Source organism: uncultured Paracoccus sp. (assembly GCF_945915435.1).
Lineage (GTDB): Bacteria > Pseudomonadota > Alphaproteobacteria > Rhodobacterales > Rhodobacteraceae > Paracoccus.
This window is the reverse complement of sequence record NZ_CAMEFG010000023.1, coordinates 1-56,568: the sequence shown is the minus strand read 5'-3', so window position 1 is coordinate 56,568 and position 56,568 is coordinate 1. Positions and strand designations below refer to the sequence as shown.

The 56,568-nt window shown below is 65.5% G+C and carries 51 protein-coding genes and 1 pseudogene; 31 read left to right on the top strand and 21 right to left on the bottom strand.

The annotated features are described in order from the left end of the window. Window positions 1-178: 178 nt before the first annotated feature. From Q0O97_RS09595 to Q0O97_RS09580, 4 genes are all read right to left on the bottom strand, one after another. Window positions 179-1,222 (bottom strand): methionine synthase, encoded by a 1,044-nt coding sequence (locus Q0O97_RS09595; protein ID WP_294927993.1) that lies wholly within the window; start codon window positions 1,220-1,222, stop codon window positions 179-181. A 22-nt stretch (window positions 1,223-1,244) separates the two neighbouring features. Then, window positions 1,245-2,321 (bottom strand): DUF1852 domain-containing protein, encoded by a 1,077-nt coding sequence (locus tag Q0O97_RS09590; protein ID WP_294927990.1) that lies wholly within the window; start codon window positions 2,319-2,321, stop codon window positions 1,245-1,247. A 55-nt stretch (window positions 2,322-2,376) separates the two neighbouring features. Then, window positions 2,377-3,249 (bottom strand): LysR family transcriptional regulator, encoded by an 873-nt coding sequence (locus tag Q0O97_RS09585; protein WP_294927987.1) that lies wholly within the window; start codon window positions 3,247-3,249, stop codon window positions 2,377-2,379. 81 nt (window positions 3,250-3,330) lie between these two features. Then, window positions 3,331-4,728: a short-chain fatty acyl-CoA regulator family protein gene (locus tag Q0O97_RS09580; RefSeq protein ID WP_294927985.1), complete on the bottom strand. Its 1,398-nt coding sequence runs from the start codon at window positions 4,726-4,728 to the stop codon at window positions 3,331-3,333. A gap of 118 nt (window positions 4,729-4,846) precedes the next feature. On the opposite strand from Q0O97_RS09580, the gene Q0O97_RS09575 reads away from it, so the two are divergent. From Q0O97_RS09575 to Q0O97_RS09550, 6 genes are all read left to right on the top strand, one after another. Beyond that, complete coding sequence (locus tag Q0O97_RS09575; protein WP_294927982.1) at window positions 4,847-5,236, top strand: acyl-CoA thioesterase; 390 nt, start codon at window positions 4,847-4,849, stop codon at window positions 5,234-5,236. After that, window positions 5,233-6,744 (top strand): MmgE/PrpD family protein, encoded by a 1,512-nt coding sequence (locus Q0O97_RS09570; protein ID WP_294927980.1) that lies wholly within the window; start codon window positions 5,233-5,235, stop codon window positions 6,742-6,744. The genes Q0O97_RS09575 and Q0O97_RS09570 overlap by 4 nt, the downstream gene beginning before the upstream one ends. Continuing rightward, complete coding sequence (prpC, locus tag Q0O97_RS09565; RefSeq protein ID WP_294927977.1) at window positions 6,741-7,913, top strand: 2-methylcitrate synthase; 1,173 nt, start codon at window positions 6,741-6,743, stop codon at window positions 7,911-7,913. Before Q0O97_RS09570 ends, prpC begins: the two co-directional genes overlap by 4 nt. Window positions 7,914-8,550: 637 nt before the next feature. Beyond that, entirely contained in the window at window positions 8,551-9,465 is a 915-nt protein-coding gene (locus Q0O97_RS09560; RefSeq protein ID WP_294927974.1) for a LysR substrate-binding domain-containing protein, read from the top strand. Between the two features lie 69 nt (window positions 9,466-9,534). Further along, a complete protein-coding gene (locus Q0O97_RS09555) occupies window positions 9,535-11,085 on the top strand; it encodes an FAD-dependent oxidoreductase (protein ID WP_294927972.1) in 1,551 nt (516 codons plus the stop codon). 42 nt (window positions 11,086-11,127) lie between these two features. Continuing rightward, entirely contained in the window at window positions 11,128-12,546 is a 1,419-nt protein-coding gene (locus Q0O97_RS09550; RefSeq protein ID WP_294927969.1) for an FAD-binding oxidoreductase, read from the top strand. A gap of 3 nt (window positions 12,547-12,549) precedes the next feature. Here the strand turns inward: Q0O97_RS09550 and Q0O97_RS09545 are convergent, their stop codons facing one another. The 5 genes from Q0O97_RS09545 to Q0O97_RS09525 are packed head-to-tail and all read right to left on the bottom strand — an operon-like array spanning window position 12,550 to window position 18,523. Continuing rightward, window positions 12,550-13,467 carry an NAD(P)-dependent oxidoreductase gene (locus Q0O97_RS09545; RefSeq protein ID WP_294927966.1) on the bottom strand — a complete coding sequence of 306 codons (918 nt, stop codon included), beginning with the start codon at window positions 13,465-13,467 and terminating at the stop codon, window positions 12,550-12,552. 2 nt (window positions 13,468-13,469) lie between these two features. Next, the gene (locus Q0O97_RS09540; protein ID WP_294927963.1) at window positions 13,470-15,098 is read right to left on the bottom strand and encodes an ABC transporter ATP-binding protein; all 1,629 of its coding nucleotides are present in this window, start codon (window positions 15,096-15,098) and stop codon (window positions 13,470-13,472) included. Between the two features lie 4 nt (window positions 15,099-15,102). Continuing rightward, window positions 15,103-15,954, bottom strand: a complete 852-nt coding sequence (locus Q0O97_RS09535) for an ABC transporter permease (protein WP_294927960.1) — start codon at window positions 15,952-15,954, stop codon at window positions 15,103-15,105. Then, window positions 15,954-16,970, bottom strand: a complete 1,017-nt coding sequence (locus Q0O97_RS09530) for an ABC transporter permease (protein ID WP_294927957.1) — start codon at window positions 16,968-16,970, stop codon at window positions 15,954-15,956. Before Q0O97_RS09530 ends, Q0O97_RS09535 begins: the two co-directional genes overlap by 1 nt. Further along, a complete protein-coding gene (locus Q0O97_RS09525) occupies window positions 16,970-18,523 on the bottom strand; it encodes an ABC transporter substrate-binding protein (protein ID WP_294927955.1) in 1,554 nt (517 codons plus the stop codon). The genes Q0O97_RS09530 and Q0O97_RS09525 overlap by 1 nt, the downstream gene beginning before the upstream one ends. A gap of 369 nt (window positions 18,524-18,892) precedes the next feature. On the opposite strand from Q0O97_RS09525, the gene Q0O97_RS09520 reads away from it, so the two are divergent. Both Q0O97_RS09520 and Q0O97_RS09515 read left to right on the top strand, forming a co-directional pair. Next, window positions 18,893-19,597 (top strand): GntR family transcriptional regulator, encoded by a 705-nt coding sequence (locus Q0O97_RS09520; protein WP_294927952.1) that lies wholly within the window; start codon window positions 18,893-18,895, stop codon window positions 19,595-19,597. Further along, window positions 19,590-20,891 (top strand): FAD-binding oxidoreductase, encoded by a 1,302-nt coding sequence (locus Q0O97_RS09515; RefSeq protein ID WP_294927949.1) that lies wholly within the window; start codon window positions 19,590-19,592, stop codon window positions 20,889-20,891. The genes Q0O97_RS09520 and Q0O97_RS09515 overlap by 8 nt, the downstream gene beginning before the upstream one ends. Here the strand turns inward: Q0O97_RS09515 and Q0O97_RS09510 are convergent. Then, complete coding sequence (locus tag Q0O97_RS09510; RefSeq protein WP_294927947.1) at window positions 20,884-21,801, bottom strand: LysR family transcriptional regulator; 918 nt, start codon at window positions 21,799-21,801, stop codon at window positions 20,884-20,886. The genes Q0O97_RS09515 and Q0O97_RS09510 overlap by 8 nt on opposite strands. 118 nt (window positions 21,802-21,919) lie before the next feature. On the opposite strand from Q0O97_RS09510, the gene Q0O97_RS09505 reads away from it, so the two are divergent. From Q0O97_RS09505 to ligD, 8 genes are all read left to right on the top strand, one after another. Next, complete coding sequence (locus Q0O97_RS09505) at window positions 21,920-24,121, top strand: thiamine pyrophosphate-dependent enzyme (RefSeq protein ID WP_294927944.1); 2,202 nt, start codon at window positions 21,920-21,922, stop codon at window positions 24,119-24,121. Window positions 24,122-24,164: 43 nt separating this feature from the next. After that, a complete protein-coding gene (locus tag Q0O97_RS09500) occupies window positions 24,165-25,199 on the top strand; it encodes an ACP S-malonyltransferase (protein ID WP_294927941.1) in 1,035 nt (344 codons plus the stop codon). A gap of 346 nt (window positions 25,200-25,545) precedes the next feature. Then, the gene (locus Q0O97_RS09495) at window positions 25,546-26,580 is read left to right on the top strand and encodes a glycosyltransferase family 2 protein (protein WP_294927938.1); all 1,035 of its coding nucleotides are present in this window, start codon (window positions 25,546-25,548) and stop codon (window positions 26,578-26,580) included. Beyond that, window positions 26,577-27,608 (top strand): acyl-CoA dehydrogenase family protein, encoded by a 1,032-nt coding sequence (locus tag Q0O97_RS09490; RefSeq protein WP_294927935.1) that lies wholly within the window; start codon window positions 26,577-26,579, stop codon window positions 27,606-27,608. Before Q0O97_RS09495 ends, Q0O97_RS09490 begins: the two co-directional genes overlap by 4 nt. Beyond that, window positions 27,605-28,294, top strand: coding sequence for a PIG-L family deacetylase (locus Q0O97_RS09485; protein WP_294927933.1), 690 nt, complete (start codon window positions 27,605-27,607; stop codon window positions 28,292-28,294). The genes Q0O97_RS09490 and Q0O97_RS09485 overlap by 4 nt, the downstream gene beginning before the upstream one ends. Continuing rightward, complete coding sequence (locus Q0O97_RS09480) at window positions 28,284-28,877, top strand: SAM-dependent methyltransferase (RefSeq protein ID WP_294927930.1); 594 nt, start codon at window positions 28,284-28,286, stop codon at window positions 28,875-28,877. Before Q0O97_RS09485 ends, Q0O97_RS09480 begins: the two co-directional genes overlap by 11 nt. Before the next feature lie 20 nt (window positions 28,878-28,897). Then, window positions 28,898-29,734, top strand: a complete 837-nt coding sequence (locus tag Q0O97_RS09475; RefSeq protein ID WP_294927928.1) for a Ku protein — start codon at window positions 28,898-28,900, stop codon at window positions 29,732-29,734. 1 nt (window position 29,735) lies between these two features. Then, a complete protein-coding gene (ligD, locus tag Q0O97_RS09470; protein ID WP_294927925.1) occupies window positions 29,736-32,156 on the top strand; it encodes a DNA ligase D in 2,421 nt (806 codons plus the stop codon). Here the strand turns inward: ligD and Q0O97_RS09465 are convergent, their stop codons facing one another. The 3 genes from Q0O97_RS09465 to Q0O97_RS09455 all read right to left on the bottom strand — a co-directional run bounded on the left by Q0O97_RS09465 (window position 32,157) and on the right by Q0O97_RS09455 (window position 36,410). Further along, window positions 32,157-32,954, bottom strand: coding sequence for a Ku protein (locus tag Q0O97_RS09465; protein WP_294927922.1), 798 nt, complete (start codon window positions 32,952-32,954; stop codon window positions 32,157-32,159). An 89-nt stretch (window positions 32,955-33,043) separates the two neighbouring features. Further along, window positions 33,044-35,446 (bottom strand): membrane-bound PQQ-dependent dehydrogenase, glucose/quinate/shikimate family, encoded by a 2,403-nt coding sequence (locus Q0O97_RS09460; RefSeq protein WP_294927919.1) that lies wholly within the window; start codon window positions 35,444-35,446, stop codon window positions 33,044-33,046. A gap of 325 nt (window positions 35,447-35,771) precedes the next feature. After that, window positions 35,772-36,410 (bottom strand): DsbA family protein, encoded by a 639-nt coding sequence (locus Q0O97_RS09455; RefSeq protein WP_294927916.1) that lies wholly within the window; start codon window positions 36,408-36,410, stop codon window positions 35,772-35,774. 317 nt (window positions 36,411-36,727) lie between these two features. Here Q0O97_RS09455 and Q0O97_RS09450 point away from each other — a divergent pair, with 317 nt between their 5' ends. After that, a complete protein-coding gene (locus Q0O97_RS09450) occupies window positions 36,728-37,204 on the top strand; it encodes a L,D-transpeptidase (protein WP_294928005.1) in 477 nt (158 codons plus the stop codon). A 122-nt stretch (window positions 37,205-37,326) separates the two neighbouring features. Here Q0O97_RS09450 and Q0O97_RS09445 read toward each other — a convergent pair whose 3' ends face one another. Together Q0O97_RS09445 and Q0O97_RS09440 are read right to left on the bottom strand one after the other, a co-directional pair. Continuing rightward, window positions 37,327-38,697: a sensor histidine kinase gene (locus tag Q0O97_RS09445; RefSeq protein ID WP_294927913.1), complete on the bottom strand. Its 1,371-nt coding sequence runs from the start codon at window positions 38,695-38,697 to the stop codon at window positions 37,327-37,329. Next, on the bottom strand, window positions 38,694-39,359 hold the full coding sequence (locus Q0O97_RS09440; protein ID WP_294927910.1) for a response regulator transcription factor: 666 nt from the start codon (window positions 39,357-39,359) through the stop codon (window positions 38,694-38,696). The genes Q0O97_RS09445 and Q0O97_RS09440 overlap by 4 nt, the downstream gene beginning before the upstream one ends. Window positions 39,360-39,456: 97 nt before the next feature. Here Q0O97_RS09440 and dsbD point away from each other — a divergent pair, with 97 nt between their 5' ends. The 5 genes from dsbD (at window position 39,457) to Q0O97_RS09415 (ending at window position 44,105) form a co-directional block, all read left to right on the top strand. After that, a complete protein-coding gene (gene dsbD, locus Q0O97_RS09435) occupies window positions 39,457-41,238 on the top strand; it encodes a protein-disulfide reductase DsbD (protein WP_294927907.1) in 1,782 nt (593 codons plus the stop codon). Continuing rightward, complete coding sequence (locus Q0O97_RS09430) at window positions 41,235-42,032, top strand: TlpA disulfide reductase family protein (protein WP_294927904.1); 798 nt, start codon at window positions 41,235-41,237, stop codon at window positions 42,030-42,032. The genes dsbD and Q0O97_RS09430 overlap by 4 nt, the downstream gene beginning before the upstream one ends. Before the next feature lie 2 nt (window positions 42,033-42,034). After that, window positions 42,035-42,778, top strand: a complete 744-nt coding sequence (locus Q0O97_RS09425) for a L,D-transpeptidase (protein WP_294927901.1) — start codon at window positions 42,035-42,037, stop codon at window positions 42,776-42,778. Further along, entirely contained in the window at window positions 42,775-43,413 is a 639-nt protein-coding gene (locus Q0O97_RS09420) for a DsbA family protein (RefSeq protein ID WP_294927898.1), read from the top strand. The genes Q0O97_RS09425 and Q0O97_RS09420 overlap by 4 nt, the downstream gene beginning before the upstream one ends. A gap of 65 nt (window positions 43,414-43,478) precedes the next feature. Further along, window positions 43,479-44,105 (top strand): DsbA family protein, encoded by a 627-nt coding sequence (locus tag Q0O97_RS09415; RefSeq protein ID WP_294927895.1) that lies wholly within the window; start codon window positions 43,479-43,481, stop codon window positions 44,103-44,105. 165 nt (window positions 44,106-44,270) lie between these two features. On the opposite strand, the gene Q0O97_RS09410 is transcribed toward Q0O97_RS09415, so the two are convergent. From Q0O97_RS09410 to Q0O97_RS09395, 4 genes are all read right to left on the bottom strand, one after another. Beyond that, complete coding sequence (locus Q0O97_RS09410; RefSeq protein ID WP_294928002.1) at window positions 44,271-45,188, bottom strand: MBL fold metallo-hydrolase; 918 nt, start codon at window positions 45,186-45,188, stop codon at window positions 44,271-44,273. A 47-nt stretch (window positions 45,189-45,235) separates the two neighbouring features. Next, a complete protein-coding gene (locus tag Q0O97_RS09405; protein WP_294927892.1) occupies window positions 45,236-46,162 on the bottom strand; it encodes an MBL fold metallo-hydrolase in 927 nt (308 codons plus the stop codon). 176 nt (window positions 46,163-46,338) lie between these two features. Then, window positions 46,339-46,890, bottom strand: a complete 552-nt coding sequence (locus Q0O97_RS09400) for a thioredoxin family protein (RefSeq protein ID WP_294927889.1) — start codon at window positions 46,888-46,890, stop codon at window positions 46,339-46,341. Next, window positions 46,887-47,624: a cytochrome c biogenesis CcdA family protein gene (locus Q0O97_RS09395; RefSeq protein ID WP_294927885.1), complete on the bottom strand. Its 738-nt coding sequence runs from the start codon at window positions 47,622-47,624 to the stop codon at window positions 46,887-46,889. The genes Q0O97_RS09400 and Q0O97_RS09395 overlap by 4 nt, the downstream gene beginning before the upstream one ends. Before the next feature lie 128 nt (window positions 47,625-47,752). On the opposite strand from Q0O97_RS09395, the gene Q0O97_RS09390 reads away from it, so the two are divergent. Continuing rightward, window positions 47,753-48,220, top strand: coding sequence for a thioredoxin family protein (locus tag Q0O97_RS09390; protein ID WP_294927883.1), 468 nt, complete (start codon window positions 47,753-47,755; stop codon window positions 48,218-48,220). Beyond that, window positions 48,217-48,708: a DUF302 domain-containing protein gene (locus Q0O97_RS09385; RefSeq protein ID WP_294927880.1), complete on the top strand. Its 492-nt coding sequence runs from the start codon at window positions 48,217-48,219 to the stop codon at window positions 48,706-48,708. The genes Q0O97_RS09390 and Q0O97_RS09385 overlap by 4 nt, the downstream gene beginning before the upstream one ends. Before the next feature lie 44 nt (window positions 48,709-48,752). Here the strand turns inward: Q0O97_RS09385 and Q0O97_RS09380 are convergent, their stop codons facing one another. Both Q0O97_RS09380 and Q0O97_RS09375 read right to left on the bottom strand, forming a co-directional pair. Further along, window positions 48,753-49,814 (bottom strand): YeeE/YedE family protein, encoded by a 1,062-nt coding sequence (locus Q0O97_RS09380; RefSeq protein WP_294927876.1) that lies wholly within the window; start codon window positions 49,812-49,814, stop codon window positions 48,753-48,755. Next, window positions 49,811-50,101, bottom strand: coding sequence for a metalloregulator ArsR/SmtB family transcription factor (locus tag Q0O97_RS09375; RefSeq protein ID WP_294927999.1), 291 nt, complete (start codon window positions 50,099-50,101; stop codon window positions 49,811-49,813). Before Q0O97_RS09375 ends, Q0O97_RS09380 begins: the two co-directional genes overlap by 4 nt. A 355-nt stretch (window positions 50,102-50,456) precedes the next feature. Between Q0O97_RS09375 and soxX the strand changes: the two genes are divergently transcribed. From soxX to Q0O97_RS09340, 7 genes and pseudogenes are all read left to right on the top strand, one after another. Beyond that, a complete protein-coding gene (gene soxX / locus Q0O97_RS09370) occupies window positions 50,457-50,936 on the top strand; it encodes a sulfur oxidation c-type cytochrome SoxX (protein WP_294927873.1) in 480 nt (159 codons plus the stop codon). 50 nt (window positions 50,937-50,986) lie between these two features. Next, entirely contained in the window at window positions 50,987-51,433 is a 447-nt protein-coding gene (soxY, locus tag Q0O97_RS09365; protein ID WP_294927870.1) for a thiosulfate oxidation carrier protein SoxY, read from the top strand. Window positions 51,434-51,456: 23 nt separating this feature from the next. Then, on the top strand, window positions 51,457-51,786 hold the full coding sequence (soxZ, locus tag Q0O97_RS09360) for a thiosulfate oxidation carrier complex protein SoxZ (protein ID WP_294927867.1): 330 nt from the start codon (window positions 51,457-51,459) through the stop codon (window positions 51,784-51,786). A gap of 115 nt (window positions 51,787-51,901) precedes the next feature. Next, window positions 51,902-52,723 (top strand): sulfur oxidation c-type cytochrome SoxA, encoded by an 822-nt coding sequence (gene soxA, locus Q0O97_RS09355; RefSeq protein WP_294927864.1) that lies wholly within the window; start codon window positions 51,902-51,904, stop codon window positions 52,721-52,723. Window positions 52,724-52,768: 45 nt separating this feature from the next. After that, window positions 52,769-54,460, top strand: a complete 1,692-nt coding sequence (gene soxB, locus Q0O97_RS09350) for a thiosulfohydrolase SoxB (RefSeq protein WP_294927861.1) — start codon at window positions 52,769-52,771, stop codon at window positions 54,458-54,460. A gap of 14 nt (window positions 54,461-54,474) precedes the next feature. Then, complete coding sequence (gene soxC / locus Q0O97_RS09345; RefSeq protein ID WP_294927858.1) at window positions 54,475-55,749, top strand: sulfite dehydrogenase; 1,275 nt, start codon at window positions 54,475-54,477, stop codon at window positions 55,747-55,749. After that, window positions 55,730-56,389, top strand: a pseudogene (locus tag Q0O97_RS09340) (cytochrome c); the annotation flags it as partial. The gene soxC and the pseudogene Q0O97_RS09340, both read left to right, overlap by 20 nt. Window positions 56,390-56,568 lie beyond the last annotated feature (179 nt).

The following is a 56,568-nucleotide window of genomic DNA, read 5'->3' as shown; positions in this document are numbered from 1 at the left end:
CACCGGACAGCAGCATGATATCGGAAAATCGCTCCTGCAGCAGGGTGACCATGCGGGCCATCCTATCATCGCGATCAATTCGGCCACGCCAAAGCAGGTTCTGCACGCCGGCGCGCAAGGCGCGGGTTCAGGTCTGCGCGGATCGCAGAGATTCCGGGCAGGAAACAGTGTGCGTGACTTACTCCGCCGCCAGGGACGCCGAAAGTTCCTGCCGGATGATTTCCGCGCCTGCGCCGAGCGCCTTGAGCTTGCCGCGTGCAACATCGCGGGAAAGCGGCGCCATGCCGCAATTGGTGCAGGGGTAAAGCTTGTCCGCATCCACGAATTGCAGCGCCTTGCGCAGGGTCTCGGCCACTTCCTCCGGGGTTTCGATGATGTTGGTCGCCACGTCGATTGCCCCGATCATCACCTTCTTTCCGCGCAAAAGTTCGATCAACTCCATCGGAACATGCGAATTGTGGCATTCCAGGGAAACCAGGTCGATATTGGACGCCTGAAGCTTCGGGAAAATCCTTTCATACTGGCGCCATTCCGAACCAAGGGTTTTCTTCCAATCGGTATTGGCCTTGATGCCATAGCCGTAGCAGATGTGAACCGCCGTTTCGCACTTCAGGCCCTCGATGGCCTTTTCCAGCGCGGCAATGCCCCAATCGTTCACCTCGTCAAAGAACACGTTGAAAGCGGGTTCGTCGAACTGGATGATATCGACGCCGGCGGCCTCAAGCTCGCGGGCTTCCTGGTTGAGGATCGCGGCGAATTCCCAGGCGAGTTTTTCGCGGCTACGGTAATGGGCATCATGGAGCGTGTCGATCATCGTCATCGGGCCGGGCAAAGCCCATTTGATCGGTCGCTTCGTCTGTGTGCGCAGAAACCGGGCGTCCTCGACGAACACCGGCGTTTCACGGGACACGGCGCCGACGACCGAAGGCACGCTCGCATCATAGCGATTACGGATCTTCACGGTCTCGCGCTTCTCGAAATCGACGCCGTTCAGATGTTCGATGAAGGTCGTGACGAAATGCTGGCGGGTCTGTTCGCCGTCGCTGACGATGTCGATGCCCGCATGCTCCTGTTCGGCCAGGGTTATGCGGAGCGCATCCTGCTTGGCCTCGATCAGTTCGGTGCCCTGGAGTTTCCAGGGCGACCAGAGCTTTTCAGGCTCGGCAAGCCAGGAGGGTTTGGGAAGGCTGCCAGCGGTCGATGTGGGAAGCAATTTGGTCATGGGACGGTGCCTTATGTGTCGTTCAAGCCGCGTATCGCGTGGACCATTCATTCAGAATGGCGCGATAGGGCTTGATGAAATGGTCTTCGGCAAATCTGCCTTGCTGGACGGCCAAGCGGTTGCGTTCTTCCCGGTCGTAGATGATCCGGGTCAGTGAATGATCCGGTTGTTGCAGGCTGGGCCGATAGATTTCGCCCGCGGTGGAATTGGCATTGTAGATCTCGGGGCGATAGATTTTCTGGAAGGTCTCCATCGTCGCGATGGTGCCGATCAGTTCAAGGTTGGTATAGTCGTTGAGCAGATCGCCGAAGAAATGGAATGCCAATGGCGCCGCGCTGTTCGGGGGCATGAAATAGCGAACCTGCATGCCCATCTTCCTGAAATATTGCTCGGTCAGCGAGGTTTCGTTCGGCAAATATTCAGCACCCAGGACAGGGTGGTGGTTTGCCGTCCGCCGATAGACCTTGTTGTGCGAGACGCTGAGGCAGATCACCGGCAATTTGCGGAAATGCGCCTTGTATGTATCCGAGGACACGAAGCTCTGGAAGAGCCTGCCGTGCAGATCGCCGAAGTCGTCCGGGATGCTGAAACCGGCGCGATCCTTGTTATGTTCGGGAAGCCGGATGCTGAAATCATAGTCGCGCACATAGGAAGAGAAGTTGTTCCCCACGATCCCTTCGATCCGCGCATCGGCCCTGCGGTCGAGGATCGTCGTCTTCAGGATCTCGATTGCCGGAAAGGCTTTTCCTGTGCCAGCGATATCCAGATCGACGGAAACGATGTCCAATTCGACGCTGTAGCGATCACCTTCGGGATTGTCCCATTGCGCGAGGGCGTTGAAGCGGTTGTCGATCATCCGCAACGCATTGCGCAGGTTTTGCTGTCGGCTCTCCCCCCTGGCCAGGTTCGCGAAATTGGTGGTCAGCCGCGTGCTGTCGGTGGGCGCGTAATCCTCGTCAAAGCGAAGGGTCTTGATCGTGAAGGTGAAATCTCTGGTCATTGTGATCTGCTCTCCTGGCTTCCAAGGCAAGGCCCGAGGCCGTTTCTTTCGTTCAGACGTGAATTCGCCGGCACTTGCTGTATGCCAGAGCATGAACATGATGAAAAATGATCTTATTTCAGCAAGCAATGACTCAGTGTCATGTCAAAAAGGCTCAGATCCTGACGTTTCTGGCCAGATCGATGAAACCGTCCAGATAGCTGGCGGATTGGCCCGTGCGGTGCCCCAGATGGATGGACTTTGCGATTCCCTTGCCAAGGCGCACACCCTTCACCCTATCCGCGTCGCGTAAAAGCCAGTCGGGGGTCGCACTGACGGCGCGGCCCGAGGCCACCAGCCGCAACATCAGATCGGTCGTTTCCACCGTGCGATGACGGCGCGGCAGGGCATGGGCCGGGACCAGAAATTGCGTATAGATATCCAGCCGCTCGCGGGAAATGGGATAGGTGATCAGCGTCTCGCCCGCCAGATCCTCGGGTTCGGCCCGCTGCTTTTGGGCCAGCGGATGGGTCTCGGCCACGGCCAGCACCAGTTCGTAATCAAAGACGGGCGTGTATTCCAGACCGGGACGCTCGATCGGATCGGGGGTGACAAGGATGTCGATCTCATGGTTCAGAAGCGCGGCCAGCCCGCCGAACTGAAAGGCCGTGGTCACATCCAGATCGACATCGGGCCATTGGGCCAGAAACGGGTCCACCACCCGCATCAGCCAGTCCTGGCAGGGGTGGCACTCCATCCCCACCCGGATCGCGCCGCGCCGCCCGCGCGCATAATCCTCAAGCACCGTCGCGCCATGTTCAAGCTGCGGCAGCACCCGCATCGCCAGCCCCAGCAGATACTCTCCGGTCAGCGTCAGGCGCAGCTTGTGCCCCTCGCGCTGCCAGAGCTTGACGCCGTGGCGTTCCTCGAACCGTCGGATCGCATGGCTGACCGCCGATTGCGTCAGGTGCAACTGATCGGCCGCCTGGGTCAGGCTGCCCGTCCGGTCGATCTCGCGCAGGATGGCCAGAGGTTGGATATCAATCATCGGGCATGACTCCTTGTCACATGCTTCCGGTTTAAATTCGTTATGGCATCATGAACAGGCCTGATCCCGGCAAGGTGTCGATCACCTGATCCTGTCAGCCATGCCTGCGGAATAAGGGGCGAATCTGGCCTCGGCTGGATCGACGGCCAGCGGGCGGCCCGCCATCGGAAAGGCGCGCTGCGGGCAGGCGGGGCGCTCGCAGACCTTGCAGCCGGGGCCGATCCGGGTCGCAAGCGCGGGGTTCTTCAGCTCCAGCCCGCGCGCATAGACCAGCCGGTCGGCATGGGCCAGGTCGCAGCCAAGCGCCACCGCGAAGGACTTGACCGGCGCGCCGAAGCCGCCCTGGCCGTGGCTGACCGTGCGTGCGATCCACAGGTAGCTGCGCCCGTCGGGCATCTGGGCGATCTGGCGGGTGATTTCTCCGGGCCGGGAAAACGCCTCGTAGACGTTCCACAAGGGACAGGTGCCGCCGATGCGCGAAAAGTGGAAATCCGTCGCCGATTGCCGTTTCGAGATGTTTCCGGCCCGGTCCACCCGGATGAAGAAGAACGGCACCCCGCGCGCATCCGGGCGTTGCAGGGTGGACAGGCGGTGGCAGGTGGTCTCGAACCCCACGCCGAAGCGGCGGGCGATCAGGTCGATGTCATAGGCGACGGACTCGGCCTCGCGCAGGAAGGCGGCATAGGGCAGCACCAGCGCCCCGGCGAAGTAATTGGCCAGCCCGATATGCAGCAGCGCCTGCGCGTCGGGGGCCAGCTTCGGGTCGCCGGCAAGGCGCGCGATGGCCTCGCCCTGTTCCAGAAAGGCGACCTGCGTGGCGATCTGGAAGGCCTGCTGGCCCTCGCTCAGATGCGGGGCCAGGTGCAGGATGCGCGCGCCAGCGTCGAAGCGGCGCAGGCTGGTGCCGTCCAGCGCGATGCGGATGCCGTGCCGCCCGGCCAGCCGGTCGATCAGCCCCGGCACCATATGGCCCGGCGGAAGGGCCGCGCCGATGGTCTCGGCCGGGGTTTCCAGTTCCGCGACATGGTTGCGCCGGTCATAGAACCAGTCGCGCACGGCCTCGAAGGCGGCAGGCGTGGCGGCAGTCTGCGGCTCGGTCAGGTGCCCCGCCAGCAGGTCGGCGCGCTCGGCGGTTTCGCGCAGCCTTGCCTGCATGGCGACGATGGTGCGCGCGATGCCGGGCATGTTCGCGGCCAATTCGCGCAGTTCCGCCGTCGCCGCCGGCGCGCCCTGGTCGGCCAGCGCCGCGCGCAGGTCGGTGATCAGCCGCGCTTCATCGGAATCCGAGAAAAGCTGCACGTCCAGCCCGAAAGCCCCGTTCAGCTTCAGCAGCACCGGCACCGTCAGCGGGCGCTGGTTCTGCTCGATCTGGTTGAGGTAGCTGGGGGAAATCCCCAACGTGCGCGCCAGCGCCGCCTGGGTCATGCCGCGTTCTTCGCGCAGGCGGCGCAGGCGGACGCCCATGAAAGCCTTACTCATCTTCGCAACCTTCGCAATTTGCAAGCCGATCCTTCACAAGATCACGCTTTTTCAGCAGTTTAACTAATTACCGGCTTGGCTGATAGCTACTTTTGCCAATTTTGCGAAGGATAGCCGGATGCCGCCCGAGACCCGCATGGTCGAGATGATCTTTCCTGACGCCGCGAACCATTACGGCACGCTGTTTGGTGGCAATGCGCTGTCGCTGATGGCCAAGGCGGCCTTCATCGCCGCAACGCGCCATGCGGGGTGCTCGGTGGTCATGGCCCGGTCGGAACGGGTGGATTTCACCACGCCGATCCGGGTGGGCGAACTTCTGGACCTGACCGCCCGCGTCACCCGGACCGGGCGCACCTCGATGACCGTCGAGGTGCTGGGCATCGCCGGTCCCACCAGCGGCGAGGCCGGACGCCGGGCGCTGTCCGGGCAATTCGAGATGGTGGCGGTGGATGCGGACGGACGCCCGCAGCCCGTCGCCCGCAACTCCAACCGAGGAACGATCCGATGATCACCCACGACCTGCGGACATACCGATCCGCCGAACACCTGCCGCGCGAAGACCAGCTTGCGTGGAAAATCGCCGAAGTGGCCGCCGACCCGGTGGCGGTGGAACCGGCAGTGACAGAGATGATCGTCAACCGGATCATCGACAATGCTGCCGTGGCGGTGGCCTCGGTGGCACGGCGGCCGGTGGCCTCGGCCCGCGCGCAGGCGCTGTGCCACCCGATGCGGCCCGGCGCGACGGTGTTCGGCACCGACGCCCGCGTCAGCCCGGAATGGGCGGCCTGGGCCAATGGCACGGCGGTGCGGGAACTGGACTTTCACGACACGTTTCTGGCCGCCGACTACAGCCACCCCGGTGACAACATCCCGCCGATCCTGGCCGTGGCGCAGCATGTCGGCACATCGGGCGCCGCCCTGATCCGGGGTATCGCGACGGGATACGAGATCCAGGTGAATCTCGTGCGCGGCATCTGCCTGCACGAACACAAGATCGACCATATCGCCCATCTGGGGCCATCGGCGGCGGCAGGCATCGGCACCTTGCTGGACCTGCCGGTCGAAACCATCTACCAGGCCGTCCAGCAGGCGCTGCATATCACCACCACCACCCGCCAGTCGCGCAAGGGCGAGATCTCAAGCTGGAAAGCCTTCGCCCCCGCCTTCGCCGGCAAGATGGCAATCGAGGCTGTGGACCGGGTGATGCGTGGCGAAGGCGCCCCCAGCCCGGCATGGGAGGGCGAGGACGGCTTCATCGCTTATATGCTGTCTGGCCCCAATGCCCGCTACCAGGTGCCGCTGCCCGGCAAGGGCGAGGCCAAGCGCGCCATCTTGGATACCTATACCAAGGAACATTCGGCGGAATATCAAAGCCAGGCGCTGATCGATCTTGCCCGCCGCCTCGGCCCGCAGATCGGCGACCTGTCCCAGATCGACAGCATCGTGATCCATACCAGCCACCACACCCATCATGTCATCGGCACCGGCGCGGGCGATCCGCAGAAGATGGACCCCAGGGCCAGCCGCGAGACGCTGGACCATTCCATCATGTATATCTTCGCGGTCGCGCTGGAGGACGGTGGCTGGCATCACGAACGCAGCTATGCCCCCGAGCGCGCCAACCGCCCCGAGACCGTGGCGCTGTGGCACAGGATCACCACGGTCGAAGACCCGGAATGGACCCGCCGCTACCACTCTCGCGACCCGAAGGAGAAGGCGTTCGGTGGCCGCGTCGTGGTGACGCTGAAGGATGGCCGCACCATCACCGACGAGTTGGCGCTGGCCGATGCGCATCCCGATGGGGCGCGGCCATTTGTTCGCGAGAACTATGTCAACAAGTTCCTGACGCTCTCGGACGGGATCATCACCACGGCGGAACAGCAACGCTTCCTGGATGCCGCGCAATCGCTGGCCACCCTGAAGCCCGGCGATCTCGGTGCGCTGACCTTCACCATCGGCGCGGATCGCCTCGGCGCGACCCGTCCGCACGGCATCTTCGACTGGGGGAGCAAATGACCGGCCCGATCAGGAAAACCAAGAAATCCGTCGCGCTTTCGGGCGTGGTCGCAGGCAATACCGCGCTGTGCAGCGTTGGCCAGACCGGCAACGACCTGTATTATCGCGGCTTTGATATCCTCGACCTGGCCGAGGCCTGCGATTACGAGGAAGTCGCGCATCTGCTGATCCACGGCAGCCTGCCGACGGCGACCGAACTGGCCGCCTACAAGGCGAAGCTGCGCGCCCTGCGGGGCCTGCCGCGCGCCGTGCGCGACACGCTGGAGGCCATTCCGGCGGCGGTGCATCCAATGGACGTGCTGCGGCTTGGCGTCAGTGCCTTGGGCTGCGTCCTGCCCGAGGCGACCGATCACAACATTCCCGGCGCGCGCGACATCGCCGACCGGCTCATCGCGGCGCAAGGCTCGATGCTGCTCTACTGGCATCATTACGCCCGGAATGGCCGCCGTATCGAGGTCGAGACCGAGGACGACAGCATCGCCGGGCATTTCCTGCACCTGCTGCATGGCCGTCCCGCCGGCGAAGCGGACGTGCGCGCCATGCATACGACGCTGAACCTCTATGCCGAGCATGAGTTCAACGCCTCGACCTTCACCGCGCGGATCATCGCCGGGACCGGGTCCGACATCTATTCGGCCATCGCAGGCGGCATCGGCGCGCTGCGCGGTCCCAGGCATGGCGGCGCCAACGAAGTCGCCTTCGAGATCCAGAAGCGCTATGCCACCCCGGACGAGGCCGAGGCCGACATCCGCGCCCGCGTGGCCGCGCGCGAAGTCATCATCGGCTTCGGCCATCCGGTCTATACCATCGCCGACCCGCGCAACGCGGTGATCAAGCGGGTGGCACGGCAGCTTTCGGATGCCGCAGGCTCTGCCCGGATGTTCGACATCGCCGAGCGGATCGAGACGGTGATGGCCGATGCGCGGTCGATGTTCGCCAATCTGGACTGGTATTCGGCGGTCTCCTATCACCTGTTGGGGGTGCCGACGCAGATGTTCACGCCGCTTTTCGTGATCTCGCGCAGCGCCGGGTGGTCGGCCCATGTGATCGAGCAGCGGCTGGACAACAAGATCATCCGCCCCTCGGCAAATTACATTGGCCCGGAAAGCCGCGATTTCCTGCCCATCGACAAGCGCGGCGCACCCGCCCGCACCCATGCAGCGGAGTGACGCCATGCCCTATCTGATCGCAAACGACCTTCCCGCGACCCCCGCCGGTGCCCGCTTCCGCGCCGCGCTGTCGCACCCCGGTATCCTGCGCCTGCCGGGTGCGCATAACGGGATGGCAGCACTTCAGGCACTGCCAGAAGGGGGAAGCGCCCGGATCGTCTGGGGGGCGCCGCCGTCACAAAGGGATCCTGTCGTTCCGCGACAGCGCCTGTTCGGCCTTGTCTTGCCATAGCCTTGCCTGTGTTCGGCGGGCGTGATCGACCGCCTGGGTAAGGTGTTGGTGGGCGCCGCCGGTCTGGCCGTCGGCCGCCAGCAGCCGCGCCTCGCCGATCGGGGCCGCGCAAGGAACTGGTTTTCGCCGGTCCGGGCAAGCCATTCGCTCAAAAATCCCGCCTGGCGCCTTGCACGGGCGAGGTCGCCTGCCGCGACCAGTTCCTCGACCAAACCTGTGCCGTGGACCTTGACGGCGGACAGGTGTGGCCTGCATTTGCCGCTGGTGGACATATGCTCGCGAGAGCTGATATTCCTCGATCATCTTGCGAACCATGAACCCGCCTCTGTTCATTTCGGGCATTGCGAAGTGCTTGCGTGGTGGCCATGTCTTTCGCCCGGCAGGTCAGCTTACGGGAGCTTCTGGATGCGTTGGAGGCAATTGCAGGCATTTCGCGAGACGATGGCCGCGGGCACGATGAGCGGCGCCGCCGAAATCATGGGCATCTCGCAACCCGCCGTCAGCCGGCATGTCGAGGCGCTGGAAGCGTCATTGGGCATTGCGCTTTTCGACCGCAAGTCCGGGCGGTTGGTGCCGACTGCCGAAGGGCGGACATTTTACGAGGAAGTCAGCACCGCCTTCAAAAGCTACGAAAGGCTATCGGCTGCCGCGAGCGACATCAAATACGGACGGAAAGGCCGGTTGCATATCGCCTGCCTGCCCGCCCTGGGGTTGGGGTTCATGCCGGGGGTGATCGCGGAATTCGCGCGCCTGCGTCCCGATGTTCAGGTGCATCTTGATCTGCTGCTGACGAGTTCGGTCGAGGGGCGGGTCTCTTCTCAGCAGATCGACATCGGCGTGGCCGAATTCATCCCCGACAGCTTCGGGGCGGAACGTGAGACGCTGCTTCGAACCCCCTATCTGATGGCCTTGCCCGAGGGTCACGCGCTGGTGGCGAAACAGGTGCTGACGCCTGCCGACCTCGACGCCGTTCCCTTTGTGGGTTTCGGGCAAGGCACGCTGGCCCGCCGCCATATCGAGAGCGCCTTCGCCGATGCCGGGGCGCAGTTGAAAATCGTCTGCGATACGCAATATGCGGCGGGCATTTGCCAGCTTGTCAGGGGCGGCGTCGGCGTCGGCATGGTGGACGCCTTCACGGCGCACGACTTTCAGGGGCGGGGTGTCCTGTTCCGGTGTTTCGAACCGCAGCTCATGTTTCATGTCGCCGTCGTCTATCCCAAGTTCCGCCCGTTATCGCGCTCGGCATCCGCCTTCCTGAAGGTTCTGCGCAACCGCAGCAAGGGCTTTCGCAACGAGGTGCAGGGCATCTGCGAGGTATAACCCAAAGACATACGGGCAAAATCTTTGGTCCGGTTGACGCAGGGCCGTGTGTCGGCAACGGTCGTTCGCATGATGAAAACACAAGCATCCAGATTGCATGAGGTCGATGGGCAGGTTTTCGATGTCGTCGTCATAGGCGGCGGGATCATCGGCGCTTCGACCGCGCGCGAGGCCGCGCGGGAAGGCTACTCCGTCCTGCTGGCCGAGAAATCGGACTTCGCCACCGGCGCGTCCAGCCGTTCCAGCAGGTTGTTGCATTGCGGCCTGCGTTATTTCGAAACGCCGAAACCTTTTCGCACCTTTGCGGCCCATCCCGCCCGGCTGTTCACGGCGGTGCGGATGGCACGGCAGGCGATGCGGTGCCGCCACGAATTCGTCAAGACGGCGCCCCAGCGGGTCACGCCGATCGAGATGATGTTTCCCATCTATCGCAACAGCCATTATCTGCCCTGGCAGGTCGATCTGGGTTTCCGGGTCTTGCAAAACCTCGCGCCTCGCGACGTTCCGTTGAACTATCGCCGACTGACCCGGGATGAGGCGCTGGCGCATCCCATGGGCGCGAGGCTGTCGAATAAGGAAACCCTGCACTCGGCGGCGATCTTCACGGAATACCAGTTCGTCTGGCCCGAGCGGATTTGCGTCGATGCGGTGCTGGACGCCGAAGAAATGGGCGCGGTGGCGCTGAACCATACCGAGGCCGTTCTGGCAGATGCCGAAGGAGAGATCCGCAGCGTGGCCCTGCGCCACAAGGACGGCGGCAGCGCCACGGTCGGGGCGCGGCGGGTTCTGGTCATGGCGGGCGCGTGGATCGACAGGGTGCTGAAGCAGGCGCATCCTGACATGCCGCGCAAGATCCTCGGCACCAAGGGGGCACATATCGTTGTCAAACTGCCCGACGACCTGCGCGGCAAGGGGGTCGCGACCGTCAATGGTATGGAAGAGCCGTTCTACTGCATTCCGCAAGGCGATCTGCATTATATCGGCCCCACGGAAACCGTTTACGAGGGCGACCCGGATATGATCCGCTGCGACGGCGACGATATCCGCTTCATCCTGAGCGAAGCCGCCAAGCTTTTTCCCGGCTTTGGCCTCGATCATGCCGATATCATCCGCACATGGGCGGGTGTTCGGCCGCTCACCTATGACGAAAGCCAGCCCAAGGGCGCGCGCTCGCGCGAGTTGCATGACCTGTCCGGCGACGGGTTGCCGGGCGTCTTCGCCATGACCGCCGGTCCGATCATGACCCATCGCGATGCGGGCCGCGAGGTCGCCGCGCGGCTGCGCAAGGATATCGCGCCCTCGCGTCCGGCGCATGACCCGCTTTACCGCGTGCGCCTGCCGGTGCCCGATCCCGCGACGCCGCGCGTGATCGAGGCGGAAAGCGGCTATCACCTTGAAGACGTGCGCCGCGCCGTGACCGGGGAACATGCCGCCAGCCTTGCGGATGTTCTCTATCGCCGCGCGGGGTTGGGCTGGCGGCATTTCCTGACGCGCGAGGAGCTGGAGCCGGTGGCCGCCATCCTTGCCGAAGAACTGGGTTGGGGCGCCGAACGGCGCGAGGCCGAGATCACGGGCTTCATTGACGAGAACGCGCGTCTTTTCGGCGTGCCCGGCATATAGAAAGTGAACCTGCCTTTGCGCAATCACGAGAACGGGCAGACGATGTCGTCGGACACGGCTTTTCAACATTACACCGCTGCTTTCGCGGGGCTGATCGGGGCGCGCCATGTCCTGACCTCGGCCGAGGCGCTGGCGCCTTACCTGTCCGAAGAACGCGGTCTTTATCCCGTCAAGGCGCCTTGCGTGCTGCGCCCCGGCTCGACGGATGAGGTTGCGGCGGTGCTGGCGTGCTGCAATGCGCATGGGATCGCGGTCGTTCCGCGCGGCGGCAATACGGGCATGGTCGGCGGCACGGCTGCACCCGAGGGGCATGTGCTGCTGTCGCTGGACCGGCTGGCAGGCGCGCCGCAGGTGGACAGCGTGAATGCCACCATGACCGTCGATGCCGGTTGCACGCTGCAATCGGCGCAAGAGGCCGCGCGCGAGGCGGGGCTTTACCTGCCGCTGTCGCTGGCCTCGGAAGGCTCGGCCCAGATCGGCGGGGTGCTGGCGACCAATGCCGGGGGCGTCAACGTGCTGCGCTATGGCAATGCGCGCGATTTCTGCCTGGGGATCGAGGCGGCTCTGGCCGATGGCCGGGTGCTGAGCGACCTGAACGCCTTGCGCAAGAACAATACGGGCTATGATCTCAGGAACCTGCTGATCGGCTCGGAGGGCACGCTCGGGGTAATCACCCGCGCCGTGCTGCGCCTGCACCCCATGCCGCGCAGCCGCCAGACCGCTTTCATGGGGCTGGCCTCGGCAGGGCGGGCGTTGGAGCTCTACAACCGGATGCGCGGGCTTTTCGGCGACCAGATCAGCGCCTTCGAGTTCATCTCGGCCCCCGCATGGGCGATGCTGGCCCCCCATCTGCATGGACGCGCCGCGCCCTTGGCCGAAGGTCATCGGGCCTATGTGTTGATGGATCTGGCCAGCGTCGGCGACGATCCGGGGCTTGAAGAGCGCTTTCAGAACAGCCTTGCCGCCGCCTTCGACGAAGGGTTGATCGAGGACGCCACGCTTGCCGCGAACGAGACGCAGCGCGCCGCCCTGTGGGATCTGCGCGAGCGTCTGCCCGAAGCGCAGAAACACGCCGGGGCCGATATCAAGCACGACATATCCGTGCCGGTTTCGGCCCTGGCCGATTTCATCGCCGAGGGCCAGGCCGCCGCCGAGGCCGTCCTGCCCGGCATCGTCGGCGCGCCGTTCGGCCATTTCGGCGATGGGAACCTGCATTTCAACTTTGCCCCGCCGCCCGGCATGAACCGGAGCGATTTCCGCGCCCGCGCCCCCGAGGTGACGCAGGCCGTGGTCGGGGTCTGCCTGCGTCATCGCGGCTCGTTTTCGGCGGAACACGGGATAGGCCGCGCCAAGACCGGCGAGATGGCGCGCTACAAGAACCCCGTCGCGCTTGACGTGATGCGCGCGATCAAGCGCGCGCTGGACCCGAAGGGCATCCTCAACCCCGGCGCGGTGCTTTGACGCCTAGCGGCCTTCGGTCTCTTGCACCATTGCGATGGCGGCGCGCATCAGGCGCTGCGTGGCCTCGCGGGTCTTGAAGCCCGCGTGGGTGGTCAGCGTCAGATTGGGCACCGACAGCAGCGGATCGTCAGGGGGCAGAGGCTCGGTATCAAAGACATCCAGCGCCGCATGACGCAGGTGCCCCGTCCCGAGCGCATGGATCAGCGCGGCGGTATCGACAAGGCCCGCCCGCGCCGTATTCACCAGAATTGCGCCGGGCCGCATCCGGGCGATCCGCCCGGCCGACAGGAAACCGCGTGTCTGCGGGTTGAGCGACAGGTGCAGGGAAACGAAATCGCTTGCCGCCAGCAGATCGTCCAGTTCCGCCGCGCAATCGGCCCATTCCCGCGGCAAGGCCGAGCGGTTCCAGATGGCCAGCTCCATGCCCAATGCGCGCGCCATGCCCGCCAGGCTGCGCCCAATGCCGCCGAAGCCGATCAGCCCCAGGCGGCGCCCGCCCAGTTCCAATCCTTCAAGCGGCTCCCAGTGGCCCGCACGCAATGCCCGGTCCATTCCCGCCACCTGCCGGGATGCGGCAAACAGCAGCGCCAGCGCATGTTCGGCCACGGCCCGGTCGCCGTATTCGGTGATCCTGTCGACGGCGATACCGGCCTTTGCGCAATATTGCATGTCGATATAGCTGGCCGGGCCGCTGCCCAGAAACAGGATGCGTTTCAGATGCGGCAGTTGGGACAGAAACCCGGCAGGCATCATGGTGTGACCGTTCCACAGCCAGTTCGCATCCTTGCAGTAATCGACCAGATCCGACGCGGGCATATCGCCGACATGGACCTTCATCCGCGTTTCGTGATCCGGCCATTCCTGCCGCAACATCTCGTGCATCAGATCGGAACAATCCACATAGGCGATGGCGGGGTGCATGGTCAGGCTCCGATCAGGTCGGCAAGGTTGTGGTGTGCGGCCAGCAGGCTGCGGGTGTAATCGGTCGCGGGGTTGGTGAAGACATCCTCGGTCGGGCCGATTTCCAGCAGCTTGCCGTGATACATCACCGCGATACGGTCGCAGACGTGACGCGCCACATCCAGATCGTGGGTGATGAAGATCATCGACAGGCCCATCTCGGTCTGAATGTCCGTCAGCAGGTTCAGCACCCCCGCGCGCACGGAAACGTCAAGCTTCGATACCGCTTCGTCGGCGACGATCACCTTGGGGTTCAGCGCGATGGCGCGGGCGATGGCGACGCGCTGCAACTGCCCGCCCGACATTTCATGCGCGTAGCGTTCGGCGTGAAGCGCCTGCAACTCGACCCGTTCCAGCAGCGCGGTAATGCGTCCGGGGATCTGCGATGCGGGAACGTCCGCGGCCACCAGCGCCTCGCGCAGCGAGCCGCCGATGGTCTTGCGCGGGTTGAAGCTGCCGCCGGGATCCTGAAAGATCATCTGCATCTCGCGCCGGAAACCGCGCAAGCGGCGTTCGGGCAGGTGGGTGATGTCGCGCCCGCGATAGGTGATCGAACCCTCGGCGGGGTCGTAAAGCCGCAGCAGGGTGCGGCCCAACGTGGTCTTGCCCGAACCGGATTCGCCCAGGATGCCCAGTATCTCGCCCGGCATCACGTCGAAGCTCACGCCGTCTATCGCCCTGAACAGCCCGCGCTTGCCCGGTCCCCGAAAGGTGATGCTCAGATCGCGCACCTTGTAGAGCGGCGGCTCATCCGCGCGCGCCTCCAGCAGCGCGCGATGGGCCGCGCTTGCCTTGGGGCGGCCCTTGACCCCGGCAAGTTCCAGCGCGGTATCGATCAGGCGACGGGTATAGGGGTGCCGCGGGCTGCGAAAGACCTGCTCGGTCGGACCGATCTCGACCATCTCGCCGGCGTTCATCACCGCGATGCGATGGCAGAAGGACGCGGCGACCGGCATGTCGTGGGTCACGAAGATCACGCTGGCATCAAGCTTGCGCCGCATGTCCAGGAACAGGTCCAGCACCTGCTTTTCGATGATCTTGTCCAGATTGGTCGTCGGCTCGTCCGCCACGATCAGCCGGGGTTGCAGCGATGCGACCAGCGCGATCAGCGCGCGCTGCAACATGCCGCCGCTAAGCTGGTGGGGATAGAGGGAAACGGTCTCGTCCGCGCGCCTGACGCCGACCTCGTTCAGAAGGCGGACGGTTTCGTCGCGAAAGCCCTCGGTCCGGCCGGTGCGGCGCAGGGCATGTTCAAAGTGCCAGCCGATGGTCTTGCAGGGGTTGAAGCTGCCCACCGGATCCTGAAACACCATCGCCATGCTGACGCCGCGCAATTCGTCGAAGTCGCGGTCCGGCATGGATTGCAGGTCGCTGCCCTCGAAATCCATCCGTTCGGCGGTGACGGTGGCGGTCTGCGGCAAAAGCCGCAGCAGCGCCAGCCCGGTCATGGTCTTGCCCGAGCCGGATTCGCCGATGATGCCCAGTATCTCGCCCCGGCTCAGGGTGACGTCCACGCCCTTGAGAACTTCGGTCCGCCCCTCTCCCTTGCCGAATGAGACGCGCAACTGCTTGAGATCGACCAGATCGCCCATGATGTCAGTTCCTTTCGCGCAGGCGCGGGTCGGTCAGGTCGCGCAACCCGTCGCCCAGCAGGTTGATCCCCAGAAGGGCCACGGAAATCGCCAGCCCGCTCATCGTCAGGACCCAGGGCGCGCGGCTGAAATATTCGCGCCCGTCCGACATGATCCCGCCAAGGGACGGTGTCGGCGGCTGGACCCCCAGCCCGATGAAGGACAGCCCCGCCTCGAGGATGATGGCGAAGGCCATCCCCGCCGAAGCCTGCACCAGAAGCGGCGCCGAGATATTGGGCAGGATCTGCGTCAGCATGATCGCGACCGGGCGCCGCCCCATCAGCCGCGCGGCCTGCACGAAGGGCTCGTCGCGCACCAGCAGCGTCGAGTTCCGCGCGATGCGGGCGAAGATCGGCAGATAGACCAGCGCGATGGCGAAGATGATGTTCGAGGTCGAGAACCCGAACATCACCATCAGCAGAAGCGCCAGAATGAAGCTGGGAAAGGCGAACAGCAGATCGGCGAAGCGCATCAGGATCACGTCGGTCCAGCCGCCGTGATAGGCCGCCGCCAGCCCCATGCCGCCGCCGACCACCGTGGCCAGGGCGATCGCCAGAAAGCTGATCGTCAGCGAAACCTGTCCGCCGTTCAGCACGCGCACCAGGACGTCGCGCCCGAAGCTGTCCGTGCCCAGCGGGTGGGCCATGCTGGGCGGCGACAGCGTGGCCATGAAATCCATGTCCTCGGGACCGTAGGGCAGGATCAGGGGGCCGACGATCACGGCCAGAAGCACGCAGGTGCAGATGACCAGCCCGGCCAGTGCCGTGCGGTGATGCAGGAAACGCCGTGCAAGGCTGTTGCGGTGGAAAAGGCTCATCAGCGCGACCTCCGCGGGTCCAGGAAGCTGCAAAGCGCGTCGGTCAGCGTGTTGACCAGCACGACGATGGCAAGGAAGGTGACCGTGCAGGCCAGCAGCACCGGCAGGTCGCGCAGGAACGCGCCATCGACCATGAAGGAACCCATGCCCGGAATGCCGAAGATACGCTCGACCACCACCACGCCGCCAAGGATATAGCGGATCTGCAACCCGATGATGGTAAGATAGGGGATCAGCGCGTTGCGAAAGATGAAATGGACGAAGACGAAGCGTGGTTTCAGCCCGAAGGACCGCGCCGCCGTCACATAGGGCCGGGTCATCGTTTCCAGCAGAACCGCGCGCAGGGTGCGCGAGAACACCGCCGCCATCGGCGCGGCGATGGCCAAGGCGGGCAGGAACCCGGCATGAAGCGCACCGGGCAGGTCCACGAAGGGCGAGACATAGCCATAGGTCGGAAACCAGCCCAGAGACAGGCCGAAGAAGAAGATCAGCACATAGCTGAGCCAGAAATCCGGCATCGAGATCCCCAGGACCGAGATCGAGGTGGCCACCGTGTCGCCGGTCTTGCCGCGATGGCGCGCGGCATAGATGCCCAGAACCAGCGATATGGCGATGGCCAGCACCAGCGCATAGGCGCCCAGAAACAACGTGGTCGGCAGCTTGCTGGCCATCAGGGACGAAATCTGCTGGCCGCTGGCAATGGAAAGCGACACGCCGAAATCGCCCCTTAGGGCATTGCCCAGCCAGGCCAGGTATTGCACCAGGACCGGCTGGTCCAGCCCGTGCCGGCGCTCGAAGGCGGCGACCGCCTCGGGGGTGGCCTGTTCGCCCAGAACCGACAGCGCGGCCGAGCCGGGCGCAGCCTGTATCGTCAGGAATACGACCAGCGAACCAACCAGCAACAGCACCAGTGCGCTGAGAAGTTTGCCCCCCAGCAGCATGAGGCGACGGTATCCCGCCCGCTCGCGCGCGGGCAGGCTGCGGCTTCCCCCCGAAACGGGATCGCTTTGCGACATCAGCCGATGCTCACTTTCATGAACTGATCGCCGAAATTCGCATAGGGCTTTTGCGTGAAGCCCTGCACATTCGCCGCAAGCAGGTTGTGGATGTTCGAGGTAAAGCACGGAATGACCGGCATATCCTCGATCGCCTTCGCCTCGACCTCGTGATAGAGGGCGGCGCGCTTTTGCGGGTCCAGCTCGGCGCGGGCCTGTTCCAGCAGGGCATCGACCTCGGGGTTCGAATATTTGCCCATGTTGCGCCAGCCATCCGTATGCAGGATGTCGCCGACATATTCATCGGGGTCGATGAAGCCCAGCCAGCCCCAGACACCGGCCACGAAATCGCCCGTGGTCTGGCGGGCGAAGGCGGCGTTGGAATCGGTGACGCCGACCGTGAACCGCGTGCCCAGCACCTGGTTGACCTGCGCCACGAATATCTCGGCGTAGCGCTTCCACCAGCCGCCGCCCCAGGTGATGACCTCGACGGGATGTTCGTCCGCCGCGTATCGCGACCTGGCCAGTTCGGCCTTCGCGGCCTCGGGGTCGAAACTGGTCACCGAGTTTTCGCCGGGGGTGTAGTAATCGCCCAGCAGCGGTGGGAAGAAGCCGTGCAGCGGCGCGCCTTCGCCGAAAAGCACGGTCTGCACCATCGCCTCGCGCTGAAAGGCCATCGAGACGGCGCGACGGAAATGCACGTCGTCGAAGGGCGGCTTCTGAAGATTGATCGAGATGAACCGGACGTTCAGCCCCGGTTGCCGCAGCACCTGCACATTGCCGTTGTTCATCAGGTCCGGCACGTCCGAGGTGGGAATGGTCGAGGTCATATGAATCTGCCCGCCCAGAAGGGCCGTCACGCCCGACGCCTCTTCGACGATCAGCGGAACCTCGACGGTCTTGAGCGCGGGGGCACCCTCGAAATAATCCTCGAAAGCTTCCAGTTTCAGCCCGGTGCCGGTGTCCCAGGACGTCAGCTTGTAGGGACCCGTGCCGACGGGGTTGCGGCTGTAGCCGTCGGGGCCAAGCTGTTCGTAGGCGGATTTCGACAGGATCTGCGTGCCGGTGCGGGCATTGGTCAGGAAGGTCAGCAGCGGCGCGAAGGGGCCGGTCGCATGGATGACCAGATTCAACTCGTCGATCACCTCGACATGATCGACCACCGCGACCTTCGATGCGTTCGGCGAGGCAAGCTCTTCGTCCAGCAGGCGTTCGAGCGAGAATTTCACATCCTCGGACGTCAGGGGCGAACCGTCATGGAAGGTGACGCCCTCGCGCAGCCTGACCTCGATCGAGCCGTTGTCGCGCAATTCGTAGCTTTCGGCCAGGTCGGGGACGATCTGCATCTGATCGTCGAATTTCAGCAGCCCGTTGTAGATGGCCCAGATGACATAGAATTCGGGCACCAGAGAGGCACGCGCGGGGTCCAGCGTGTTCAGCACGCCATAGCCGGTGATCGCCGCGCGCAGCGCCGTGCCTTGCGCAAGGGCGGCGCGGGATGAAATGCCCAGCCCCGCAAGGCCGAACAGGGCGCCGGTCCCGGCCATCAGGCTGCGGCGGCTGAGAGTCGTCATGCTTTTCATTTTCGATGCTTCCCTGTCAGTCGTTGTTTTTGCGAAGGCCGGCCCTGCAGGCCAGCTTTCATGGTCGTTCAAATCGTGAACCGGCGCATGGCCTGCGGTGATCGCGGCGCCTGCCCCGGTTTCGCAAGTGTCGTTCCGGCTGATTGCCCGCCGAAGCGGCATTACAGTATACCAAACACATATGAGCAAGGAGTGATGATTCCTGCAAGCATTTTTTACCGCAAGCACGTTTCCTTATAATATATAGAAAATAAATGGACTTATTGTCTGATCTGCGGGAGTGATGCCTATTTGTGGATAGATCTTGACAACTTTCAGTATACTAATTCTTATGGCTCGGTAGCATGGACTCAGGATGACATGACCATTTTGGACAAAAGCCAGCCGCCGGATCCTGCCGGCAGGACCGCCAGCCCCCCCTCGGCGGGCGAGGCGGCTTATCTGGGACTTAAGCGGCGCATCCTGCGTCATGAGTTGGAAATGGGGCTGTCCCTGCGCGAAGAGGAAGTCGCCAACTGGTTCAACACCTCGCGCGTTCCCGCACGAGAGGCCCTGCGTCGCCTGGAGCAGGAAGGGTTGGTCGAGCGCAACGGGCGTCGTTACGCGATCCGCAGCTTCAGCTATGATGAAATCGTCATCACCTATCGCCAGCGTGCGGCGCTGGAATTTCTGGCGGTGGAATATGCCGTCCGGTGCGGCGGTGCGGCGCTGGCCCCGGTCGGAGCCATCCTCGAACAGCAGGAGCAGGCGCTGGAAGCCGCGACCCGCTCGGAGTTCAGCCAGTTGGATCGCGCCTTTCACATGGCGCTGGCCGAACTGGGGGGGCAGCCGCTTCTGGTGCAGGAACTGGGCATCATCCTCGACCGCGTTCAGTTGATCCGCACGACCGAACTGCCCCGCGATGCCGGTCCGCGCGGGGCCTATATGGACCATTGCCGCATTTTCGATGCCATCCAGCGCGGACAGGTTCGCATCGCGCAGGCCGAACTCGAATACCATTATACGACGACGGTGAACCTTCATGCCGCGCGTCGCAATGCTCAGTCGGGCGCAGAACATGATTGATTACGGGGCGGATTGCCAGAATCGCTTTCCGTCGCTGTGGTCGGCGACGGCGGTCGAGACCGATCCATCGGTGCCGCTGGACGGCGATGCGCATTGCGATGTTGCGATTGTCGGGGCTGGTTATACGGGGCTGGGCGCTGCCATCGCGTTGCAGCGCAAGGGGGTTTCCACCTGCGTGCTGGACGGGGGATTCCCCGGCTGGGGCGGCTCGGGGCGCAACAGCGGCGCGGTGATCCGGGGCTTCAAGAACAGCCGCAGCGTGCTGGAAAAGGAGTTCGGCAAGGAACATGGCCGGGCGATGGCCGATTTCGGCGCAACCGTCAGCGACGAGGTGTTCGCCCTGATCGACGAGTTCTCGATCGCCTGCGACCTCAAGCGCACGGGCTGGATCTTGCCCGCCCACAACAAGGCCGGTCTTGCCCGCGTCGAGGAACGGGTGCGGCTGTGGACCGAGGACGGCTTCCCCGGCCTGTCGATGATCGGGCGCGACGAGTTGGTGCGCCAATTGGGTTCGCGCCATTACATCGGCGGCATGATCGACCGCGAGGGGGCGTCGCTGAACCCGCTTTCCTACGCGCGGGGGCTTGCGCGCGCGGCGATCTCGCTGGGCGCGCGGGTCCATCGTGAAAGTCCGGTCGTCCGCATCGACGATCAGGGCATGGGCTGGAGCGTCGAGACCCCGCGCGGGACGGTGCGTGCCGAAAAGGTGCTGCTTGCCACGGATGCCTATTCCGCCGGGTTGGAACCCAGCCTGGACCGCAGCACGGCCACCGTGCATACGAATGTGATCGCGACCTGTCCCTTGCCTGCGGATATCGCGGCGACCATCCTGCCGGGCGAACAGGCGGTTTCCGACATACGCCGCATTCTCTATTATTGGCACAAGGATGCGCAGGGGAGGGTGCTGTTCGGCACGCGCGGCAACCTGCGCGGCCCGCGGTCCGCGCGCGATTTCGATCATGTGCAGCAGGCGATGCTGTCGGTTTATCCGCAATTGAAGGGCCAGCCCATCGAATTCCGCTGGTCGGGCAAGGTCGGGCTGACCGGGGATTTCGTGCCCCATGTCAACCAACCCAGGCCGGGGTTGTGGACTTCGCACGGCTATTGCGGACGCGGGGTGGCGATGGCGACGGCCTATGGCAAGCTTGTGGGCCGGGCCATGACGGCCAATCTCGCCATAGCCGACCTGCCGGTGCCGAACGGCCCCGCCCCCGGCCTGCCACCCGAGCCGCTGCGCGGCTTGGGCGTGATTGCGGTGACCAACCTTTACCGCTTGCTGGATGCGGTCAATTAGGGCCTTGTCCAGGGGCGACCGGCTGGGCCTCGGCCATCTGGGCGCCTAGCCAGTCCTGAAAGCCGGAAACCAGCGGGTTGCCGGTTTTCCCATCGGGTACAACGGTATAATAGCACTGGTCGGTGGTCAGCGGACGGTCGGCTACAGGCTGAAGCTGTCCGGCGGCCAGTTCCGTCTCGATCAGGCAAGCGGGCAGCAGCGCCACGCCCAGGCCGGCGATGGCCGCCGAGATCAGCATCGAAAAGCTGTCGAACCGATGACCGTTATAGGCATTCCGGGCCTCGATCCCTTGCAGGTCGAACCATTGCGCCCAGAGGCGAGGCCGGTGGGTGATCTGCAAAAGAGGCAGGGCGGCGACCTCGGCCGGATCACCTGATGCGATGCCGGGGGCGGCGACCGGGATCACCACCTCGTCGCAAAGAAAGGTGCAGCTTGCCTGAGGCCAGCTTGGCCGCCCGAAATGAATCGCGATGTCGAAGGGTTCGACCGCGAAATCGAACGGCGCGGCACGAGAGGCGATGCTGGCCTGAACCCCCGGTTCGCTGGCAAGAAACGCCGGTATCCTGGGGATCAGCCAGCGGCTGCCGAAGGTCGGCAGCGTCGCCACCGACAGAACCCCGGTCAGCCCGCGCGAGCCGAGCGCGCGCAGGGTCATGTCCTCGGCGCGTTCCAGCAATGCGCGGGCATCGGCCAGCAGGCGCTTGCCGTTCTCGGACAGGATGACGCGCTGGCGCACCCTTTCGAACAGTTCGAGGCCAAGCCGGGCCTCCAGTTCCCGGATCTGGCGGCTGACGGCGCTTTGGCTGAGGTTCAGTTCGGTCGCGGCATGGGTGAAGCTTTCATATCGCGCGGCAGCCTCGAATGCCTGAAGCTGGGCAAGGTCCGGGATACGGCTGCGACTAAGGTTCATGACGATTCCGCATCAAGTAACGCTGATATGGCGCAATTCATAGCCGTTTTGATTTGATATGTGCAAGAAGGTGCTGCCGTGCCGGATGCGGCAGGTGGGGATGACATCAGGGGAAGACATGGATCGGTCGGTCATCGTGCATGAGAGTTTCCTGCGCCGGGTCGCGGCGCGCGACTTTCCGCAAGGACGCGCGCCTGCGGGGCCGCTCGGCAACGAACTGGCGGTTTCGCTTTATCGCTCGGGATGCCTGACCCGCGCTCTGGACCGGACCAGCCGTGCGATGCAGGCGGCGGGAACCGGCTTTTATACGATCGGCTCTTCGGGGCATGAGGGGCTTGCCGCCGTCGCCGCGGCCTTGCGGTCGACCGACATGGCCTTCCTGCATTACCGCGACGCGGCCTTCCAGATCCAGCGGGCCGAGCAGGTGCCGGGCCAGTCCATCGCCTGGGACATGCTGCTGTCCTTTGCCTGTTCCTCCGAGGACCCGATCTCGGGCGGGCGGCACAAGGTGCTGGGTTCGAAGGCGCTGTTCATTCCGCCGCAGACCTCGACCATCGCCAGCCATCTGCCCAAGGCGGTCGGCGCCGCCTACGCCATAGGCGCTGCGAAACGCCATAGGCCGGAACATGCCGTCCTGCCCGACGATGGCATCGTGTATTGCAGCTTCGGCGACGCCTCGGCCAACCATTCGACGGCCCAGGGCGCCTTCAATGCCGCACAATGGACATCCTATCAATCCGTTCCGCTGCCCTTGCTGTTCTGCTGCGAGGACAACGGCATCGGGATTTCGACCAAGACGCCGCAGGGCTGGATCGGCGCGACCTTCTCGAACCGACCCGGATTGAAGTATTTCGCCTGTGACGGGCTGGACATCTACGATACCTATGCGACTGCGCTCAAGGCTGCCGATTACGTTCGCACCCGGCGCAAGCCCGCATTCCTTCACATCCGCACCGTGCGGCTTTATGGTCATGCCGGCGCGGACATGCCGACCGCCTACCTGTCAAAGGCCGAGGTCGAAGCGGAAGAGGCCAACGATCCGCTGCTGCACAGCGTGCGCCTGCTGTCCGGGGCCGGGGCGCTGGACCCGGAGGCGGCGCTGGCCATCTACAGGGAAACGGGCGAGCGGGTGAATCGCATCGCGGCAGAGGTGGCGGCTCGGCCCCGCCTGAAGACGGCGGATGAAGTGATGGCGTCCCTGCTGCCGCCCCCACGCGCCTGCCGGGCGACGAACGGCCCCTCGGCCGAGGCGCGGGCGGCAGTCTTTGGCAGCGATGCACGCGCGATGGATGAACCGCAAATCATGTCGCGCCTGATCAACTGGGCCCTGACCGATCTGATGCTGGCGCATCCCGAAATCGTCATGATGGGCGAGGATGTGGGGCGCAAGGGCGGTGTCTATGGCGTGACGCAAAAGCTGATCCAGCGCTTCGGGCCGGACCGGATGATCGACACGCTGCTGGACGAACAGTCGATCCTTGGCCTTGCCATCGGCATGGCCCACAACGGTTTCGTGCCGATGCCCGAGATCCAGTTCCTTGCCTATCTGCACAATGCCGAGGACCAGATCCGGGGCGAGGCGGCGACGCTTTCCTTCTTCTCGGCAGGCCAGTTCACCAACCCCTTGGTGCTGCGTATTGCCGGGCTTGGCTATCAGAAGGGCTTTGGCGGGCATTTCCACAACGACAACTCGGTCGCGGTGCTGCGCGACATTCCGGGCGTCGTCCTTGCCGTGCCGTCGAACGGTGCCGATGCGGCCAGGATGCTGCGCGAATGCGTGCGCCTGGCGCGCGAGGAACAGCGCGTCGTGGCCTTTCTCGAACCGATCGCGCTTTATCCGATGCGCGATCTGCACGTGGACAAGGACGGGCTGTGGATGCGCCGCTATCCCGATCCGGGGGAAAGGATCGCGCTTGGCGAGGTCGGGGTCGACGGCGACGGCACCGATATCGCCATCGTCAGCTTCGGCAATGGCGTCTACCTGAGCCACAAGGCGTTGCCCCGGATCGAGGCGGCGGGCATCAAGGCGCGGATTATCGACATGCGCTGGCTCTCGCCCCTGCCCAAGGAGGCGCTGAGCCAGGCCGTGCGCGGTTGCCGCCATATCCTCGTGGTGGACGAAACGCGGCACTCCGGTGGCGTCGCCGAGGCATTGATGGCGCATTTCCTCGAAACGTCCTGCGCCCGGCTTGCACGGCTGACGGCGCAGGACAGCTTCATTCCGACCGGCCCGGCCTATGCCGCGACGATGCCCTCTGCCGACGGGATCGTCTCCGGGGCGCTGGCCTTGACGGGTGCGCTGAAAAAAGCGGATCGCTGAGCGCCGGGCAAGGCGGGCGAAGGTTTCCGATGAGAAGGAAGACATGAAGACAGCGGTGGTCATCTGCCCCGGACGGGGCACCTATAACGCGGGAGAGCTGGGCTATCTGCATCGGCACTTTCCCGATGCGGCGCTGCTTGCCGAATTCGACGCGCTAAGACGCGAAGCCGGGCAGGAAACGCTGAGCGACCTCGACGGCGCCGCGCGCCTCTCTCTGGCCAGGCATTCGCGGGGTGATAATGCCTCGGGTCTGATCTATGCCGCGACGCTTGGCGATTTTCTGTCCATCGACCACCAGGCGATCCGGGTCGTCGCGGTTACCGGCAATTCGATGGGCTGGTATTCCGCCTTGGCCTGCGGCGGGGCGCTGTCGCCATCGAATGGATTCAGGCTGTCCAATACGATGGGCACCCTGATGCAGAACGCGCTGATCGGCGGGCAGTTGGTCTACCCGTGGATGGACGACGACTGGATTCCGTGCCCGACCCGCAAGCAGGTCTTGCTGGAACTGGTGGATAAGATCGATGGCCGTGCGGAACACCAGCTTCATCTTTCGATCGACCTCGGTGGAATGCTGGTTCTGGCCGGAAACGAACAGGGGTTGAGGGCTTTCGAAGCCTCGGTCCAGCCTGTGCAAGGCCGTTTCCCCATGCGTCTGGGCAATCACGCGGCCTTTCACACGCCGATGCAGGCCCCGGTCGCCGAACAGGGCCGGGCGGTGCTGGGTGGCGATATGTTCGTGCAGCCAAGGCTGCCGATGATCGACGGGCGCGGGACGATCTGGTGGCCCGGATCGACGGATCTGCTGGCGCTTTGGGATTATACGCTGGGTGCGCAGGTCGTCGAAACCTACGGTTTCACGCGCGCGATCACCGTCGCGGCGCAGGAATTCGCGCCCGACCTGTTCATCGTGACCGGCCCCGGCACCACGCTGGGCGGCGCTGTTGCGCAATCGCTCATCCTTGCGAACTGGCGCGGAATGGATGGCAAAGAGGCGTTTCGCGCGGTGCAGGACGAAACGGGACTGCTCATCTCGATGGGAATGGCAGAACAACGTGGCGGCGTGGTGGGCGCATAGCGGCGTCGGGCGAGGGTCACCGCCATGACCGAGCAATTCGACGGCCTCGAAGTTCCGCCAGGACCCGCGTCGATGGATGGCCTCGGCCTTGAACATATGGGGGCGACCGAGGTCCCGATGGGGCCGCGCAAGCCCCGGAATGGGTAGGGGCAGCCACCGTATCAGTTCATATAGGGCCATGCCGGGGATGTCGGATCATGGCGGCAATGTTCGGGGTGCGAGACGTCGCGGGATCGGGCGGCATTCGCGCCCCTCGTCCGCGACAAGGCCCCGCTGGTTTTCGGATACGAGGGAACGAAAGCCGTGAAGCGGTCGTTTCCCGGAACAGAACAGCGAGGGGGCTTTGATGGACGGTTCTTGTATATATCTGCGGCACCATCCTGTCAGCCCGCCGGTCAGCCGCGTCGTCATCGCGATCCCCGTCAGGGACGAAGCCGTGCGCATCGCAAGCCTGCTGAGGGCGCTGACGATCGCCGCCTCGCGCTGTCACCTGCCGGTCGCGGCGGTGGTTCTGGCCAATAACTGCACCGACCGGACGGCTCGCGTCGCGCGGGCGCTGTCATGCCCCTTGCTGCCCGTCGAGGTGCATGAGACCGTCTTTCCCGACGGTCGCGCCAGCGCGGGGCGTGCCCGCCGCGTGGCGATGGAACTTGCGGCGCGGGACGGGGCCTTGCTGCTGACGACCGATGGCGATGCCGTTCCCCGTCCCGGCTGGATTGCCGCCGCCCTGCGCGAGGTGGCGGGCGGGGCCGATCTGGTCTGCGGCACCATCAGCGCGCGGGTGGATCGCGTTCTGGCGACCGCTTCGGGCGCAAGGATCGCGCGGGTCGAAGGCGCTTATGGCGCGCTTGTCCACGAGATCCGCCATTGTCTCGACCGGATGGCGGGGCGGCAGCCGGTTGGGGGGCCGCGCCCGCATTACATGGAATCCGGTGCCTCGCTGGCCATCCGCGCGGATGCGTGGCGCCTTATCGGCGGGTGGCCAGCCGTGGATTCCAGCGAGGACCGGGCATTGGTCCATCGGGCCGAGCGGCATGGCTTGACGGTTCGCTACGCCGGGGACATGCGGGCGCGGGTCTCGGCCCGGCTGCATGGGCGGGCGCAGGGCGGCATGGCCGAATGTCTGCGGCAGCGGATGTGCGAGGGCGATCCCTTGGCCGACCAGGCGATGTTGCCGCTTGCGATGCTGCGCCACCTGTGGGCGCGGGTGATGGCGGGGCACCGCGACCGTTACCCGGATCGCGGGCGGATATGGGGGCTGCGGCTGCGCGCCTCGGATCTTGAACGGGATCTGCCTGAACTGGAGCGTTTCGTCCGGCTGACGGTTCGCCCCGATTTCGCGCGCTGGACGCAGGGCGCCCGGATGAGGGCGGTATCGTGACCCCTGCGGCGCGTGCCGCCGCGCTGATCGCCCGCGCCCCGCAGGGTGGCGAGGACGGCCCGTCCGGCCCCGCGCTGGCCGCGGCCCTGCGCGAAAGCGGGTTGCTGGAGGCCTGCGCATGGCTGGCCCATCATCCGCCCGACCCGCTGGCGCTGCTGGACGCCTTGCAGACCGTCGGTCGTGCGAGCCTGTCGGCGGGCCGCATTTTCGAGGGTCATGTGAACGCGGTCAAGCTGCTGCGCCTGCATGGCGGGCCGCTGGAAGGGCAGGGGCTGCTTCATGGCATCTGGGGCGCGGATGGGCGCGATCCGGTGCGGATCGAGAACGGCATCCTGCGCGGGCAGAAGCTGTTCGCCAGCGGCGCCGACGTGCTGGACCGGATCATCGTCACGGCCAGGGATGCGGACGGGCTGCGCCTTCTGCTGTTCAGCCGCGCGCAGTTGCAAGGCAGGCTGTTCCCGCAGGAATGGCAGGTGTCGGGGATGAAGGCCACGGCCTCGGGGCGGTGCGATCTGGACGGGCTGGCGCTGGCCGATGCCGTCCCGCTGGGACCGCCCGACGCCTGGCTGGCCGAGCCGCATTTTCACGGCGGCGTCTGGCGCTACGGTGCGGTGCAGCTTGGTGCGATGCGGGCGCTGACCGCCATCGCCGCCGATCAGTTGCAGGCCCGCGGGCAGGCGGATGCGCCCTTGCAGGCGGCGCGGCTGCACCGGATGGTCGGCGCCTGCGAAACCGCGCGGCTGTGGCTGGAACAGGCCGCCCGCGCCGTCGAGCGTCCCGAGGCCACGGCGGCGGATGCCGAGGCCGCCATTCTTGCCCGTCTGAGAACCACCGACGAGGCCGCGACGCTGATGGCGGCGGTGGATCAGGCGCTTGGCGCGGCCTCTTTCGCGACGGCCCACCCTGCGGACCGGATCCGGCGCGACCTGAGCCTCTATCTGCGGCAGGCGAACCCGGACGGGCTGATGATGGGCGCGCTTGGCCGCATCCTTGCCGATCCCGACCTGCGGCAGAGGTGGATCGGATGAGTGGGTTTCTGGACGCCGTGGTCCACGCGCCGCGCGTCTCGGTCGAGACATTGCTGGGCGGGCGTCCGCTGGCCGTGCTGGCCCCCCATCCCGATGACGAGACGCTGGGTTGCGGGGCGCTGCTGTTCGACGCCGCCGCGCGGGGCAGCCGCTGCCAGGTCATCTGCGTCACTGACGGCAGCCGCTCGCACCCGCATTCGCGCCGATGGCCAGCGCCGCGGCTGGCAGCGGAACGGCGAGGCGAACTGCGCCGCGCGATGGCGATCCTTGCCCCGCGGGCGCGGATCGACTGGCTGGGCCATCCCGATGGCGCCGCGCCGTCGGATGCAGAGAGCGCCCGCCATGTCTGCGCCCTGCTGCCGGATCGCGCGCTGGTTCTGGCAAGCTGGGCAGGCGATCCGCATGTGGACCATGAAAACGTGGCGCGGCTGGCCCGGCATGTCTCGGCGCATCGCCCCGATATCGCGCTGGCCTTCTATCCGATCTGGGGCCGCTTCGGCGACCGGCCCGCGCCCGTGCGCCTGATCCGTGCCTCGGCTGCCGCGCGCGCCGCCAAGGCCCGCGCGCTGGCCTGCCACCGCACCCAGATGAGCGCGCTGATCGACGACGATGCAGGCGGCTTCGTCATGGAGGACTGGCGGCAGGCGCATTTCCTCGACCATCCGGAGATCGTCATTGCCGCGTAGGGATGTCCTGAACCACCTGTCGCGACTTTATGCCGCCAGCGACGATCCCTGGGACCATCGCTCCAGCCGCTACGAGGCCGGGAAATATGACGCCACCCTTGCCGCCATCGGCGCGGGTCCGTTCGATGCCGCGCTGGAAATAGGCTGCGGCAACGGCACGCTGGCGCGCAGGCTGGCCCCGCGCTGCCGTTCGCTGGTGGCGATGGAATGTATCCCGGCAGCCGCCGCACTGGCCCGGACGGCGCTGTCGGGTTTCGCGCAGGCAAGGGTCGTGCCGGGCACGGCCCCGCAGGATCTGCCAGATATGCGGCCCGATCTGGTGCTGCTGTCCGAGGTGCTGTATTTCCTGACGCCCGCCGACATCCGCGAACTGGGCGAATGGCTGCTGGCCGATGCGACTGGTCCCATCCTGGCCGTCAACTGGACCGGCCCCACGGATGAACCGCTGGACGGTCCCGAAGCCGTCGCATTGCTGGCCCAAACCCTCGGCCCGCCCGCGACCGAGGACCGGGGGCGTTACCGCATCGACCGCTTCGATCCCCGCCGCGCCGGAACAATCCCTGCAGTTGCCGGTTCACCCTGAGACCGGAGAGGGAGGCGGGCGTGGCACCGAGGGCGAATTGGAAAGGGGTTCTGAAGATCGGCGAGGTCGGTTGTCCGGTTGCGCTTTACACTGCCGCCTCGACCTCGGATCGGATCGCCTTTCACACGCTGAACCGCAAGACCGGCCATCGGGTGCGCCGCCTGTTCGTGGACAGCGAGACCGGCAAGCCCGTTGCCCGCGACGATCAGGTCAAGGGATACGAGACCGCGCCGGGCGAATATGTGCTGCTGGAACCCGACGAGATCGCGGCGGCGGTGCCCGACAGCGACAAGGTGCTGGCGGTCGAAGCCTTCATCGGTTGCGGCGATATCGATACCGTCTATTTCGACAAGCCCTATTACCTTGCCCCCGCCGACCGCAGCGCAGGCGAAGCCTTTGCCCTGATCCGCGAGGGGATGCGCGCGCGCCAGGTCGCGGCGCTGGCGCGGACCGTGCTGTTCAGGCGCCTTCGGACGGTGCTGATCCGCGCGCATGGCGACGGGCTGATCGCTGATACGCTGAATTTCGAACATGAGGTCCGGTCCTCGGCCTCGGCCTTCGACGACATTCCCGATCTGAAGATCAAGGGCGAGATGCTGGACCTGGCCCGCCATATCATCGAGACCAAGATGGGCGAATTCGATCCCGGCGCCTTCGACGACCGCTATGACGCTGCGCTGGCCGATCTGGTCAAGGCCAAGATGGAGGGCCGCAAAATCGCCCCGCCCAAGGCCCGCAGGCGCGAAAAGGTGGTCGATCTGATGGAGGCGCTGCGCGAAAGCGCGGGGCTGGACAGGAAGCCGCGCAAGCGGGCGGCGAAGGCGAAACCGGCGGCCAGCCGCAAGAAGGCGGGCTGAGATGGCGACGCTGGAAACCTATCGCCGCAAGCGCGATTTCAGCGCCACCTCGGAACCCAAGGGCCGCAAGTCGCGCAAGGCGGGCAATTCCTTCGTCATCCAGAAACACGCCGCGACGCGGCTGCATTACGACCTGCGGCTGGAAATGGAGGGCGTGCTGAAAAGCTGGGCGGTGACGCGCGGTCCCAGCCTGGTTCCCGGCGACAAGCGCCTTGCCGTCCATGTCGAGGACCACCCGCTAAGCTATGGCGGCTTCGAGGGCACCATCCCCAAGGGCCAATATGGCGCGGGTGCGGTGATCGTCTGGGATCGCGGCTCATGGGTTCCGACCGGTGATCCGGCGCGCGGCTATGCCAAGGGGCATCTGGAATTCGAGCTGAAGGGCGAAAAGCTGTCTGGCCGCTGGCATCTGGTGCGGATGCAGGGCAAACCCGGCGAGAAGCGCGAGAACTGGCTGCTGATCAAGGGCGATGATGCGTTTGCCCGCGGCAAGGGCGATCCCGATATCCTTGAGGAACGGCCCGAATCGGTAATCAGCGGGCAAGGGGTCGGCGATCTTGCGCCGGGCAAGGCGGGCAAGAAGGCCGCCGCGAAACCGCGCGGCAGGAAGGCCGCGCTGCCGGATTTCGTGGCCCCCGCCTTGGCCAGCCTGCGCGCCGCACCGCCTGCGGGTCAGGAATGGCTGCACGAGGTCAAGTTCGACGGCTACCGCCTGCAAGCCCGGATCGAGGGGGGTAAGGCACGGCTTCTGACCCGCAGCGGGCAGGACTGGACCGACAGGTTCGGCGCCGCCGTGGTCGATGCCCTGCGCGCCCTGCCGGTCCGGACCGCGCTCCTGGACGGGGAACTGGTGGTCGAAAGCGGCAACGGCGCCTCGGATTTCTCGGCGCTTCAGGCGGACCTGAGCGCGGGGCGCGACGACCGATTCGTGTTTTACCTGTTCGACCTGCTTCATCTGGACGGATACGATCTGCGCGCCCTGCCGCTGACGCAGCGCAAGGCGATGCTGGAAAACCTGCTGGCCCCGGCATCCGGCCCGCTGCGCTACAGCGGCCATTTCCCCGAAAGCGGCGCGCTGGTCCTGCGCCATGCCTGCCGCCTTGCGCTCGAGGGGATCGTCTCGAAACGCGCCGATGCGCCCTATCGTTCGGGACGGGGCAGGTCATGGATCAAGTCGAAATGCTCGGCCCGGCAGGAATTCGTGGTGGGGGGCTATGTGCCCTCGACCGTGACCGAGGGCGCCATCGGCTCGCTGGTGCTGGGCGTCCATCGGGACGGCGCGCTGGAACATGTGGGCCGCGTCGGCACCGGCTTTACGGCGGATGTGGCAAGGGACCTGTTCGCCCGGCTGGAGGCGTTGCGCCAGAAGGCCAGCCCCTTCGCGCAGCCGCTGAGCGGGACGCAGGCGCGCAAGGTCCGCTATACCCGCCCCGAACTGGTGGCCGAGGTCGAGTTCCGCGCCTGGACCGCCGACGGCAACCTGCGCCATGCCTCGTTCCGCGGCCTGCGCGAGGACAAGCCCGCCAAGGAAATCATCCGCGAAAGCGCGGCCTCTGCGCCCCGTCCGCCGCGCCGCCGCGTCGCGCTGACCCATCCCGACCGCCTCTATTGGCCGGACGAAGGGATCACCAAGGAAGGGCTGGCCGATTACCATGCCGGGATCTTGCCCCGGATCGCGCCCTTCATCGTGGGCCGTCCGCTGGCGCTGCTGCGCTGCCCCACGGGCATCACCGGGCCGAGATTCTTCCAGAAACACGTCTGGAAGGGCATGAGCAGGCATATCGTCCCGATCCGCGACCCAAAGGACAAGCAGGGCGAGCCGCTGATTTCCATCGAGGACCTGGACGGGCTGATGGGGCTGGTGCAATCCGCCGCGCTGGAGATCCACCCCTGGGGCGCGGCGGTGGCGGATTGGGAGCGTCCCGACCTGATCACGATGGACCTCGATCCCGGCGAGGGCGTCGAATGGACGGCGGTGATCGAGGCCGCGCAAGAGGTGCGGCAGCGGCTTGAGGATGCGGGGCTGGCGGCTTTCGTCAAGACCTCGGGCGGCAAGGGGCTGCATGTCGTCGCGCCGCTGAAGCCCAAGGCGGGCTGGCCGACGGTCAAGGCATTCGCCAAGTCTGTGGCCGAGGACATGGCAAAGGACAGCCCCCGGCTTTACGTCTCGACCGTCGCCAAGGCCAAGCGGCGGGGCAGGATCCTGATCGACTGGCTGCGCAACCAGCGCGGCGCGACGGCGGTGGCCCCCTGGTCGCCCCGCGCCCGTCCCGGCGCGGCGGTGTCGATGCCGCTGGCATGGGAGGAACTGGACCCCGCCGTCGGCCCGGCCCATTTCACGGTGACGAACGCGCCCGCCCGGCTGGCGCAAGCCGATCCGTGGCAGGATTTCCGCAAGGCCGGGGCGGCCCTGAAGGCGTGATCATTTCCGCTCGGACCGGATGCTCTTGCGCAATGCGTCCATGATGTCGATGACATTGCCGCCCTCGGCCCCCTTTTCGGGCGCCCTGGCCCGAACCCGGCGCTTGGGGCTTTTCTTCTTGGCCGCGATGATGTCCAGAAGCCGCGCCTGCACCGGGTCATCGACCATCGAGGGGTCCCAGGGCACCGTGCGCTCGTCGATCAGTTTGCGCATCAGCGTCATCAGCCGGGCTTGCGGCTTTTCGGGCGGCAGGGCGCCGAAATAATCGGCCTCGTCGCGCACCTCGTCGCCATAGCGCAGCGTCCAGAGCGTGATGCCCTTGCCGCGCGGCTCCAGCATGACCGCCCGTTCGCGGCGATACATCACCAGCCGCGAGATGCCGACCGTCTTCGTCCGCGCCATCGCGTCGCGGATGACGGCGAAGGCCTCGGTCCCGATCCTGTCGGCGGGGGACAGGTAATGGGGCTGGTCCAGCCAGACCCAGCCGATGGAATCGGCGGGCACGAACATGTCGATGTCGATGGTGCGGGTGCTGTCCAGCGCAACGGAATCGATTTCCTCGTCTTCCAGGATGACGTGATCGTCCTCGCCCCGCGGATAGCCCTTGACCTCGTCCTCCTCGGCGACCGGCTTGCCCGAGACGGCATCGACATATTGGCTGGCGACGCGGTTGCCGGTGCGGGCGTTCAGCGTGTGGAAGCGGACCTTCCCGGCATCGCTGGTCGCCGGCATCATGGACACCGGGCAGGTGACCAGCGACAGCTTGAGATAGCCTTTCCAGTAGGATCGCGGTGCCATTCGGCGGACTCCTTGACGGCGCAGGAAGGAAACGGGGGGCGCAGCCGATGGTTCCGCCGGACCCCACAGGGTGGGCCCGGCGGTGTTCCCTATGTTTCCTCGGGCAGGGCATAGGCGATGAAGTAATCGCCGATGGGCGTTTCCATGAAGGTATGGCCGCCTGCGTTGATGACCAGGTATTGGCGCCCGTTGGCTTCGTATACGGCGGGGCCTGCCTGACCGCCTGCGGGCAGGACGTCGCTCCACAGCTCTTTACCCGTTTCGATGTCGATGGCGCGGATCAGGTCGTCGGTCGTCGCGGCGATGAAGATCAGCCCCGAACCCGTCACCACCGCGCCGCCGTTGTTGGGCGTGCCGATGCTGAAAGGCAGGCGCGAAGGGATGCCCCAAGGCCCGTCCCCGCGCGCGGTTCCGAAGGGCTTGTCCCACAGAACGTCCCGCGTTTGCAGGTCCACGGCCATGATGCCCCCATAGGGGGGCTGGGTGCAGAGCAGCCCGGTGAAGGGCACGCGCCAGCCCGCGTTCACCTCGATCCCGTAAGGCGTGTCGGCCTGGGGCGAGACGTCCTCGGGGCTGTTGTCCTCCCATCCCGGTTCGTCGATGGGAACGACGCCATATTCGTCCACCTGTTCGCGCGGCACCAGCCGGGTGCGGTTGGCGGTGATGTTGTAATTGGCGACCATGATCCCGCGCCCCGGATCGACCGCAACCCCGCCCCAGTCCGAGCCGCCGTTATAGCCGGGAAACTGGATCCACCAATCGGTTCCGGGGGGCGTATAGATGCCGTCGTAGCGGCTTTGGTGATACTGGATACGGCAGAAAAGCTGATCCAGCGGCGTCATGCCCCACATGTGGCGTTCCTCGATATCGGGCTTCAACAGGTTGGGGAAGTCCGTGACGAAGGGCTGGGTCGGCGACAGCCGGTCCGGCTCGACCCCGCCTTGCGGAACGGGACGGTCCTCGACCTCGACCAGCAATTCGCCGTTGCGGCGGTCGAAGACCCAGAACATGGATTGCTTGGTGGGCAGGATCAGCGCCGGAACCGGGCCGTCCGGGGTCGGAAAGTCGATCAGCGTGCCCTGCGAGCCGAGGTCGTAATCCCAGATGTCATAGCGCACGGTCTGGTAGTGCCAGGCGACTTCGCCGGTGGTCACGTCCAGCGCCACCAGCGCGGTGGAATATTCGTTCTCGGCGTCCGAGCGGTCGCCGCCCCAGTAATCCACCGCCGAATTGCCATGCGGCAGATAGACCAGCCCCAACTCGTCGTCGCCCGAGGCGATGGTCCAGACATTGGGCGTGCCGCGCGTATAGGTCTCGCCCTCGGGTGGCGGGCCGGTTTCACCGGGGCGGCCCATGTCCCATGCCCACAGCATTTCACCCGTCACCGCGTCATAGCCCCGCACCACGCCCGAAGGCGCGTTGCGCCGCTGCCCGTCGCGGACCTGCGAATGCACGACCGCGACATTGCGCACGATGGTCGGCGGCGAGGTCGGCGCATACCAGCTTGGCGCGGTGTGGCCGATGCCTTCCTCCAGATCGACGGTGCCGCCATTGCCGAAACCCTCGCAAAGCTGGCCGGTCTGCACGTCCACCGCCAAGAGCCGGGCGTCCAGCGTGTTCATCAGCACGCGCCGGGCGCAGGGTTCGCCTTCGGCGACGTCGGGGGCGTCGTAATAGGCCAGCCCGCGGCAGGTCGCGTTATAGGGGATCGCATCGGTCGAAACGCCCGGATCGTGACGCCATATCTCGGACCCCGTGGCGGCGTCCAGCGCGATGACCTGATTCATCGCCGAGCAGACCAGCAGCCGGTCGCCGATCTTCAGCGGCGTGTTCTGGTTCGAAAAACGCTCGTCCTCTTCGGGCATGTCGCCGGTGCGGAACTCCCACACCCGTTCCAGATCGCCGACATTGGCGGGGGTGATCTGCTCAAGCGGGGAAAAGCGTGTGGCGTGATGGGTGCCGCCATAGGCGGGCCAGTCGGCGCCGGTTTGCGCAGGCCCGGCGTTTTGCGCGGCGGGGGCATCGCGACCCTGCTGGGCAAGGGCGGCGATGTCGGTCCGTGTCGCCAGCAATGCGCCCGATGCCAGAGCCGCCGCGAACCCCGCGATGCCGCCTGCCGCGCGGCGCAGGCCCGGCGTGCCGCCGCGCAGGACGGGCAGGCTCAGCAGGACCAGCACCAGCACGACCGTCGGCGCGACCAGCCGGGGGACCAGCGCCCAACCGTCCAGGCCCGCCTCCCACAAGGCCCAGATCAGGGTGCCCGCGAAGGTCGGCAGATAGACCCACAGCGCGGTGATCGAGCGGCGAAACAGGAACCATGCCGTCGCCAGCAGGCCAAGCCCGGCAAAGAGGTAATACCACGATCCGCCCAAGGCGATCAGCCATGCGCCGCCCCCCAGGATCGGTGCGCCGAAAAGGACCAGAACGGCCCCCAGAAGCATCGTCAGGCGGTCGCCCCAGCGGTGGGTTCCGGTCGGTCTGGCGGGTGTCATGGCGCTTCCTCCCTGCTGTCTGCCCTGCCTTTCCAACAGGGAAAGCGCGCAGATGTTCCTGAATCCGCCCCTGCGCCCTGATGGTTGCCCGTCGCTTATTGCGTCAGCCAGACAACCGTCGCCGGGGCCGCCGCTAGGATGGTCAGGCCATATGAAACGGGCATGATCACGGGTCGGCAAACGAAAGAGGGAGGGGTGTTGACCACCGTTCGAGCTGGCAAATCCACCTGCAGCGGGAGCCGATTAACCCGGATGTCTGGGTGTCGGACCATGCAAGACCGGGATGGCCCTTTTCGCCGGTTCAATCCGTTTGGCCGAAGGCGACCTACGAACGGCTGCGGCGCACGTCCGCGATCATCGACCGCAACTCGTCCAGCGATTGCCTGCCGAAGGCGCCGAGGTCCCCGGCGATGAAGGTGGGCGTTCCGGCCAGCCCCATGTTTTCGGCCAGAATCCAGGAATGTTCGATCTGTCGGCCGATTTCGACGTCGTCCATATCCCCACGCAGGCGGTCCATGTCCAGCCCGACCGCCGCGGCGACCTGCATGGCGCTCTTGTCGTCGGCCTCGCCTTCGATGCTCATCAGCCCGGCATGGAATTGCCAGAACTTCCCCTGCCGCAACGAGGCCAGCGAGGCGCGGGCGCAGTAGAGCGAGGCCGCGCCGAACACCGGCCATTCCCGCAGCACGACCCGCAGATCAGGATCCTCGGTGATCAGCCGGTGGATGTCGGGGACCGATGCGCGGCAATAGGGACAGTTGTAGTCGAAGAACTCGGTCAGCGTGACATCGCCCGAGGCGTTGCCGAGGACCGCGCCGAGCTGTTCATGCTCAAGGGCCTGGCGCAGGTCCGGGGGCATCGGATTGTCCTGCGCCTGCGCGGAAATTCCGCTTGCCGCCAGCGCGCCCGCGGCGATACCGACCTGCAGGAAGCGCCGGCGGCCGGGATGGGGTCTTTGTGCCATGAACCTGTCCTTTCTCGGATCTGCCGCGCACCGATATGCGTTGCGGCTTAACCCAACCTTAAGGGGCCGCCTTGCCCATGCCTGCCTTAAGCTGGGCTTAAGCTTGCGGGGCCATTGGCGATGCGCGGGCACCTTGCCCATGAACGACTGGAGCATGAGACATGGACAAACCTCGCCACCCACGCCTGACCGGGCCGCGAAAACATGCTGCCGCTTCCGGCGGCGGGAGGCGTGCTTTTCTGGGCGGATTGCTGGCGGGCGGATTGGTCTTGCCGCGCATTGCATCCGGGCAGGATCTGGATTGGAACGCCGACCCGATGCCGGGCGCACAGCGCAATATATCGTCCTTCAGGGCCCTTGACTGGAGAGATTTCCATCCGACCCTTGGCAAGGGTGTGATCCTCGCGGATGTATCCTCGCGTGCGTTGCATTTCTGGTCCGGTGACGAAAGCATCTATCTGGTCTTTCCGTCCTCGATCCCGATGTCCGAGGAACTGACCAGGCGCGGCAAGACCGAAGTCGTGCGCAAGGCCGAGCGCCCGTCCTGGACCCCGACCCCCAGCATGCGCGAACGCGATCCGTCCTTGCCGCAGCGGGTCGAGGGCGGGGCAGCGGACAACCCCCTGGGCATCCATGCGCTTTACCTGTCCTGGCCTGCCTATCTGATCCACGGCACCCATGACACGCGCAAGATCGGCCGCAAGTCGTCCAGCGGTTGTTACGGGCTTTACAACGAACATATCGCCCGGCTCTATCCGCTGGTCGAGGTGGGAACGCAGGTGACCATCTTCTGAGGAACGCGGGGCGCGGTTCGGCCCTGCAATTCGTCGAATGGGCGGCGCCCCGGCCATGCGCATGACCGGGGCAGCCGGGGCAGGGCGCTATGCGAAGCGTCCGGGATATTGTGGTTCTGTCGCTACGCCGTCGATGCCGCTGGCTCGCCCGGCAGGATGATTTCGGCATGTTCGCCGCCGCCGTCGCGGGGTGTCAGGCGCAGTTCCCCGCCCAGGGCCTCGACCGCTGCGGCGGTGATGGAAAGGCCCAACCCGCTGCCGCCGCCCGAGGGGCTGGCGCTGCCGCGATAGAAACGCTCGGTGACATGGGGGCGGTCGGCCTCGCTGATGCCGGGGCCGCGGTCAAGCACGCTGAAGCGCACCCTGCCGCCGTCGCGCGCCAGCCGCGCCTCGACGGTGGCGCCGGCGGGCGATGCGAGGATGGCGTTTTCCAGCAGGTTGCGCAGCGCCGGGGCCAGCAGCGCCGCCTGCGTGCTGCGCCATTCGGCCCCGCCGGTTTCCAGCCGCAGGGTGACGCCCCGCGCCCCGGCCAGCCCGCCAAGCGCCCCGGCCACATCGGTCAGGATCTTCGCGCCGTCCTCGGCCGGGGCGGTGCTGTCGATGGGGTTTTCGGTCGCGGTCATGTCCAGAAGCTGGCGCACCATGCGGTCGGTGCGGTCCACGCCCTGCGCAATCTGAGCCAGCGCCCGCTCGCGCGTCGCGGCATCAGGGGCCAGCGTCGCGATCTGCGCCTGCGTCTTCAGCCCGGCCAGCGGGGTCTTCAGTTCATGGGCAGCGAAGGCGGTGAAGCTGCGCTCACGGTCGCGCAGGCCCTCGACGCGATGGAAAAGGCCGTTCAGCGCCTCGATCATCGGGCGCAGTTCCGCGGGCGCGCGGGTTTCCCCCAGGGGACTGAGGTCGGTCGCCGGGCGGCGCGACAACGCCTGTGCCAGCCGGTCCATCGGCGCCAGCCCGCCGCGCACGGCCAGCCAGATCAGCGCCGCCAGCAACGGCAGGATCAGCATCGCCGGGGCCAGCAACCCCATCGCCACCCCATGCACCAGCCGTTCGCGCATGAAACGCGCATCGCCGACCATGACACGGATGCCCAGGTCCGCATCGACATGGGTATAGACGCGCCAGACCTCGCCATCGACCTCGCGCTCGCTGAAGCCTTCCTGCTCGGCCAGTTGCCCGGTTGGCGCGCCGTCGGATTCGCTTTTGAGCTGGCCGTCGAAACCCCAGACCTGGCAGATCAACTGGCGGGCGAAGTCGTGGCGGCTGTCGGGCAGGGCAGGGGCGTCACCCACCAGCGCGGCGGCGTCCGGCCCGGCGATCCCGCCATTGCGCCGGATCAGCGAAGCCACCATCTGCGCCGATTCCTGCAAGCGCCGGTCCAGCACATGGCCGACCTCGGTGCGGGTGGAATGCTGGATCCAGATGACGGCGCAGAGCCAGATCACCCCGGTCCCGGCCAGCAGGATGACGAGCAGCCGTTTGCGGATAGAACTCATGGACCTCCCTCCGCCAGCCGATAGCCCGCCCCCCGCACGGTGTCGATGAAGGTGCGGCCCAGCTTGGCGCGCAGGTGGTGGATATGGACCTCGACGGTATTGCTTTCGACATCCTCCTGCCAGCCGTAGAGCCGTTCTTCCAACTGCGTCTTGGACAGGATCCGGCCCGGATGCTCGGCCAGCGCGTGCAGGATGGCGAATTCGCGGCGCGAAAAGCGCAGCTCGCGCTCCCCGATGCGCCCGGACTGCGTCGCCGGGTCCAGCCGCAGCCCGTTCCACTCGATCACCGCCGCGGCGCGGCCTTCCTGCCGGCGCAGCATGGCGCGCAGCCGCGCGGCGAGTTCGTCCAGATCGAAGGGCTTGCCCAGATAGTCGTCCGCCCCCGCGTCCAGACCCAGCACACGGTCGCGCACCCGGTCGCGGGCGGTCAGCAGCAGGACCGGCAGCTTCGATCCCGCCCCGCGCAACTCGGCCAGCAGGTCCAGCCCCGAGCCGTCTGGCAGCATGATGTCCAGGACGACCCCCGCAAAGCCGCCCGCCTCCACCGCCGCGCGGGCATCGGCAAGGGTGCCGACCGCATCGGCGGTAAAGCCCGACAGGCCCAGCCCAACGGCGATCCCGTCGGACAGGACCGGGTCGTCCTCGACAATCAGCAGGCGCATGGCGTGTTTCCTTTGGATTGCTCGATCACGCTTTCCTCTGTCAAGCTTAAGCTGGGCTTAAGGTGGCGTCTCTAGCCAGCCGGGCATGATGACGAGAATGTTTGCCCCCCTGATCGCGGCCCTGTTGCTGCTTGCCGGTTTCCTGACGGGGGCGCAGGCGCAGCCCCTGCAACCCGAGGACGCCTTTGTGTTCAGCGTCAAGCGCGAGGACGACGCGCTGATCCTGAACTGGCGCATCGCCGATGGCTATTATCTCTATCGCAGCACCTTCGCAGCGGATGCCGGGGGCCAGAGCCTGCCGTTGTCCCTGCCCGAGGGCGAGATCTATGAAGATCCCTATTTCGGCGAGGGCCAGATCTATCGCGGCGAGGTCACGGCAAGGCTGGAGAATGCGGGCCAGCCGGTCACCCTGCATTGGCAGGGCTGCCAGCAGGACGGTATCTGCTATGCGCCGCAAAGCGTGCGGCTGGACGCGGATGGCGGGGTGCTGGCGGATGGCGCCGCCGCCAGCGGTTCGGGCTGGAGTCCGCAGGTCGCGGATTCGGCCACGTCAAGCGACACGGCGGGCGCGGCCTCGGGGCTGACCTTGGCAGAGGATGAGGGGCTGGTGCAGGGGCTGGCCGCGCGCGGCGGCGGGGTGCTGGTGGTCGCGGGCTTCCTCGGCTTTGGCCTGCTGCTGGCCTTCACCCCTTGCGTCTTTCCGATGTTTCCCATCGTCGCGGGCATGCTGGCCCGGCAGGGCGAGGCGCTGACCGCAAGGCGCGGGCTGCTGCTGACCGGGGCCTATGTGCTGGCGATGGCGGCGGCGTTCGGGTTGCTGGGCATCGCCGCGGCATGGTCCGGCGCGAATTTGCAGATGGCATTGCAATCACCTGCAGCCATCGGCGTGATCGCAGCCATCTTCGTGCTGCTGGCTCTGTCGATGTTCGGTTTCTACGAATTGCAGATGCCGCTGGCCCTGCAAAACCGCCTTGGCCGGGTGGCGGGCAAGCGCGGCTCGCTTGGCGGTGCGATGGTGCTCGGCTTTACCTCGGCGCTGATCGTCGGACCTTGCGTGACCGCGCCGTTGGCCGGGGCGCTGATCTATATCGCGCAGACCGGCGACGTGATGCTGGGGGCGGCGGCGCTGTTCGCGCTTGGGCTGGGGCAGGGGGTGCCGCTGCTGGCCATCGGCATTTTCGGCCCGCGCATCCTGCCCCGTGGCGGCGGCTGGATGGAGGGCGCGAAGCGGGCCTTCGGCGTGATCTTCCTGGGCTTCGCGATCTGGTTGGCGGGGCGGGTGCTGCCGGGGCCGGTTACGCTGGCGCTGTGGGCCGTGCTGCTGGTCGGAACGGCGGTCTTCCTGGGTGCGCTGGACCGGCTGGAGGGCGATGCGTCCCGCAACCGCAGACTTGGTGCGGCGCTTGGCATTCTGCTGCTGTTCACCGGGCTGTTGCAGGGCTTCGGCGCGGCGCTTGGGGCGCATGATCCGCTGCGCCCGCTGGCGCCGCTGGCAGGCGGCGCTGCCCCTGCGCAGGCGCAGGCGCAATTCGCCGAGGTCACGACGCGGGCCGGGCTGGAGCAGGCGCTGGCACAGGCGGACGGCAGGCGGGCGCTGCTCTATCTTACCGCCGACTGGTGCGTGACCTGCCGCGCCATCGAGCGCGGTCCGCTGACCGACCCGGCGGTCCATGCCGCGCTGGCCGATATGGCGGCGATCAAGCTGGATGTCAGTGACTTCAATGCCGAGGCGCAGGCGCTGATGCAGGATCTGGCCGCAATGGGGCCGCCCACGATGATCTTTCTCGACGCCGCGCGCGCCGAGGCCGCAGGCAGCCGGTTGATCGGCGAGATGGACAGCGCGGCGCTGCTGGCCTCGATCGGCAAGGTCAGCCCATGAACGCGATCTCGATTGGCCCGCTGGTCTTCGACGGTGCGCGTTTCGCCGCAGTCGTGGGCCTGCTGCTGTTCTTCGCCGTGACCGAAATCATGGCACGACTGCAAAAGAGCGATGCGGCCCGTTGGGCGGGCGTTGCCGTGCTGGCCTGGATCGCCGCCGCGCGCGTGGGCTTCGTCGCCGCGAACTGGCCCGCCTTCGCCGCCCATCCGCTGGACGCCCTGAAGCTGTGGCAGGGCGGCTTCCTGCCCACTGCGGGTTGGGCCGGAGGCGCCGCCGTCCTGTTGGCGGCGTGGCGTCGGGAACGGGCCGCGCTTGTCCCGCTGGCGCTTGGCGGCGTGGTGGCGCTGATCGCGTATCAGGCCGTCACCGTCACGCTGACGCGCCCGGCGGTCATGATCCCCGACATGCAACTGATCGCGCTGGACGGCAGCGGGGTGCAACTGGCCGGGCGCGACCGGGCGGTGGTGCTGAACCTCTGGGCGACATGGTGCCCGCCCTGCCGGCGCGAGATGCCGATGATGACCGAACTGGCCGCCAATACGCCCGGCGTGGATTTCGTCTTTGCCAATCAGGGCGAGGATGCCGGGCAGGTCCTGGCCTTCCTGGAAGCCGAAGGCCTGCCTGCCGAGGGCATGATCCGCGATCCGCGAAACCGGCTGATGGCGGAACTGGACGCCATCGGCCTGCCTGCGACGCTGGTTTTCGATGCGAAGGGCCGGATGGTCGCGGCGCATACGGGCGAGATCTCTCGCGCCGCCCTGACCCGGATGATCGCGCAAGCGACAGGAGAATGAAGATGAACCCGATACGAACCACATTGGCGGGTGCGGCGCTGCTGACGCTGGCGGCCTGCGCCTCGACCGAACCGGCGGCCCCCGCCGATCCGCCCCCGCCCGCCGTCAGCCCCGAGGTCGCCGCGATCTATGGCGCGATGGACGACAACGGCCACCATATCCCTGCCGTCGATCCCAACCTTCTGACCGGGGACAAGGCGCGGCGGGTGGTGGATTACTGGACGGATGAGAAACCCGGCACGATCATCGTCGATCCCCATGCGCGCTACCTTTATCAGGTGCAGCGCGGCAACAAGGCCATGCGCTATACGGTGGCGGTGGGTGCGGCGGGCTACGGCTTTACCGGCGAGGCGCATATCCCCTATCAGCGCGACTGGCCAAGCTGGAAGCCCACCGACAACATGGTCGCGACCCAGCCCGAGCTTTACGGCCCGGTCGAGGCCGGGCTGGAAGGCGGTCCCGACAACCCGATGGGCGCCCGCGCGCTTTATCTGCACAACAGCGGGGGCGATACCTTCTATCGCATCCACGGCACGATGGACCCGGCCTCGATCGGGCGCTCGGACACGGCGGGCTGCATTCGGCTGTTCAATCAGGACATCATTCATCTGGCCGAACAGACCGGCAGCATGACCAGGGTGATCGTGCTGAGCGAGGCGGAATCGGGCAAGGGCACCGTGCCGCCCGGCCAGCCGCTGCCGCAACCAGCCATGATACCCGCCAGCCAGACAGGAGGAACGACATGACCATCACCCGGCGCGAGATTCTTGCCCTTACCGCCGGGGCCGGGCTTGCGGGCATCGCAGGCGGGGCGGTGCTGTGGACCAGGGGCGGCGGAACCGAGACGGCGGAAATGACCATCAAGGACGTGCTGCACGACCCCGACAACCCGGTTCTGGGCAATCCCGAGGGCGCGCTGACCATCGTCGAATATTTCGATTACCAATGCCCCTACTGCAAGATGGGCCATTCGATGCTGACCGACGTGGTCGAGGAGGACGGCGATATCAGGCTGGTGATGAAGGATTGGCCGATCTTCGGCGGGTCCTCGGTTCTTGCCAGCCAGTTGGTTTTCGGCGCGGCATCATTGGGGGCTTACGAACAGGCCCATGAGGCGCTGATGGCGACCCAGGCGCGGCTGACCGAGGATCAGGTCCGGCAGGTCCTGCGGGGCGGCGGCATCGACACCGCCGCCGCGCTGGCCGCCTATCGCGCCGAACGCGGCAAATGGGACGGGCTTCTGGGGCGCAACTCGGCGCAGGCCGCCGAACTGGGTTTGCAGGGCACGCCCGCCTTCATCATCGGCGCCCGCATCCATCCCGGCGCGCTGGACGAGACCCGCCTGCGCAGCGCCATCGCCGAGGCGCGGCGGGCGGCGTGAAGCCGGAAGCCCCCGCCGTCACTTCCCAAGCAGCCCCTGCCGGGGCGAAACACCAAGGAGAAAACATGCACCGTCGAAACCTTGTCCTTGCGGGTGCCAGCCTGATGGCCCTGCCGGTCCTGGGCGGAACCGCCCTTGCGCAGGAACGCCCCAACCCGATGCCCGAGGAACTGCGCACATCGCTGGAGCGCGACCCGACGGCGCCGGTTCTGGGCAACCCGCAGGGCGACATCACCCTGACCGAGTTCTTCGATTACAACTGCCCCTTCTGCCGCAAGATGGTCGAGCCGATGCACCGGCTGATCACCTCGGATCCGAACCTGCGGGTGGTGTTCCGCGAATGGCCGGTCTTTGGCGCGGATTCCGAATTCGCCACCCGCGCCTCGCTGGCCTCGTTGCAGCAGGGCCGATACTGGCAAATGCATACCGCGATGTTCCGCACGCGGGGCCGCGTGACCGAAGCGACCACGATGCGCGCCGCCCGTGATGCCGGGATCGACACCGCCCGGCTGGAACGCGACATGGAGGCCGAGCCGGTCGAGCGCCATATCACCATGAGCCACATGCTGGCCGATCACATGGGCCTTGTCGGCACCCCCACCTTCATCGCCGGAGACGAGGGCGCATTCGGCGAATTCAGCCTCGACGAATTGCGCGGGCTGGTCCAGCGCGCAAGGGAAACAATGGGGTGAAAGACGGGCGATGCGCCGGGTTCAACGCCGGTCCTCGGACCGACGGTCGCGAATATATGAGGGCGGGGCGGCAGGCATGATCGGGGACCGGGTTCGGGACGATCGCGGCCAGGTCCGGGAAATGCACCGCGTAACCGATCATTCCTGCCTTGCGATGGCCAAACCCTACTCGAACTCCATTTCCGAGAACACGACCCCGGCATTCCTTGTCGCCAGTTCCTCGAAGGTGTCCATGTATTCCCAACGCGATTGATCGACGTAATAGGCGCCTGCCAGGTCGCCGCCTTCGTCGAGATGTTCGGCGATCTTCTCGCGCAGGTCTTTCAGGTAGTCGACCGTGCCCTGCCGGACGGTTTCCAGATCGGTGGGTGCGCCGTGGCCGGGCACGATGATTTCGGCGCCCAGAGGCTCAAGCCCGGTCTCGAAAGTCTCGATCCAGCACGAGGTGCAGGTGTCCTGAAAGATGGGCGGCATCCGTTCGGAAAAGGCGATGTCGCCCGCGATCAGCACCTTCTGGGCGGGTAGCCAGACTTGCGTATCGCCGGGCGAATGCGCCGGACCCAGATACAGGACCTCGATCCGCGTATCGCCCATCTGGATGTCCTCGCGGTCGGTGAAGGTTTCGGTCGGCTCGACGATGGTGGTGCCTTCGGCATTCTCGCGGGCGTAGGATTTCAGCGCCTCCAGCCCGGCGGGGCCTTCGGTGTCGAGAAACGCGCGCGCCGCGTCCTCATGTGCCAGGATGGGCACGTCCTGCGCGGCCCAGTAGCTGTTGCCCAGCATGGCATGGCCCTGGCCGTTTTCATTGATCACCAGCTTGACGGGTTGGTCCGTCACCTGCCGGATTTCGTCGTGCAGGGCCTCGGCCAGCTTCCACGACGCGCCGCCATTGATGACCGCCACCCCGTCGCTGGTGACGATGAAGGACAGGTTGTTGTTGTGGCCTGCGTTTTCATAGGTCGGCGGCTGTGTGGCGCCGATGGCGCTGTAGATGCCCGGCGCGACCTCGACGGGTTTGTCGTAGAGAACCGATTCGGGATATTTATCCGCGATATCGTCCGCCAGCACGCCGGAAGCGGCCATGCAGACAGGGAAAAAGAGCGCAATACCGCCCGGTTTCATGGTCATCTTCAACCCTCCTGATGAAAGCGGAACGCCTCGCCATCCGCCTGAACCCGACCGATGCCGCCGTTGGGCAGGTGATAGCCGAGGATCGTCCAGCCCTCGTCGGCAAGGCGGTGCAGCATGTCCGCGCGGGTCGTGGCCGCCTGCTCGGGGTCGTGGTCCGTGCTTGTGCCAAGGTCGGGGCGGGCGAAGCCGATGGTCGTGGTGACGAAATCCCCGATGACGAAAATTCCCTGACCGGGCGTTCCGACCGCGAAGGACATATGTCCCGGCGTATGGCCGGGGGTGGCGACGGCGGTGATGCCGGGCAGGACCTCGTCGCCACCCTCGAAGGTCCGGATCGAATCGGCAACCGGCGTCAGGCGGCGCATGGCACCGGCGGCAAAGGATTGCTGGTCCTCTCTGATCGTCTCGACCGTGGCGGGGTCGGTCCAATAGTCGAATTCCTCGCGCCCCATATGCAAGGCGGCGCCGGGAAAGAGCGGTTCGTCGAAATCGTCCAGCAACCCCCAGAGGTGATCGGGGTGGCCGTGAGTGAAGATCACATCGGTCACATCGTCGGGTGTGATCCCCAGGGCCTCCAGCGCCTCGACCAGCTTGCCGGCGGTGGGCATGAAATCGGGCCCCGAGCCGACGTCGAACAGGATCATCCGATCCCCCTGCCGCAGCAGCGTCAGGTTGAGCGGGCTTTCCACCACGCCTTGCGACGGCAGGTCCAGCCGTGCCAGCAACTCGTCCCGCTCATCCGCCGGGATGGCACCGAAGGCGAAATCCGGCGTGAATTCAAGATGACCGTCGGAAACGCTGTCGATCTGCATGTCGCCTGCGGTCAGCGTGGTGATCGCCCAGCCGCGCCTCGTGGTCAGCGGCAGGGCTGCTGCGGACAGCAGCAGGGACGAACCTGTCAGGATGAAGCGGCGGGATACAAGCATTGCGGATCCTCTCTGCTGGGGGTGAGTCGTGCCGGATCGCGGTCACGCGATCGGCAGCCGGGCCGGAACCGGACGTGAGTATTTCTTTATATTCGAATTTTGTAATATTCAGCATCGGTGAAATCCGGCAACAGTTGTTTGCCAAAGCGGTGGCGCAGGCAGGGCGGTCCGCTCGATCAATTCCCCATGATCTCGCGCAGGCTCTGCCCGGTTTCCGGCCCGCCTGCGCTGGCCCATTCCAGCAGACGCACCATCTGGTCCTTGTCGGGCACGCCGGGCAGGACGCCCATCGCAGCCCTTGCCGCGTCGGCGCCCGCCGGTGGATCCTGCGGCAGGAACAGCAGAACGGGCGTGACCGTCACCCCCCATTTCCCGGCGGCGCGCTTTTCGGTCAGTTCCTCGCCATCCATGTCGATGATCTCGATACCGCCGAACAGGTCGATCTGGACGACGTCGAAACGGTCGCGGACAAGCTGCTCGACCTGCGGATCGGTCAGGATCTCGTCATGCAGCCGGGCGCAATAGATGCAGCCGCGCTGCTCGACCATCAGCAGCAGGTGGCGCCCGGCGGCCGCTGCCTCGGCGTGGTCTTCGGGCAGGTCCTTGAAGCTGTCCTTCAGCCAGTCGGGCTTGTGCAGCCCGTCGTCGCCCATCGGAACCTCGCCCGCGATGGCAGGGGGGACGGCCAGCGCAAGAACCAGCGCCGCGGTTTTCAGGAATCGGGTCATTTCAGGGTCGCGCTCCAGTCGAGGTTGTCGATCATGACGGCGGCAATGCGGTTGACGCTGTCGGTGGCGATCAGCACGGCAAACAGGATCAGCATGACGCCCATCACCCGCTCGACAGCGGCCAGCTTGCGGCGATGACGTCCGACCCAATCAAGGAAAGGGCGGGCGAACAGCGCCGCGAGGACGAAGGGCAGGGTCATGGCAAGCCCGTAAACCAGCAAAAGCGTGCCGCCGCGCCACAGCTCGTCCTGCCCCGAGGCGACGAAGAGGATCGCAGCCAGGGCGGGGCCGACGCAGGGGGTCCAGCCGAAACCGAAGGCCAGCCCCATCAGATAGGCCCCGGCGGTCGAGGCGGGGTCGCCGCCCGCCTCGATCCGGGCCTGACGGTTCAGGAAGGGAATACGCAGGACACCCAGGAAGTGCAGGCCGAACATCAACAGGATACCGGCGGCGACCCAGGAAAATTCCGTCCGCCAGCGCGAAAAGGCCGAACCCAGTGCCGTTGCGCCCAGGCCCAACATGACGAAGATCGTCGTTACCCCCAGGGCGAAGGCCACGGCACCCATTACGAGCCGCCGCTGCGCCCCCGCCTGCACCGTGCCGTCGCTGCGCAGTTCGGCCATCGAGACACCCGCAAGGTAGCACAGATAGAACGGCACCATCGGCAGGATGCAGGGCGACAGGAAGGACAGCAGTCCGGCGATGATCGCGCCCCCGTATGAGATGTCAGGCACTCCGCAGCCCTCCCAGATGCGTCTGGGTGGATGCTGGCATATTATATTCGTGTAATGCAATACTTGCATTTATCTTTGCCACGACGCAGGCTGTCGGGGAACGGAATTGCGTCAGGGGGAAGGCGGACATGCCTGCACTACGCCGCGCGACCAGCGGGCCGCTATCCATGTTTCAGCCGGTGACACGGGCCGCCGCCTTCCTGACTGCCGCCCTGACGGCGGGCAGCCTCTGGGCCGGTGAGCTGGAATTGCTGATGTTCGAACAGGACGGTTGCGCCTATTGCCTGCGCTGGCACGAGGAAATCGGCCCGGCCTATCCGCGCACCAGCGAAGGCGCTTCGGCCCCGCTGCGCCGCATCGACATTCGGGCGCCGCTGCCCGAGGACGTGACGCTGACCGCCCGCCATCCCGTCTTTACGCCCACTTTCGTCCTGCTGGAGGGCGGAACCGAAACCGGCCGCATCGAAGGATATGCGGGGGATGAATTCTTCTGGGTCCTGCTGAACGGAATGCTGACCCGCACCGGCTGGACGCCGGGCGATGCGCCCCCGAAAGCCGCGCCTGCATCCGGGGACGGTGCGCAGGGTCAGCCATGAACTGGAATTTCTCAACTTGGGAGGATGAGATGAAAAAGCTGTTTGCCTTGCCGTTGCTGGCGGCCCTGATCGTATATGCCCCGGTTCCGGCGCAGGCCGAATCGGACAACGGTTCCTATTCGACGGTGGTCGAGGGATCGTTCGACGACGTTGCCTTTGCGGTCGAACAGGCGATCATCAACGAAGGCCTGGTGATCGACCTGCGCAGCCATGTCGGCAACATGCTGAACCGGACGAAGGAAGATGTCGGGGGCGCGGCGGATCTCTTCCTGCATGCCGATGTGTTTTCGTTCTGCTCGGCCACGCTGTCGCGCGCGGCGATGGAGGCGGACCTGGCCAACCTGCAATTCTGCCCCTACGGCATCTTTGTCTATGAGGCAGCCGACACGCCCGGCGAGGTGACGCTTGGCCATCGGCTTTATCCCGGCGAGTCGATGGCGCCTGTGAACGAATTGCTGACGCGGCTGGTCGATACCGCCGCCGAATAGGTCACGCGAGAAACCGGCCTGCATCCTTTGTTCAGGCCGGCCTTTCAGTCGTCGCTGCCGGCCACCAGATGCACCAGCCCGACATAGGTGCCGATGGCGATCGCGCCCAGTGTCACCGGCCCGGCCCATGCCAGCGTCGCGGTGGCCGTCAGGCCAAGGCCGATGGTGCATCCCAGCGCGATGACGCCGCCGACCCCCATCAGGACCGCTCCGCCCAGTTGGCGGCCCAGTTCGCGCGGGTCGTCGCAGGCTTCCCAGTGGAAGGTCCGCCGCCATTTCGTCGCCAGAAACGCGCCTGCAAGCGTGCCGCCCACCAGCCCGACGGAAAAGGACGGCATCGTTCCGGTCGATGTCATCAGATACAGGATCGTGCGGCCGATGGGCGTCGTATAGGAAGGGCCCTCGACCAGCACGGCGTCCAGGCTTTCATTGGCGACAAAGGATGTCCCGACAAATGCCAGCACGACGGACAGGCCGACGACCACCGCGCCGATGATCGTCACCGAAGAGCGCCTGACCTGTGGATGGCGCAGGCCCAGCGCGATCAGCGCCGTTCCGATCAGCGCCGCGATCCCCAGCGGCGATACACCCAGCAGCGAGGACAGGCCGATGGCGATGCCGTGGGAACCATCCTGCACCTCTTGCGGGAACAGGCGGTTTCGCAAGGGGCCGAACGGACCGGCCAGGGTGAAATAGGCCGAGATGCCCAGAACGACGACGATCACGATCGAGCGGATGTCCCCGCCGCCCGCCCGGATCAGGGCGCCGAAGCCGCAATTTCCGGCCAGCGCCATTCCATAGCCGAAAATCAGCCCGCCGATGATGCTGGCAAAAGGGTTCCAGGCGATGGCGTGATAAACGCTGCTTGAGATGTTCATCAGCCCTGCGGCATCCGCCATATGCGTTCCGATTATCGCGGACCCCAATGCGATGCCCCAGATGTGAATCCGCCGGTAATCGCGCCCGAGAACCGCCGTCTCGATCGCCGAAAGCGTGCAGAAATCAGCAAGTCTTGCGGCCCCACCGATCAACAGACCGACAGCCAGCCCGACCAGTCCTGCCTGAGCGTCCGGCGAGATGGCCGGAATGCCTGGGAAAAACGTCATTCCTGTGTCGGAGATGGGGCGTAGAAGATGGTCCCGAACGCGCGCAGCAGTTCCATGATTCGCTGATCCTTGATCGAGTAGTAGATTGTCTGCCCCTCGCGCCGGTTGGTGACCAGCCCTTGCATGCGCAATCTGGCGAGTTGCTGACTGACCGCAGACTGCCGCGCGTCGAGCATGTTTTCAAGCTCGTTGACGCTTTTTTCGCCGGATGACAGATGGCACAGGATCAGCAGCCGACCCTCGTGCCCCAGTGCCTTGAAGATATTCGCCGCCGCTTCCAGGGACATGTCCGCGTCCGCCGGTTTTGGAATGGGCGCTGCTTGTTCACCCTCGCGCCAGCCAAAGATCAGATCAAACAGAGAGTTTTGGACAACCCCTTCTGAGTTCGTCATCATTTCTTCCTCTGTGACATCGTTTGCCTTGCCGGCCGACGGTTTCCAAATGATTTCGCCTGCTTGTGCAGGCACCATATGCTCTATTTTCCTTCTCGGCAGGGACAAAGGCAATCGACAGATTGTCGCACATTTGAATATTCAATCATCATAATATATATTGCCATCGTGCCGCCAGCATGCAAGCATGCACTGCATGAGGGAGGACGCAAGGCGTCAGCGAACAAGCAGAATCAGGGAGGGATGCTTCATGTTCCGTGCATCCGTAATCGGCATGATCGCCGTTCTGTGGGCGGCGGGCGCATCTGCGGATGTGGCTCCGGGGGATATCGTCTGGGGCGAATACGGCTCGATCGAGCAGCCGCTGACCGATACGCCGGGCGATCCCGAAGAGGGCAGGGCCGTCATGGCGACGAATGCCCTGGGAAATTGCGTCGCCTGCCATTCGGTCGAAGCGATGGAGGATGTGCCTTTCCACGGCACCATCGCGCCCGAGTTGCAGGGGGCGGGCGACCGCTGGACCGAAGCCGAACTGCGCGGCATCGTCGTCGACGCCAAGCAGTTGTTTCCCGACAGTTTCATGCCGGGAATGTACAAGGTCGGCCCGTTCATCCGGCCTGGCGTCGAGTTTACCGGAAACGCCCCGGACGCGCCCGAGGATATCCAGCCGATCCTGACGGCCCAGCAGGTCGAGGATGTCGTCGCCTATCTGGTGACGCTCAAGGAATGATCCGCGGTCAGCGGGCGGCGCGGATGAAGAACCGATATATGGAGGAAACAATGACATTGCTTACAAGGCGGGCAGCATTGGCCGTGGGTGCGGGAGTGACCGCTCTGGCGATGATGCCCTCGGTCCTTCTCGCTCAGGATACGGCGGAAGAAGGGCTTTCCGCCGAGGAATTCATCAATGAGTTCACCGGCGGCGCGGAGGTCGCGGATGGCGACGGCGTCAAGCTGACCGCGCCCGAGATCGCCGAGAACGGCAACACCGTTCCGATTTCGGTCGATGCCCCCGGCGCGTCGGAAATCCTGCTTCTGGCAATGGGCAACCCGACGCCCGGCGTCGCCCGGTTCAGCTTCGGGGAACTGTCGGGCAGCCAGTCCGCATCGACGCGCATTCGCCTGGCCGAGACGCAGGATGTCGTTGCCATCGCCAAGCTGGCCGACGGCAATTTCGTTCGCACATCGGCCAATATCAAGGTCACCATCGGCGGCTGCGGCGGCTGAGACCGCAAAACGGGAGGAAACCAATGGCAGATAACGTAAAACCCCGCGTTCGTGTCCCCAAGTCCGCATCGGTGGACGAGGTCGTGGTGATCAAGACCCTGATTTCGCATCCAATGGAATCGGGTCAGCGCAAGGATCGCGACGGAAACACCATTCCGCGCTCGATCATCAACCGCTTCACCGCCGAGTTCAACGGCACCTCGGTGCTGGATGCGACGCTCGAGCCTGCGATCAGCACGAATCCCTACATCGAATTCTCGGTCAAGCTGCCCGAAAGCGGCGACTTCAAGTTCACCTGGTATGACGACGACGGCTCGGTCTACGAGGATGTGCAATCCATCGAGGTTGCCTGAGCGCCACGAACAGTTGGCGCGGAACCCGGCCCGCGCCCCATCCCGACGGGAGGAGCATGTTATGAAGCCGTATCGCAGCCTTGGAGCCGCCACGACTGTCGCCGCAGTTGCAGCCATGACATTGGCCGCTGTCACGGCCTCGGCGGATCCGGTGATGGATGACGAACTGGTCATCAACGAGGAACTGGAACTGATGACCGATACTCCTGCCCCGGAACACCTCGGCGGCGTTCTGGGCGAGACGATTTATTCCGGCTGGCGCTTTCGCGACACCGAGACGCGCGCCATGCAAAAGGACGATTTCGACAACCCGATGTTTCTGTTCGTGGATGCGGGACTTGCCGCCTGGGACACGCCCGAAGGGGCCGCGAACCAATCCTGTGCCGACTGTCACAACAGTATCGAGGACAGCATGAAGGGCGTCCGCGCCGCGATGCCCAGGGTCAATGCGGATGGCGAGTTGTGGTCGCTTGAGAACTACGTCAACGACTGCCGCGAAACCCGCATGGAAGCCGAGCCGTGGGGCTGGAACAGCCAGGAAATGAAGAACATGACCGCCGCCATCGGCCTGCAATCCCGCGGCATGCCCGTCGAGGTCCAGATCGACGGCGAGGCCGCGCCCTTCTGGGAGAAGGGCAAGGAGATGTATTACACCCGCTTCGGCCAGTTGGAGATGTCCTGCGCGAATTGCCACGAGGACAACTTCGGCAACTATATCCGCTCGGACCACCTGAGCCAGGGGCAGGTCAACGGCTTTCCGCTGTATCGCCTGAAGGATCAGGGCGCGGTCTCCATGCATCAGCGTTTCGTCGGCTGTGTCCGGGATACGCGGGGCGAGACCTTTGCCCCCGGCAGCCAGGAGTTCCGCGAATTGGAGCTGTATGTCGCCTCTCGCGGCATGGGGTTGCCGGTCGAAACGCCTGCCGTCCGCCATTAACGGGGCAGGGCGGTCCCGTCCTGTCAATACAAAGAAGGTAGCCGCATGATTTCGCGACGCGAATTTCTTCAGGCCGGTCTTGCGACTTCGGCCATCCTGTCGGGATTGGGGACCTCGAACTGGTCCCGTGTCATGGCGCAGCAGTCCTTGGCGCAGGATCAATTGCTGCAATTCGATGATTTCGGCAATCTCACGTTGATCCATATCACCGATGCCCATGCCCATCTGAAACCGATCTGGTTTCGCGAACCCGACACCAATATCGGCATCGGCGAGGCCGCCGGGCGGGTGCCGCATGTCGTGGGCGAGGCGTTCCAGCAGATGTTCGGCATCGCGCCCGGCAGCCCCGAGGCCTATGCGCTGACCTGGCCCGATTTCGCCTCGCTGGCGCAGAGCTATGGCCGGATGGGCGGCTTCGACCGCATCGCCACCGTGGTCAAGGCGATCCGCGCCGCGCGCCCGGACGCGCTGCTGCTGGACGGCGGGGATACCTGGCACGGCAGCTATACCAGCCTGCAAACGCAGGGCGAGGATATGGTCCGCGTGCAGAACCTGCTGGGTGTGGACGCGATGACCAGCCACTGGGAATTCACCTTCGGCACCGAGCGCGTGCAGGAACTGATCGAGATGTGCCGGTTTCCCTTCCTGGGCGCCAATATCTACGATTCCGAATGGGACGAACCGGCCTTCGAGCCATATCAGATCTTCGAGACCGGCGGGCTGTCCGTCGGCGTGATCGGGCAGGCCTTCCCCTATCTGCCCATCGCCAACCCAAGCTGGATGTTCCCCGAATACAGCTTTGGCATCCGCGAGCAACGGATGCAGCAGGTGGTGGACGAGTTGCGCGGCAAGAATGTCGATCTGGTGGTTTGCCTGTCGCATAACGGCTTCGACGTCGATCACAAGATGGCCGGGCGGGTGAAGGGCATCGACGTCATCCTGTCGGGCCATACCCATGATGCGGTGCCCGAACCTGTGCTGGTGGGCGATACGATCATCGTCGCCTCGGGCAGCCACGGGAAATTCGTCAGCCGTGTCGATCTGGATATCCGCGACGGCCGGATGATGGGTTTCCGCCATAAACTGATCCCGATCTTTTCGGATGTCATTACGCCCGACGCGGAAATGGCCGGGCTGATCGACGAAATCCGCGCGCCCTATCAGGCCGATCTGGAAGAGGTCGTCGGCCAGACCGACCAGCTTCTGTATCGGCGCGGCAACTTCAACGGCACCTGGGACGATGTGATCTGCGACGCCATCCTGTCCGAACGGGACGCGGAAATCGCCATGTCGCCAGGGGTGCGCTGGGGGGCCTCGGTCCTGCCGGGCGACATCACGCGCGAGGACATTCATTCCGTCACCTCGATGACCTATGGCCAGGTCTATCGCAACGAGATGACGGGCGAGATGCTGAAGACGGTGATGGAAGACGTGGCCGACAATATCTTCAACGCCGATCCCTACTATCAGCAGGGCGGCGACATGGTCCGTGTCGGCGGTCTGGCCTACACGATCGACCCGAACGCCGCGATGGGCGACCGGATCAGCGATATGCGCCTGCTGAAGGACGATGCCCCGATCGAGCCGTCGCGCAGCTATGTCGTCGCCGGCTGGGCCTCGGTGAACGAGGGCACCGAGGGGCCGCAGATCTGGGACGTCGTCGAAAACCATATTCGCGGCACCGGCACGCTGACGACGCGCGATGCCGCGTCCCCCATCACCATCAAGGGTATCTGAGCGGGAGGTCCCACATGACCGGAAAGACCGGAACAACCAGCCGCCGCGGTTTCATGCGTGCGGGACTTGCGGCCAGCGTCGCGCTTCCAGCCCTGGCTGCGCAGGCAAGGGCACAGGGCGGTCCCGATCCCCTGATCACCGAAGTGCAGGACTGGGCCAGCTTCATGGGCGAGGGCGTGGATGCCACACCCTACGGGTTGCCGATCCATTTCGAATCCGACGTGATCCGGCGCAATGTCGAATGGTTGACCGCCGACACCATCAGTTCGATCAACTTCACGCCGATCCATCGGCTGGACGGCACCCTTACCCCCGCCGGTTGCGCCTTCGAGCGCCACCATTCGGGCGCCATCGAACTGGCCAAGCCGGATTACCGGCTGATGGTGAACGGGCTGGTCGAGCGCCCGCTGGTCTTCACCTACGAGGATCTGGAGCGCTTTCCCCGCAAGCAGGCCGTCTATTTCTGCGAATGCGCGGCCAACAGCGGTATGGAATGGGGCGGGGCGCAACTGAACGGGTCGCAGTTCACCCACGGCATGATCCACAACATGGAATATGTCGGTGTGTCGATGCGGGTGCTGCTGGAGGAAGCCGGCGTCAAGCCCGAAGGCAAATGGATCTATGTCGAAGGTGCGGATGCCTCGTCGAATGGCCGCTCGATCCCGCTGGAAAAGGCGATGGACGACGTTCTGGTGGCCTTCAAGGCCAATGGCGAGGCGCTGCGCAAGGAACATGGCTATCCTGTCCGGCTGGTCGTGCCGGGATGGGAGGGCAACCTGTGGGTCAAGTGGCTGCGCCGGATCGAAGTGACCGACATGGCCGTGGAAAGCCGCGAGGAGACGTCGAAATACACCGACACCCTGGCCGATGGCACGTCACGCAAATGGACCTGGGTGATGGATGCGAAATCCGTCGTCACCGCGCCTAGCCCGCAGGTGCCGATCACGCACGGGCCGGGACCGCTGGTGATTACCGGCCTCGCATGGTCGGGCCGCGGCGCGATCACGCGGGTCGATGTCTCGAAGGACGGCGGCAAGACCTGGGAAACCGCGCGGCTGGCGGCACCGGGCGTGCCGATGGCCATGACGCGCTTTTATCTGGACACCCATTGGGACGGGTCGGAAATGCTGCTGCAATCCCGCGCCGTCGATGAAACCGGATATGTGCAGCCGACCAAGGATGCCTTGCGCGAAATCCGGGGAATGAATTCCATCTATCACAACAACGGCATCCAGACCTGGTGGATCAAAGAGGACGGGAGCGGTGAGAATGTCGAAGTTTCCGCTTGATTTGTCGCTTCGTGCGGCGGCGGTCCTGCTGGCCGGCGGTGGGGCATGGGCGCAAGACGCGGATAGCGGGGCAGGCCCCTTCGGCCTTGGCCGCGAAGCCCTGCCCGAGGAAATCGCGGCCTGGGACGTGAAGGTCCTGCCCGATGGCCGGGGCCTGCCCGACGGATCGGGCGACGTCGCAATGGGCGAAGAGCTTTTCATCGACTATTGCGCCGCATGCCACGGCGATTTCGCCGAAGGCATCGACAACTGGCCCAGCCTTGCCGGGGGCGAGGGAACGCTGGACCACGACCGCCCGGAAAAAACGGTAGGCAGCTATTGGCCCTATCTTTCAACGGTCTGGGATTACGTGCATCGCTCGATGCCTTACGGTCAGGCGCAGACCCTGACGCCGGACGAAACCTATGCGCTCACGGCCTATATCCTTTATTCGAACATGATCGTCGATGACGATTTCGTCCTGTCAAAGGAAAATTTCACCGAAGTGCAGATGCCCAACGCCGACGGCTTCATCGAGGATGATCGGCCCGAAACCGAATATCCGCTGTTCTCGCAGGAGCCATGCATGGAAAACTGCAAGGACAACGTGGAAATAACCCGGCACGCCTCGGTTCTGGATGTCACCCCCGACGATACGTCCGAAGCGCCCGAGGGGGTGGGCGGTCTGGATTGACCGGCCCCCTTCACTTTCGCTTTCCCTACAGGAGATCAAGATGAACCGCAGAATTTTCGCCCTCGCCACGGGTCTTGCCCTGGGTTTCGCGGGCCTGACCGGGCAGGCTGCATTCGCGGCCGAGCACGAGGTCCAGATGCTGAACC

Bases quoted from the DNA above. Each gene is read 5' to 3' on its own strand.
- Q0O97_RS09400 (WP_294927889.1), bottom strand. From the start codon at position 46,890: ATGACCCGATTCCTGAAAACCGCGGCGCTGGTTCTTGCGCTGGCCGTC.
- soxZ (WP_294927867.1), top strand. From the start codon at position 51,457: ATGGCAGATAACGTAAAACCCCGCGTTCGTGTCCCCAAGTCCGCATCG.
- Q0O97_RS09415 (WP_294927895.1), top strand. From the start codon at position 43,479: ATGCACCGTCGAAACCTTGTCCTTGCGGGTGCCAGCCTGATGGCCCTG.
- Q0O97_RS09530 (WP_294927957.1), bottom strand. From the start codon at position 16,970: ATGTCGCAAAGCGATCCCGTTTCGGGGGGAAGCCGCAGCCTGCCCGCG.
- Q0O97_RS09380 (WP_294927876.1), bottom strand. From the start codon at position 49,814: ATGACGTTTTTCCCAGGCATTCCGGCCATCTCGCCGGACGCTCAGGCA.
- Q0O97_RS09525 (WP_294927955.1), bottom strand. From the start codon at position 18,523: ATGACGACTCTCAGCCGCCGCAGCCTGATGGCCGGGACCGGCGCCCTG.
- Q0O97_RS09440 (WP_294927910.1), bottom strand. From the start codon at position 39,359: ATGCGCCTGCTGATTGTCGAGGACGACCCGGTCCTGTCCGACGGGATC.
- soxA (WP_294927864.1), top strand. From the start codon at position 51,902: ATGACATTGGCCGCTGTCACGGCCTCGGCGGATCCGGTGATGGATGAC.
- Q0O97_RS09410 (WP_294928002.1), bottom strand. From the start codon at position 45,188: ATGGCCGCTTCCGGCGTGCTGGCGGACGATATCGCGGATAAATATCCC.
- Q0O97_RS09495 (WP_294927938.1), top strand. From the start codon at position 25,546: ATGGACGGTTCTTGTATATATCTGCGGCACCATCCTGTCAGCCCGCCG.
- Q0O97_RS09510 (WP_294927947.1), bottom strand. From the start codon at position 21,801: ATGAACCTTAGTCGCAGCCGTATCCCGGACCTTGCCCAGCTTCAGGCA.
- Q0O97_RS09555 (WP_294927972.1), top strand. From the start codon at position 9,535: ATGATGAAAACACAAGCATCCAGATTGCATGAGGTCGATGGGCAGGTT.
- Q0O97_RS09560 (WP_294927974.1), top strand. From the start codon at position 8,551: ATGCGTTGGAGGCAATTGCAGGCATTTCGCGAGACGATGGCCGCGGGC.
- Q0O97_RS09585 (WP_294927987.1), bottom strand. From the start codon at position 3,249: ATGATTGATATCCAACCTCTGGCCATCCTGCGCGAGATCGACCGGACG.
- soxY (WP_294927870.1), top strand. From the start codon at position 50,987: ATGACATTGCTTACAAGGCGGGCAGCATTGGCCGTGGGTGCGGGAGTG.
- Q0O97_RS09445 (WP_294927913.1), bottom strand. From the start codon at position 38,697: ATGAGTTCTATCCGCAAACGGCTGCTCGTCATCCTGCTGGCCGGGACC.
- Q0O97_RS09375 (WP_294927999.1), bottom strand. From the start codon at position 50,101: ATGTCCCTGGAAGCGGCGGCGAATATCTTCAAGGCACTGGGGCACGAG.
- Q0O97_RS09550 (WP_294927969.1), top strand. From the start codon at position 11,128: ATGTCGTCGGACACGGCTTTTCAACATTACACCGCTGCTTTCGCGGGG.
- Q0O97_RS09505 (WP_294927944.1), top strand. From the start codon at position 21,920: ATGGATCGGTCGGTCATCGTGCATGAGAGTTTCCTGCGCCGGGTCGCG.
- Q0O97_RS09385 (WP_294927880.1), top strand. From the start codon at position 48,217: ATGAACTGGAATTTCTCAACTTGGGAGGATGAGATGAAAAAGCTGTTT.
- Q0O97_RS09465 (WP_294927922.1), bottom strand. From the start codon at position 32,954: ATGGCACCGCGATCCTACTGGAAAGGCTATCTCAAGCTGTCGCTGGTC.
- soxB (WP_294927861.1), top strand. From the start codon at position 52,769: ATGATTTCGCGACGCGAATTTCTTCAGGCCGGTCTTGCGACTTCGGCC.
- Q0O97_RS09515 (WP_294927949.1), top strand. From the start codon at position 19,590: ATGATTGATTACGGGGCGGATTGCCAGAATCGCTTTCCGTCGCTGTGG.
- Q0O97_RS09460 (WP_294927919.1), bottom strand. From the start codon at position 35,446: ATGACACCCGCCAGACCGACCGGAACCCACCGCTGGGGCGACCGCCTG.
- Q0O97_RS09590 (WP_294927990.1), bottom strand. From the start codon at position 2,321: ATGTTCATGCTCTGGCATACAGCAAGTGCCGGCGAATTCACGTCTGAA.
- soxX (WP_294927873.1), top strand. From the start codon at position 50,457: ATGTTCCGTGCATCCGTAATCGGCATGATCGCCGTTCTGTGGGCGGCG.
- Q0O97_RS09575 (WP_294927982.1), top strand. From the start codon at position 4,847: ATGCCGCCCGAGACCCGCATGGTCGAGATGATCTTTCCTGACGCCGCG.
- Q0O97_RS09520 (WP_294927952.1), top strand. From the start codon at position 18,893: ATGACCATTTTGGACAAAAGCCAGCCGCCGGATCCTGCCGGCAGGACC.
- Q0O97_RS09405 (WP_294927892.1), bottom strand. From the start codon at position 46,162: ATGCTTGTATCCCGCCGCTTCATCCTGACAGGTTCGTCCCTGCTGCTG.
- Q0O97_RS09545 (WP_294927966.1), bottom strand. From the start codon at position 13,467: ATGCACCCCGCCATCGCCTATGTGGATTGTTCCGATCTGATGCACGAG.
- Q0O97_RS09485 (WP_294927933.1), top strand. From the start codon at position 27,605: ATGAGTGGGTTTCTGGACGCCGTGGTCCACGCGCCGCGCGTCTCGGTC.
- dsbD (WP_294927907.1), top strand. From the start codon at position 39,457: ATGTTTGCCCCCCTGATCGCGGCCCTGTTGCTGCTTGCCGGTTTCCTG.
- ligD (WP_294927925.1), top strand. From the start codon at position 29,736: ATGGCGACGCTGGAAACCTATCGCCGCAAGCGCGATTTCAGCGCCACC.
- Q0O97_RS09430 (WP_294927904.1), top strand. From the start codon at position 41,235: ATGAACGCGATCTCGATTGGCCCGCTGGTCTTCGACGGTGCGCGTTTC.
- Q0O97_RS09390 (WP_294927883.1), top strand. From the start codon at position 47,753: ATGCCTGCACTACGCCGCGCGACCAGCGGGCCGCTATCCATGTTTCAG.
- prpC (WP_294927977.1), top strand. From the start codon at position 6,741: ATGACCGGCCCGATCAGGAAAACCAAGAAATCCGTCGCGCTTTCGGGC.
- Q0O97_RS09580 (WP_294927985.1), bottom strand. From the start codon at position 4,728: ATGAGTAAGGCTTTCATGGGCGTCCGCCTGCGCCGCCTGCGCGAAGAA.
- Q0O97_RS09450 (WP_294928005.1), top strand. From the start codon at position 36,728: ATGCCGGGCGCACAGCGCAATATATCGTCCTTCAGGGCCCTTGACTGG.
- Q0O97_RS09500 (WP_294927941.1), top strand. From the start codon at position 24,165: ATGAAGACAGCGGTGGTCATCTGCCCCGGACGGGGCACCTATAACGCG.
- Q0O97_RS09455 (WP_294927916.1), bottom strand. From the start codon at position 36,410: ATGGCACAAAGACCCCATCCCGGCCGCCGGCGCTTCCTGCAGGTCGGT.
- Q0O97_RS09420 (WP_294927898.1), top strand. From the start codon at position 42,775: ATGACCATCACCCGGCGCGAGATTCTTGCCCTTACCGCCGGGGCCGGG.
- soxC (WP_294927858.1), top strand. From the start codon at position 54,475: ATGACCGGAAAGACCGGAACAACCAGCCGCCGCGGTTTCATGCGTGCG.
- Q0O97_RS09595 (WP_294927993.1), bottom strand. From the start codon at position 1,222: ATGACCAAATTGCTTCCCACATCGACCGCTGGCAGCCTTCCCAAACCC.
- Q0O97_RS09425 (WP_294927901.1), top strand. From the start codon at position 42,035: ATGAACCCGATACGAACCACATTGGCGGGTGCGGCGCTGCTGACGCTG.
- Q0O97_RS09570 (WP_294927980.1), top strand. From the start codon at position 5,233: ATGATCACCCACGACCTGCGGACATACCGATCCGCCGAACACCTGCCG.
- Q0O97_RS09540 (WP_294927963.1), bottom strand. From the start codon at position 15,098: ATGGGCGATCTGGTCGATCTCAAGCAGTTGCGCGTCTCATTCGGCAAG.
- Q0O97_RS09535 (WP_294927960.1), bottom strand. From the start codon at position 15,954: ATGAGCCTTTTCCACCGCAACAGCCTTGCACGGCGTTTCCTGCATCAC.